A 55,887-nucleotide genomic window follows, 5' to 3' on the forward strand; every position below is an offset into this window, starting at 1 on the left:
GGGTCGTTAGCTCAGTTGGTAGAGCAGTTGACTTTTAATCAATTGGTCGCAGGTTCGAATCCTGCACGACCCACCAGCCTGAATAAATTTGCAGTACATCCCGCAAGGGGTCGTTAGCTCAGTTGGTAGAGCAGTTGACTTTTAATCAATTGGTCGCAGGTTCGAATCCTGCACGACCCACCAGTGTAGAAAGGCGCCCTAAAGGCGCCTTTTTGCTATCTGCGGTACAACAAATGCTCCGCCCATCTATTCCCGGTGACTTTTCACTCCAGATTCGCTATCTTGTTTAGTATACAAAACACAATTGCCACGCGTTTTGCTATGTCAGGCAAATGAAAGGCAATATTGTTAAGCCCGTAAAACGAGAAGCCATAATGAGTGTGATGTTTGATCCTGAAGCCGCAATCTATCCGTTTCCGCCAAAGCCTGTCCCGCTGAGCCAGGACGAAAAGCAGTTCTACCGCGAGAAGATCAAACGTCTTCTTAAAGAGCGCGATGCGGTAATGGTGGCCCATTACTACACCGACCCGGAAATACAGCAGCTGGCTGAAGAGACCGGGGGCTGCATTTCTGACTCACTGGAGATGGCGCGCTTCGGTGCACGACATCCCGCTTCCACGCTGCTGGTTGCCGGCGTGCGTTTTATGGGCGAAACGGCAAAGATCCTGAGCCCGGAAAAAACCATTCTGATGCCCACGCTTAACGCGGAGTGTTCACTGGATCTCGGCTGCCCGATTGACGAATTCACGGCCTTCTGTGATGCCCATCCTGACCGGACTGTGGTGGTCTACGCTAACACCTCTGCGGCCGTAAAAGCGCGTGCAGACTGGGTGGTCACATCGAGTATCGCCGTTGAACTGATTGAACATCTGGATAGCCTGGGCGAGAAAATTATCTGGGCGCCCGATCGCCATCTCGGCAATTATGTCCAGAAGCAGACGGGTGCTGACGTTCTCTGCTGGCAGGGCGCCTGTATCGTTCATGACGAGTTCAAGACCCAGGCGCTGGCGCGCATGAAGGCGCTTTATCCTGACGCAGCCATTCTTGTTCACCCTGAATCTCCGCAGTCGATTGTCGACATGGCGGATGCCGTGGGTTCCACCAGCCAGCTTATCAACGCTGCCAGAACGTTGCCTCACAAGCAGCTTATCGTGGCGACCGATCGCGGTATCTTCTACAAGATGCAGCAGGCCGTACCGGAGAAAGAGCTTCTTGAAGCGCCAACGGCAGGCGAGGGCGCAACGTGTCGCAGCTGTGCGCATTGTCCGTGGATGGCGATGAACGGCCTGAAAGCGATTGCCGAGGGGTTAGAAACCGGTGGTGCGGCGCATGAAATCCATGTGGATGCCGCCCTGCGTGAAGGCGCGTTAATTCCGCTTAACCGTATGCTGGATTTTGCGGCTACACTACGTACTTAATTCAAAACGCCCCGGGGAAAAGATGGATTTTTTTAGCACACATAACATTCTGGTTCATATACCGATTGGTACAGGTGGCTATGACCTGTCATGGATTGAGGCCGTTGGCACGCTGGCGGGATTACTCTGTATCTGGCTGGCAAGCCTGGAGAAGATAAGCAACTACGCGTTCGGGCTGATTAACGTCACGCTGTTTGCGATTATCTTCTTCCAGATCCAGCTGTACGCCAGCCTGCTTTTGCAGCTGTTCTTCTTTGCCGCCAATATTTACGGCTGGTACGCCTGGTCGCGTCAGAACAGCCAGCAGGAGGCCGAGCTGCAGATCCGCTGGCTGCCCCTGCCGAAAGCCATCGCCTGGTTCGTCGCCTGCGTGGTGGCCATTGGCTTAATGACCGTTTACATCAACCCGGTTTTTGCGTTCCTGACCCGCGTTGCCGTTTCGGCCATGTCCGGCATCGGCCTGAACGTGACGATGCCTGAACTCCAGCCGGATGCCTTCCCGTTTTGGGATTCCTGCATGATGGTGCTGTCGATTGCGGCGATGATTCTGATGACCCGTAAATACGTTGAGAACTGGCTGTTGTGGGTCATCATCAACGTGATCAGCGTGGCGATCTTCGCCCTGCAGGGTGTCTATGCGATGTCGCTGGAATATCTGCTGCTGACCTTCATCGCGCTGAACGGCAGCCGGATGTGGATTAACAGCGCGCGCGAGCGAGGCTCTCACGCGCTTTCCGGCTAGTGGTCATGATGATGTGAATGGCCGGACTGCGCCTCGTTAAGGTGGCAGTCCGGTCCGCTACAGGGCTGATACTCCATCTGAACGGTGGCATGGCTAATGTCGTAGTGATGTTCCAGGAAGTGCTGGATGCGATCGAGCAGCGCATCGTGGTCGTGAGGGGGGATCACCTGGACGTGCAGCGTCATGACCGGTTTCTCTCCCACCAGCCAGACGTGAACATGATGAACGTTGCGTACTTCCGGGACTGAACGGCGCAGGTTGCGCTTCAGCTCGTCGATATCCATGGAAGCTGGCGCCCCTTCAAGCAGTTCATTCACGCTCTCCTTCAGCAGCCGCCAGGCGCTGCGCAAGACCAGACACGACACAAGAACGGACAGAATCGGATCGACAGGCGTCCAGCCGGTGTAGAGGATCACCAGCGCGGCGACAATCGCCCCGACTGAGCCGAGCAAATCACCCATAACATGCAGAGCCGCAGCACGTACGTTCAGGTTCTTCTCCCCGCTGCCGCGGTGCAAAATCCAGAAGGCCAGAATATTCGCCAGCAGCCCTGCTACGGCAATCACCATCATGGTTGCCCCGGCGATCGGCTGCGGGTGTCTGAAGCGCTGTATTGCCTCCCAGACGATAAGAATGGTAATGACTACCAGTGCAATAGCGTTAACAAACGCGGCCAGTGTGGTCAGTCTCAGCCAGCCGAAGGTATGGCGCGCATTTGGAGGACGACGCGCAAACTGCACGGCCATCAGGGCGAAGAGCAGGGCGGCTGCATCGGTCAGCATGTGTCCGGCATCAGCCAGAAGTGCCAGAGAGCCGGAAATCAGGCCGCCAATGACCTCGATAACCATAAACGTTGCTGTGACGCCAAAGGCCAGCATCAGTCGTTTAGCGTTGTCGTTGCCGGATGAGTGCGAGTGTGAATGGGAGTGCGCCATGTCTGCTTTCCTGATGTGTTATTGTTTTTAGTGTAGCGTTTTTAATAGGTTACTCCAAAAAGAAAGGAGAGCCTGAGCTCTCCTTTTTCTGAGGGTTCATAAGAAATTACTGGGTGGTGCCATCGGTTTTGGTATTGGCGTCGTTACCCACTTTGTCGTTAGGGTCCGGGCATTTGCCGTCCTTGCACATTGAGTTCTTATGGACTTCATCTGAACTCATATTGTCATGGTTCATAGTGCCGGAACCGCTACCGTCTGGATGCAGCATGGTGCCGCCGGTGTTGGTGTTGCCGGTATTGATCTGGCTGTTGTCGACATTATTCGGGGCGATATTCTGTTTCGCATCAGGCGCAGGCTGACCTGCTGCCGCAGCCGCATTGGCGTCACCGTTGCTGTCTGAGGTGCCCGTTTCCGCAGCCAGGACGCTGCCGCTGGCCAGAGTGAGTGTAGCGGTCAGGAAGAGAGTTGCCAGTTTTGTCATTTTCATCATGGTGCTCCTGTTCTTGTCGTTACGCTGGATAACATTCTCCAACAGTGCATCTTTTTCAGAGGCGAAAGATCCCGCCTTACGGACTTACGTCAGTAGGGAATCGCGTTTAAGCGTGTAAAAATTGGTTGTTACAGTTAAAAAGCTTAGGTTAGATCTCGTTTTTCGCTATTTTGTGGCGATTTTTAGGCGAATTCCAGGAATTATCTGCGTGAAGTGTAAAACCGTGTTTACACTTCCTGGTCGACAAGATAGATTGAAAGGATTGCTTTCATTACTAAAGATATGGCAGAGCTGGAACGAAGATGAATTATCAGAACGACGATTTACGCATTAAAGAGATCAATGAGTTATTACCTCCTGTAGCGCTCCTTGAGAAATTCCCCGCCACTGAAAATGCCGCAAACACGGTTTCTCATGCTCGTAAAGCGATCCATAAGATCCTGAAAGGTAATGACGATCGTCTTCTGGTGGTGATTGGTCCGTGCTCCATTCACGATCCTGCAGCCGCGAAAGAATACGCCGCCCGTCTGCTCACCCTCCGTGAAGAGCTAAAGGATGAGCTGGAAATCGTCATGCGCGTCTATTTTGAAAAACCGCGCACCACCGTTGGCTGGAAAGGATTGATTAACGATCCGCACATGGATAACAGCTTCCAGATCAACGACGGCCTGCGCATTGCGCGCAAGCTGCTACTTGAGATCAACGACAGCGGCTTGCCTGCGGCCGGTGAATTCCTGGACATGATTACGCCACAATACCTTGCAGACCTGATGAGCTGGGGCGCAATTGGTGCGCGCACGACTGAATCTCAGGTCCACCGCGAGCTGGCGTCCGGTCTTTCTTGCCCGGTGGGTTTCAAAAATGGCACTGACGGCACCATTAAGGTGGCTATTGATGCCATCAACGCCGCTGGTGCGCCGCACTGCTTCCTGTCCGTGACAAAATGGGGTCACTCCGCCATCGTTAACACCAGCGGGAACGGTGACTGCCACATCATTCTGCGCGGCGGTAAAGAGCCGAACTACAGCGCGAAACACGTGGCAGAAGTGAAAGTCGGGCTGGAAAAAGCCGGACTGCCGCCGCAGGTGATGATCGATTTCAGCCATGCCAACTCCAGCAAGCAGTTTAAAAAGCAGATGGAAGTGGGTGCAGACGTCTGCCAGCAGATTGCCGGCGGTGAGAAGGCGGTGATTGGGGTGATGATCGAAAGCCATCTGGTTGAAGGTAACCAGAACCTGGAAGGCAGCGAGCCGCTGGTGTACGGCAAAAGCGTGACCGATGCCTGCATCGGCTGGGACGATACCGACGCCATCCTGCGCCAGCTGGCAAATGCGGTAAAAGCGCGCCGCGGCTGAATTCTCAGGCACAAATAAAAAAGCGCGGAAGGCTCCGCGCTTTTTTTATGTCTGGCGAAAATTACTTCGCTTTACCCTGGTTCGCAACAGCCGCTGCTTTCGCCGCGATCTCTTCTGCGTTACCCAGATAGTAGTGTTTGATTGGCTTGAAGTTTTCGTCGAACTCATACACCAGCGGTACGCCGGTTGGGATGTTCAGTTCGAGGATTTCGTCTTCTCCCATGTTGTCCAGGTATTTCACCAGCGCACGCAGAGAGTTACCGTGAGCCGCGATGATCACGCGCTCGCCGCTCTTCAGGCGTGGCAGAATGGTTTCGTTCCAGTAAGGCACAACGCGGTCGATGGTCAGCGCCAGGCTCTCGGTGGTTGGCAGCTCAGCGTCGGTCAGCTTCGCGTAACGCGGGTCGTGGCCAGGGTAGCGCTCGTCATCTTTGGTCAGCTCTGGCGGGGTGATTGCGAAGCCGCGACGCCACTGTTTAACCTGCTCGTCGCCATATTTCTCAGCGGTTTCCGCTTTGTTCAGGCCCTGCAGCGCACCGTAGTGACGTTCGTTCAGTTTCCAGGACTTCTCAACCGGCAGCCAGGCCTGATCCAGTTCGTCCAGCACGTTCCACAGGGTGTGGATGGCACGTTTCAGCACAGAGGTGTAAGCAAAATCAAAGCTGAAGCCTTCTTCCTTCAGCAGTTTACCTGCTGCTTTTGCTTCGCTTACGCCTTTCTCGGACAGATCAACGTCGTACCAACCGGTAAAGCGGTTTTCGTTGTTCCACTGGCTTTCGCCGTGACGCACCAGGACCAGCTTAGTAATAGCCATCTCTTACTCCTCAAGCATTTTTAGAATGATAACAATTCTCATTATATTGCCGTGGCCGTGCCAGCAGCAACGCTTAACCCTAACCATAGCGAAAATAGTCTCTGAGTGTAAGATGCTTGTGAATCCAGGGTTATGATTTTGTCTGCGATCGGCGCTATTTTCAGCAAGGCGTGCAGAAAAAAGCCCTCCGGAGGGAGGGCTGAATATTAATGTGGAATAAAATGGTATTCCGTCACGCTCACGTACTCTTCACCCGGGTGCAGCACGCAGCCTGGCTGCGGCCATTCCGGATGGTTCGGGCTGTCCGGCAGGAACTCGCTCTCCAGCGCCAGGCCTTGCCAGTCGCTGTACTCATCGTGTTCGCGCGCCGTCGTGCCGCCGAGGTAGTTGCCTGAGTAAAACTGCAGGGCAGGGGCAGTGGTATAAACCGTCATCTGCAGCTTGTCATCCGCAGACCAGACCTGCGCGGCAGGCTGCTTCACATCACCTTTGGCCTGCAGCAGGAAAGCGTGATCGTAGCCTTTCACCTTACGCTGATCGTCATCGCTCAGGAAATCCCGGGCGATGGTTTTCGCGCTGCGGAAGTCAAAGCTTGTGCCGCTCACGTCTTTGAGGCCCTGATATGGAATGCCCATCTCGTCAACCGGCAGATACGCATCCGCCAGGATCTGCAGCTTGTGCTCACGCACATCGCACTGGCTACCATCCAGATTAAAGTACGCGTGATTGGTCAGGTTGACCGGACACGGCCTGTCGACCTTCGCGCGGTATTCAATGGCGATACGGTTGTCATCGGTCAGCGTAAAGCGCGCGGACGCGGTAAGGTTCCCCGGGAAGCCCTGATCGCCATCAGGCGAATCCAGTGAGAACAGCACTTCACCGTCGTTTTGACGAACAATCTTCCAGCGGCGTTTATCAAACCCGTCCGGCCCGCCGTGCAGCTGGTTCTCACCCTGGCTTGAAAGCAGGGTGTACTGCTCGCCGTTGAGTTCAAAACGGCTTTTCGCGATGCGGTTAGCATATCGCCCAACGGACGCGCCCAGATAGGCAGACTGATTGACATACTGCTCGGGCGAGGCGCAGCCGAGCAGGGTCTCGCGCACGCTGCCGTCCGGCATCGGTACGCGGGCAGAAAGAAGGGTAGCACCCCAGTCCATCAGCGTAACGACCATCCCAGCGCTGTTGCGCAGGGTTAACAGGCGATACGGCAGACCATCCGGTGCGAGTGTAGGTGTTTCGTTTAGCACTGTCCGGCTCCTTGTGATGCTTTACAAACATAAAAGGTTTCTTTGATGCCTGTTTTGGCTTCGTACTGCTTCGCCACGGCATCCTGTATGGCAGGGACCAACTCTTCTGGCACCAGCGCAACGATACAGCCGCCAAAACCGCCGCCCGTCATGCGCACGCCGCCTTTGTCGCCAATGGTCGCTTTGACGATCTCCACCAGGGTGTCGATCTGCGGAACGGTGATTTCAAAATCATCGCGCATGGAGGCATGCGATTCCGCCATCAGCTCACCCATGCGTTTCAGGTCACCTTTCGCCAGCGCGGACGCGGCTTCAACCGTACGGGCATTTTCCGTCAGCACGTGACGAACGCGTTTGGCGACAACCGGATCCAGCTCGTGCGCCACTTTGTTAAATTCATTGAGCGTTACGTCGCGCAGGGCTGGCTGCTGGAAGAAACGGGCGCCGGTTTCACACTGTTGGCGGCGGGTGTTGTATTCGCTGCCCACCAGCGTGCGCTTAAAGTTGCTGTTAACGATCACCACGGCCGCGCCTTTTGGCAGGGGAACGGCTTTGGTTCCCAGCGAACGGCAATCAATTAACAGGGCATGCTCTTTTTTCCCGAGCGCGGAGATCAGCTGGTCCATAATGCCGCAGTTACAGCCCACGAACTGGTTTTCTGCTTCCTGACCATTCAGGGCGATTTGCGCGCCATCCAGCGGCAGATGATAAAGCTGCTGGAATACGGTGCCGACGGCAACTTCCAGAGACGCAGAGGAGCTTAAGCCCGCACCCTGCGGCACGTTGCCGCTGATGACTAAATCCGCACCGCCGAAGTTCTTGTTACGCTTCTGAAGGTGTTTCACGACGCCGCGCACGTAGTTAGACCACTGCTGGCTGTCGTGTGTCACAATTGGGGCATCGAGGGAAAATTCGTCCGTCTCATTACCGTAATCAGCCGCAATCACGCTGACTTTACGGTCGTCGCGTTTCGCACAGCTAATAACGGTCTGGTAATCGATGGCGCACGGCAGCACAAAACCGTCGTTATAGTCGGTGTGTTCACCGATCAGGTTAACGCGGCCTGGCGCCTGGATAACGTGGGTGGCAGGGTAGCCAAATTTCTCAGCAAACAGGGATTGTGTTTTATCTTTCAGACTCATTTTTTAGACTCCTGATTCGCGATAGTGGACGTCGCTAACGGCACGCAGACGTTCAGCCGCCTGTTCCGCCGTCAGATCACGCTGGGTTTCTGCCAGCATTTCGTAGCCCACCATAAATTTACGCACCGTCGCAGAGCGCAGCAGCGGCGGATAGAAATGGGCATGCAGCTGCCAGTGCTGATTCTCTTCCCCGTTAAACGGTGCGCCGTGCCAGCCCATGGAGTACGGGAAGGAGCACTGGAACAGATTGTCGTAACGGCTGGTCAGCTTTTTCAGCGCCAGGGCAAGGTCGTCGCGCTGCGCGTCGCTGAGATCGGTAATACGCAGAACATGTGCTTTCGGCAGCAGCAGCGTCTCAAACGGCCACGCGGCCCAGTAAGGCACGACGGCCAGCCAGTGTTCGGTTTCCACCACGGTACGGCTGCCGTTGGCCTGTTCACGCTGCGCGTAGTCCACCAGCATCGGCGAGCCGTTTTCCGCGTAATACGCTTTCTGCAGACGGCCTTCACGCTCGGCTTCGTTAGGCAGGAAGCTGTTCGCCCAGACCTGGCCGTGCGGATGGGGGTTCGAGCAGCCCATGGCCGCGCCTTTGTTTTCGAACACCTGCACCCAAGGATAGCTCTGCCCCAGCTCTGCGGTTTGCGCCTGCCAGGTGCTGACGACCTCTTTCAGCGCGTCCACGCTCAGCTCCGGCAGCGTCTTGCTGTGATCGGGCGAGAAGCAGATCACGCGGCTGGTTCCGCGCGCGCTTTCGCAGCGCATCAGCGGATCGTGGCTTTCAGGCGCGTCCGGCGTGTCGGTCATCAGGGCGGCAAAATCGTTTGTGAACACGAAGGTGCCTTTGTAGTCCGGGTTTTTATCCCCGGTAACGCGCGTGTTGCCTGGACAGAGGAAGCAGTCCGGGTCGTGCTGCGGCAGGGTCTGTTTTGCAGGCGTCTCCTGCGCCCCCTGCCAGGGGCGCTTAGCGCGATGCGGAGAAACTAAAATCCATTGCCCGCTTAACGGGTTAAAACGACGATGCGGATGATCGACGGGATTAAATTGCGTCATGACGGATCCTTAGTCCGGATAGCCTTGCGGGTGGCGTGACTGCCAGTGCCAGGTATCCTGTGCCATTTCATCAAGCGTGCGCGTCACACGCCAGTTAAGCTCTTTGTCGGCTTTGGTGGCATCGGCCCAGTAAGCAGGCAGATCGCCCTCGCGACGCGGTGCGAAGTGGTAGTTCACCGGCTTGCCGCAGGCTTTGCTGAAGGCGTTAACCACGTCCAGCACGCTGCTGCCGACTCCGGCGCCGAGGTTGTAAATATGCACGCCCGGTTTGTCAGCCAGCTGCTGCATGGCCGCAACGTGACCGTCGGCCAGATCCATTACGTGGATGTAGTCGCGCACGCCGGTGCCGTCTTCGGTCGGATAGTCATTGCCAAAAATCGCCAGCGAGTCGCGACGGCCAACGGCAACCTGGGCGATATACGGCATCAGGTTGTTTGGGATGCCCTGGGGATCTTCACCCATATCGCCAGACGGATGCGCGCCGACCGGGTTGAAGTAGCGCAGCAGCGCGATGCTCCACTCCGGCTGGGCTTTTTGCAGGTCGGTCAGGATCTGCTCCACCATCAGCTTGCTTTTGCCGTACGGGCTTTGCGGGGTACCGGTCGGGAAGCTTTCAACGTAAGGAATTTTCGGTTGATCGCCGTAGACGGTGGCGGAGGAGCTAAAGATGAAGTTTTTGACGTTCGCCGCGCGCATGGCGGAGATGAGACGCAGAGTGCCGTTGACGTTGTTGTCGTAATACTCGAGCGGCTTCGCAACGGATTCACCGACCGCTTTCAGACCCGCGAAGTGGATCACCGCTTCTATGGCGTGGTCGTGAAGGATCTCGGTCATCAGCGCTTCGTTGCGGATGTCGCCTTCCACAAAAGTCGGTTGTTTACCGCCAAGACGTTCAATCACAGGCAGCACGCTGCGCTTACTGTTGCACAGGTTGTCGAGAATGATGACGTCATGGCCGTTTTGCAGCAGTTGCACGCAGGTATGACTACCTATGTAACCGCTACCACCTGTTACCAGAACTCGCATATTTCGCTCCATTTGGCTTATGGTATGTAATAACCATAGCATAACAGAGACGCGAAAAGTGTGACATGGGATAAAATAGTGGAATCGTTTACACTCGTTTTCACACTCACTTTTTTCATGACTGAGAGCATTCTAGATCAAAGAGATAGCGATGTATTGATGCAAGTTATCTGAAAAAGAGGAGGGCAGAGCCCTCCACGGTTAATCAACGTTGCTGAGAAGGTAGCGATAACCCTCACCGTCCGGAACAAACTCCAGGCGATGCGTGATGCAGGCGGGGGCATCTTCGGCATGATGTGAAACGAAAAGCAGCTGCGTTTCACCTTCGCTAATCAGGACATCCACAAAGCGGCGGATAAGCTGGCGGTTCAACGGGTCGAGTCCCTGCAGCGGTTCGTCGAGGATCAGCAGCGTAGGGTGTTTCACCAGCGCGCGAACGATCAGGGCCAGACGCTGCTGCCCCCACGAAAGACTATGAAACGGCGCGTCAGCAACCCGGTTGTCCATGCCCAGAATGTCCAGCCACTGCTGGGCGAGCTTATGTTGTTTATCCGACACCGCCTGATAAATACCGATGGAATCAAAATACCCGGAGAGGATCACGTTGCGTACCGTGGTACTGACCCGGTAATCCAGATGCAGGCTGCTGCTGACGTAGCCGATGTGTTTTTTGATATCCCAGATGGTTTCGCCGCTGCCGCGACGCCGACCAAACAGCGTGAGGTCGTTGCTGTAGCCCTGCGGATGATCGCCGGTGATCAGGCTCAGCAGCGTCGATTTTCCCGCGCCGTTGGGGCCGACAATCTGCCAGTGCTCGCCTGGATTGACCGTCCAGTTGAGGTGATTAAGGATCGGGCGATCGTCATAAGAGACCACACCATCCCGCAGCACGATGCGCGGCTGGTGGGGATCAAGCGCGTGGCGCGCCGACGGGGCGTCGGGTTCCGGAAGGGTAATACCGTCGAGCTGTTCGCTGTGCGCGAGTTGGGCAATCAGCGCCTGCTTAAGCAGCGCGGTTTTTTCGCCGGTCTCGGTCAGGTTACAGTCGGCCAGGACGCCCGCGTGCTGGATAAATTCCGGAATTTCATCGAAGCGGTTAAGCACCAGCACGAGGGTATATCCCTGCTGATTAAGCGACGCCAGCAGAGACGTCAGCTGCGCCCGGGACTGCACGTCAAGACCGTCGAACGGTTCGTCCAGAATAAGCAGTTCAGGTTCGCTCATCAGCGCCTGACAAAGCAGCGTTTTTCGCGTCTCGCCGGTCGAAAGGTATTTAAAGCGCCGGTTCAGTAGAGGGGTGATACCGAACTGTTCTGCCAGGCGCTGGCAGCGGGCGGGATCCTTCACTTCATCCTGAATAATTTCCGCCGTCGTACGGCCGGTATCGTCTTCGCCAGGGCTGAGTAAATCGGTGTTGTTGCGCTGCCACTCGTCGCTGACCAGCTTTTGAAGTTGTTCAAACGACAGGCGCGTCAGGCGCGTAAAGTCGCTCTGGTATTCGCCTTTGAGGAGGTTGAGCTCTCCCGCCAGCGCGCGGGCCAGCGCGGATTTACCGCTGCCGTTAGTGCCGACAAACGCCCAGCTTTCACCCGCGCGAATCGTCAAATCAGCAATCGTTAGCGTTCGGGTATCGCTAAGACGAAACGTGCCTTGCGAAATATGCAATGATGACATGATTTATCCCTGTTTTTGCAGCACCAGATATCAGGGATACGCACTGTCGGTTCGATTGTCAATGTGCTCAGCACAAAGTGGCGATAATCACCCGGTCCGCGTTGAAATAAGCGGTGACGACAGCACCTTCTTCTAAGTCGTCCGACTCGCTGAGCGGTATGGTCGCACAGAGCGGTTGCCCATCTGCCAGGGTCATAAGCACTTCGCATTGCGCCTGGCCGCGTTCGATATGGCTGATTGTGCCCGGCAGCTGGTTATCTGCTGCCTTTGCCGCGTCGGGATCGCGCGTGATAGTGACCCACGGCGCTTTCAGCAGCACCAGCACCTCTTTACCTTCATCAAGCTCAAGACGCTCTGCGCTCTGCGCCGTTATGGCGGCTTTCAGACGGGTGGTGCCATCGGCAAGCAGGATCTCAATATGCTGCTGTACCTGGAGATCGTCGCGCGCCGTCACCGTACCAAACCACTGGTTGCGGGCGCTGGTTTGTAAAGAGAAGCGGGAAATGGCGGCCAGCAGACTGTCCAGCGGAACGTTATCGTCATCGCTCAACACATCAAACGCTTTTTGCTGGATCTGCGCCAGCAGATCGTAAAGCTGAATAAGGCGCTGGCCATAACGCGTCACGATCGCACCGCCGCCGCCTTTGCCGCCCGTGGCTCTGTCCACCAGCGGGTGTTCGCTCAGGGTGTTCATCTCGTTGATGGCGTCCCAGGCGCTTTTATAGCTGATTCCCGCGTTTTTCGCCCCCTGGCTAATCGAGCCCGTTTGTTCTATTTGTTTAAGCAGGGCGATACGTCGCGGATCGGCGAAAAGCTTTTGCTGAAGTCGTAGAGTGAGGAGAATTTCGGCCTGCATAACAGTGTCCTGGCAAAAAGAGTATTGTGACCCAAATGGTGCAGGGCGCAAAGGGTACCGCACAAAAGGGGATGTTTTTCTCACTATTCAGGGTAGAATGAGTCATTCACAATATCTGGAGAAAACCATGTTAGAGTTGTTGAAAAGTCTGGTATTCGCCGTGATCATGGTACCAGTAGTGATGGCCATCATCCTCGGTGCCATCTACGGCCTGGGTGAAGTGTTCAACGTCTTTTCGAACATTGGTCACAGAGACCAGGCTAAAAAGCAGCATTGATTCCCCTCAAAACGCCCGGCTTGTCCGGGCGTTTTGCTCTCAAGATTTTCCCGTTTTCGCCGATATAATTTAACGCATCACACCGGTTTACCCATTCAGCGGTACGATTAAACGCTGGGATCTCCCTGACGTTATCGTTATATTAATTTGTATATAACGCTACTCACAGGAGTTACAGATGGCACGTTCATGGGTACGCCTTTTTGCAGGGGCAACATTGACGCTTTCCCTTACCGGACACGCGCTGGCGGACGAGGGTAAAATCACGGTCTTTGCGGCGGCGTCGTTGACTAACGCGCTGCAGGATATTGCGGCGGCGTATAAAAAAGAGAAAAACGTCGAGGTGGTCTCCTCTTTTGCCTCTTCCTCGACGCTGGCTCGCCAGATAGAAGCGGGCGCACCGGCGGATCTGTTCATCTCGGCGGATCAGAAGTGGATGGATTACGCGGCGGAGAAGAAATCAATTGATGCGACAACCCGCGAAACGCTGCTGGGGAATAGCCTGGTTGTCGTGGCGCCAAAAGGCAGCGCGCAGGCGGACATCACTATCAACAAACAGACCAACTGGACGAGCCTGCTGAACGGTGGCCGTCTGGCGGTGGGCGACCCGGCGCACGTTCCGGCCGGGATTTATGCCAAAGAAGCGCTGCAAAAGCTGGGCGCATGGGAGACGTTGTCGCCGAAGCTGGCCCCGGCCGAAGACGTGCGCGGCGCGCTGGCGCTGGTGGAACGCAACGAAGCCCCGCTGGGCATTGTGTATGGCTCTGATGCCGTAGCCAGTAAGGGGGTGAAAGTGGTGGCAACGTTCCCGGAAGACTCCCACAAGAAAGTGGAATATCCTGTTGCGATTGTTGATGGACATAAAAATGCGACCGTGACGGCTTTCCGCGATTATCTGAAGGGGCCTGAAGCGTCCGCTATCTTTAAACGTTACGGATTTACGACTCACTGATGATATTGACCGATCCTGAATGGCAGGCTGTTCTGCTGAGCCTTAAAGTCTCTTCCCTGGCGGTTGCGCTGAGTTTGCCCTTTGGGATCTTCTTTGCCTGGCTACTGGTTCGCTGTCAGTTTCCCGGCAAAACGCTGCTCGACAGCGTGCTTCATCTTCCGCTCGTGTTGCCGCCCGTAGTGGTCGGTTACCTGCTGCTGATTTCGATGGGGCGACGCGGTTTTATCGGCGAGAAGCTCTACGACTGGTTTGGGCTGACGTTCGCTTTTAGCTGGCGCGGTGCGGTACTGGCTGCGGCGGTGATGTCATTCCCACTGATGGTGCGGGCGATACGTCTCGCGCTGGAAGGGGTGGACATGAAGCTTGAACAGGCGGCCCGCACGCTGGGCGCCGGGCGCTGGCGCGTCTTTTTCACCATCACGCTGCCCCTGACGTTACCCGGCATTATTGTCGGGACGGTGCTGGCCTTCGCCCGCTCGCTCGGCGAGTTTGGCGCGACGATCACGTTTGTGTCGAACATACCCGGTGAGACGCGGACGATTCCGTCGGCCATGTATACGCTGATTCAAACGCCGGGCGGTGAAGGCGCGGCGGCGCGGCTGTGTATCATTTCAATTGTGCTGGCGCTGGTGTCGCTAATGGTGTCTGAATGGCTGGCGCGGCTCAGCCGCGAGCGGATGGGGAAATAAGCATGCTGGAACTCCATTTCACCCAGACGCTGGGAAACCATACCCTGACGCTTAATGAAACGCTGCCGGCAAGCGGAATCACCGCCATCTTTGGCGTGTCGGGGGCGGGAAAAACGTCGCTGATTAATGCCATCAGCGGCCTGACGCGTCCGCAGTCTGGCCGTATTGTCCTGAATGACCGGGTCCTGAATGACGTGGAGAATAAGGTTTACCTCTCGCCGGATAAACGCCGCATCGGCTATGTTTTCCAGGATGCACGCCTGTTCCCGCACTACAGCGTGCGCGGCAACCTGCGTTACGGCATGGCGAAAAGCATGGCCGGGCAGTTTGATAAGCTGGTGACGCTTTTAGGTATTGAGCCATTGCTCGACAGGCTGCCATCCTCGCTCTCCGGTGGAGAAAAACAGCGCGTGGCCATTGGCCGCGCGTTGCTGACCGCACCCGAACTGCTGCTGCTCGACGAACCGCTGGCCTCGCTGGATATTCCGCGTAAACGCGAACTTCTGCCTTATCTACAGCGCCTGACGCGGGAAATTAATATTCCGATGCTCTACGTCAGCCATTCGCTGGATGAGATCCTCCATCTGGCCGACAAAGTGCTGGTGCTGGAAGAGGGCAGCGTCAAGGCCTTCGGCAACCTGGAAGAGGTGTGGGGCAGCAGCGTGATGCACCCCTGGTTGCCCCGGGAACAGCAGAGCAGCATTCTGAAAGTAAGCGTCCTGGAACATCATCCGCACTACGCGATGACGGCGCTGGCGCTGGGCGATCAGCACCTGTGGGTCAATAAGATCGACAAGCCGTTACAGTCCGCGCTGCGTATTCGCATCCAGGCGTCGGACGTCTCGCTGGTGCTGCAGCCCCCGCTGCAAACCAGTATTCGAAATATCCTGCGCGCCAAAGTGGCGGAATGTTTTGATGATAACGGGCAAGTGGAAGTGAAGCTCGAGGTCGGCAGCAGGACGCTCTGGGCGCGCATCAGCCCGTGGGCCAGGGATGAGTTAGGGATCAAACCCGGACTGTGGCTTTACGCGCAAATTAAGAGCGTCTCGATCACCGCCTGATTACAGCAGGTGAGTGTAAATGTACTGCGCGATGCTGTCGGTGGTGTTGTCGCCAATCACCACGTTGGCGTGCGCTTTTACCGCGTCGTCGGCATTGCCCATCGCCACGCCGGTACCGGCGGCTTCCAGCATGCTTATGTCGTTGTAGTTGTCGCCGAAGGCGATCGCGTCCTGCATCGACCAGCCTTTTGATTCCACATACTGCGTCAGGCGTTTGCCTTTGCTGTTGCCTTTGCGGGCAATATCCACCTGATCGTGCCAGGACCATTCGCACTCCAGACCCAGCGTCTGTTCCACGTGTTTCGCGAAGGCATTCAGCTTGGTGGTGTCTTCATCCGTCAGGGCGAATTTCCATATAGCCTCAACGTCCTGGGCCGCCTGACGCAGGGAGGAAACCTGGGTAAAGACGGGACGCTGCGCTTCAGGCAGGGACAACGCCCAGTTGCTGGTGCGCACCACGTGGCCGGTAGGGCGCTCGTAGACCATCGCGTTATCCACATACATCAGGCCGTGAACGGCATGCTCATCCAGCAGATCAATCAGTTGCAGCGCCTGGGGAACCGGCAGCGGGTCGGATTCTAAAACCTTTTTTGCCTGATAATCATACAAATAAGTGCCATTACAACAAATTGCAGGTGTATCTAACGCCAGTGCCTGATAAAAAGGGTGAATGGCAACGTGATGTCGACCCGTTACGATAAGGAGTTGATATCCCGCTTCCTGCGCGCGTTTAAGCGCTTCCAGAGAAGAGGGGAGAAGGGTTTTTTGCGGCGTCAGTAAGGTACCGTCTAAATCCAGAGCAATCACACGCGAGGTCATCTGTTTTCCCGGGTTAATATTGAATTTACGTTTTGATGGGATGGTACACCGAGAGGCGAACGCTTCAAAATTCCTGTCGACAATTCAGCATTCACCGTCAAAAGTTAACTACTTTCATGCGCAGTGAGGAGTGAATATTCATGAAACAAACCGTTTATACCGCCAGTCCTGAAAGCCAGCAGATCCACGTCTGGCGTTTAAATACCGAAGGGACACTCACGCTGGTTCAGGTTGTTGATGTGCCAGGCCAGGTACAGCCGATGGTCATCAGCCCGGATAAACGTTTCTTGTACGTGGGTGTGCGCCCGGAGTTTCGCGTGCTGGCCTATCGCATTTCTCCGGACGACGGCGCGCTGACGTACACTGCTGAAGCCCCGTTGCCGGGCAGCCCAACCCATATCTCAACCGATCGTAAAGGTAACTTTGTCTTCAGCGGCTCGTATAACGCGGGCTGCGTCAGCGTAACGCGTCTGGAGGATGGCATTCCGGTCGAAACCGTGGACGTGGTGGAAGGGCTGGAAGGCTGCCACTCGGCGAATATCTCTCCGGATAACCGCACGCTGTGGGTACCTGCGCTGAAGCAGGATCGTATCTGCCTGTTTACCCTGAGCGACGATGGTCACCTGGTGGCGCAGAATCCAGCTGAAGTTACGACTGTTGAAGGCGCTGGTCCGCGTCATATGGTCTTCCACCCGAACCAGCAGTATGCCTACGTGGTCAACGAACTGAACAGCTCAGTGGACGTATGGGAACTGAAAGATCCAAACGGTCAGATTGAGTGCGTGCAGACGCTGGACATGATGCCGTCTGATTTCTCCGACACCCGCTGGGCGGCGGATATCCACATTACGCCAGATGGCCGCCATCTGTACGCCTGTGACCGTACCTCCAGCCTGATTACCGTCTTTAGCGTCTCTGAAGACGGCAGCGTACTGGCGATTGAAGGGTTCCAGCCAACGGAAACCCAGCCGCGCGGCTTTAATATCGATCACAGCGGCAAATACCTGATTGCGGCGGGGCAGAAATCCCACCACATTGCGCTGTACGAAATTAAAGGCGAGCAGGGACTGCTGGAAGAAAAAGGGCGCTACGCCGTAGGCCAGGGGCCAATGTGGGTGGTAGTTAACGCTCACTAAGCTGCTTAAAACAAAAAACCTCGCAAATGCGAGGTTTTTTTATGCCCGGTGGCACTGCGATTACCGGGCCTGCATCATCTGTAGGCCGAGTAAGGCGAAGCCGTCACCCGGCAAAACAGCTTACTGCTTCGGCTCAGCAACCACTTTGCTACCCAGACCGCGGTTGTTGTATTCCCACATGCGGTTGAAGTTAGCGTCGTTCAGGTTGCGCTGCACGTTCCCTTTATCATCCACCGCACCGGTGTTGCCGGAGAACGGACGTTTGGAGATCGCGGCATCCGCCCACGGTTTCGCCATGTTGAAGCCTTCGTTGATCACGCTGTCGCGGATCACAACCTGACCGTTGGTGGCTGAGTCCACGTCCAGGGAGCGTCCCAGCTGCGCCACGCCGTCACCGGCAGCATTAAAGCGGCTGTTCACGGCCAGGAAGCCGAAGAAGAGGTTCGACTGGGTTGCCGGAGCAAACACGTAACCTTCCTGCTGAGTACGTGAGTTCACCACGCGGAAATCGGTATTATCAAACACCACCGCGCCGCGACCAGACACCAGGTCCACGTCACCTTCAACGTAGCTGTTGGTCACAAGGGTACGGGTCAGACGGTTATTCTGCAGGGTGTTCTGCACGCCGCTGTTGGTCACGAAGAAGGTGTTCTGACGGCCTAGAATGTTGACGTTGTTAATCTGCACCTTATCGCCATCGCTACGCAGCGCAACGGCCTGGTGGTTACCGGCGTCAACGCTGTCACCCAGGGTATTCTGAATGGTCAGGTTCTGCAGCTGCAGACCGTTATTCTGAGACCAGAATACCGCCGAGCACATTACGCCAATGGTGGCAGAACGCTTGCTCTGGCAGTTATCAAACATATACCACGCCGGTTTGCCCGGCATATATTTACCGGCCGGGTTCACCAGGTGACGCCAGGTGTTGCTGTCGATTTCGGAATCAATCGCCAGGCCAATTTTTACGTCAATCGCTTTTTCGCCCAGACCGTAAAGCGTAATGCTGCCCGGTGCCGCCGGAACATACACGGTGCCTTCATATTCACCAGGCAGAATCGCGATGTACTGGCGAGACGCGCTGTGTTTAGTGATGGCAGCATCAACCGCAGCCTGAATTGAGGTATGCGTTACGCCCTGCGCACCCGCCGGGCCAACCACGAAGTCAGGCTGTTTCGGCAGATTAATAGACGACGGGGTCCACGGCGCAGCGTTAGGATCCATCGCTGAGAAGTAGTGTGCACGGTCGAAGTTTTTCGCTTCATCAGCGGACAAAATCGGGCGGGAGGCGGTACCGGGCGCAACCTGCTCAGAAGGTCGCTGATCCGGTGGTGTTGAACTGCAAGCGGATAAGGTCACGCCAAAGGCGAGTGCTAACGCCAGACGGGAAATCCTGGAAATGTTCAAGGTAGAGCTCCTGGGTATGCAAGTCTTTACGGGACAGACGAAATAGCCTGCTTTTTTATACTAAGTTGAGCGAAACGGGAAGATAAAAAGGGTAAAAGTTCCATTTTTAGCCCGAGAGCGGCAAGTAAGTGATCACAAATAACTAACATTTTCCTTCAAGGCGGTTGACAGTAGACGGTGGATGCAAATAAATGTCTATACAACCTATGACAAGTGGAATGCCCATGCAGCAGATTCATCCCGACGATGTGATATGGCGAAATGCGCGACTGGCTACGATGGTGCCGGACGTATCTGCGCCCTATGGATTGAAAGAGCAACATGCCCTGGTCGTAAGGGGTCAAACTATCTTGGCCGTGATCCCTGAATCTGACATTCCGGCCGGACACCGTCACTGCGTCGATCTCCAGGGGCGTCTGGTCACGCCTGGCATGATTGACTGCCATACCCACCTGGTATTTGGCGGCGATCGCGCGGCGGAATGGGAGCAGCGTCTGAACGGCGTCTCTTATCAAACCATCAGCGCCCAGGGGGGCGGAATTAACGCTACCGTGACGGCGACGCGCAGCAGCACAACCGAAACCCTGCTTAAGCTGGCGCAGCAGCGGCTTCAGCGTTTGATGAATGAAGGCGTGACGACCGTTGAAATCAAATCCGGATACGGTCTCAACGCCGAAGCCGAAGAGAAGATGCTGCAGGTTGCCCGCCAGCTGAGCCTCAATAATCCGATCGATATCAGCCCAACGCTGCTGGCGGCCCATGCGGCTCCGCCGGAATACCGACAGGATCCGGACGCGTACCTCACGCTGGTCTGTGAGCAGATATTGCCCACGCTGTGGCAAAAAGAGTTATACGAAGCAGTAGACGTGTTCTGCGAAAACGTCGGCTTTACCTCGTCGCAAACCGAGCGCCTCTTTAAGGCGGCAACCGCGCTCGGTATCCCGGTGAAAGGGCATGTTGAGCAGCTTTCAAATCAGGGCGGTGCGGCGCTGGTCAGCCGGTATAAAGGACTCTCCGCCGATCATATCGAATATCTCGACGAGGCAGGCATTCAGGCGATGGCGCAAAGCGGTACGGTTGCGGTACTGCTCCCCGGCGCGTTCTATTTTCTGCAGGAGCGCCAGCGTCCGCCGGTGGAACAGCTCAGAAAACACGGTGTGCCGATGGCGGTCGCCACCGACTATAACCCCGGCACCAGCCCGTTTGCCAGCCTGCACCTGGCGATGAACATGGCCTGCGTCCAGTTTGGCCTGACGCCTGAAGAAGCCTGGGCTGGCGTCACGCGCCATGCCGCGCAGGCGCTGGGCCGTGGTGCAACCCACGGTCAGCTGCGGGCCGGGTTTGTCGCTGATTTCATCGTCTGGGATGCTCACCATCCGGTAGAGATGGTCTACGAGCCGGGACGCAACCCGCTGTATCAACGTATTTTCCGTGGGGAGGCAGTATGAAGCTATGGCGGCCCGTAGCCGAAACGGTCTGGCAGGGGCGCGACGACAGCGCCGAGGCCAGCAACGCAACGCGCATTTTCCAGACGATAAAGCAGCAGGGAGCGTTCACGCCGCTGGCATCCGGCATTGCGCTGATAGGCTTTGAATGTGATGCAGGCGTAAAACGCAATCAGGGCAGGCCCGGCGCCGTACAGGCACCGGATATACTGCGAGAAGCGCTGGCGAATATGGCCAGCCATCAGGGACACGATCGGCTGGCGGATATGGGCTCGGTTTACGTTGAAGGTGACGAGCTTGAGGCGGCACAGCAGGCGTTAAGCGATGCCGTGACAGCCTGCCAACGCTCCGGGATGCGCACGCTGGTCTTTGGCGGCGGACACGAAACCGCGTGGGCGCACGGTCGCGGCGTGCTGGACGCCTTCCCGAACGAGCGGGTTGTCATCATCAACCTTGATGCCCATCTCGATCTGCGCAAGGCCGACCGGGCGACGTCCGGCACGCCGTTTCGCCAGCTGGCGCACTACTGCGATGAGCGCGGGCGGGAATTTCAGTACGCCTGCTTTGGCGTGAGCCGGGCGGCGAACACGCTGGCGCTGTGGGATGAGGCCGAACGCCTGAACGTCACGCTGGTGGAAGATCTCCATTTCAGGCGCGATGCGCTATCCGCGCTGGAAAAGGTGCTGGCCCAGGCCGATCGCGTCTATCTGACGATCGATCTGGACGTCCTGCCCGCCAGCGAAATGCCTGCCGTGTCCGCGCCGGCCGCGTTAGGCATACCGGCGCTGGATCTTCTCCCGGTTATCGAACAAATCTGCCGCAGCGGTAAGCTACAGGCCGCCGATCTGGTAGAGTTTAACCCGCAGTACGATCGGGACGGGCAGGGCGCAAAGCTTGCCGCCCGTCTGGCCTGGCAAATTGCTCACTGGTGGGCATAACACTATTCAAGGAGTCACGATGTTTTCACGCTCACCCCTGCCGCAGTCGAGCCCTCCCGCGCCTTTCTACGAAAAGGTGAAGCAGGCGATCAGTGAAAAAATCGCCACCGGCGTCTGGCGGCCGCACGACCGCATTCCCTCGGAGGCCGATCTGGTGGCGCAGTTTGGCTTTAGCCGGATGACCATCAACCGGGCGCTGCGCGAGCTGACTGACGAAGGGCTTCTGGTGCGCCTGCAGGGCGTGGGGACGTTTGTGGCGGAACCGAAAGGGCAGTCCGCCCTGTTTGAAATCCGCAGTATTGCGGACGAAATTGCCGCGCGTAATCACCAGCACCGCTGTGAGGTACTGGTGCTCGAAGAGACCCAGGCCAGCGCCGAGCAGGCGGTAGAGCTGAATGTTAAAGAAGGCAGCCGGATCTTCCACTCGGTGATGGTGCATTTTGAGAACGACATTCCGGTGCAGATTGAGGATCGCTGCGTGAACGCTGAACGGATACCGGACTATCTGAACCAGGATTACACCCAGACCACGCCGCACGCCTATCTCTCGCTCGTCGCACCGCTGACGGAAGGGGAGCACATTGTGGAAGCCGTGCGCGCGACGCCGCAGGAGTGCGAACGGCTGCGAATTAAAGAGCACGACCCGTGCCTGCTGATCCGCCGTCGAACCTGGTCCTCGTCGCACATTGTGTCGCATGCCCGGCTGCTTTTCCCGGGGAACCGTTACCGGCTGCAGGGCCACTTTATGTCATAAGTTTTATAAGCGTGATCGCTAACGCAATATAACAAAATTGTATCTTTTTTGTTAAATCCGGCCTTGTGTGTGCTTGTCTATACAAGTATATCTAAATGCATCATCTGTCCCGTATGAGGAGCATACAATGTCGTCAGGTAAATACCGCCAGCAGGATGTCCGCGCCGCGCGTGGCACCACGCTTACCGCCAAAAGCTGGCTCACCGAAGCCCCGCTGCGCATGTTGATGAACAACCTTGATCCTGAGGTGGCGGAAAACCCCCACGAGCTGGTGGTGTACGGCGGCATAGGCCGCGCCGCGCGCAACTGGGAATGCTATGACGCAATTGTAAAATCCCTGACCGAACTCGAACACGACGAAACCCTGCTGGTGCAGTCCGGCAAGCCGGTTGGCGTGTTTAAAACCCACAAAAACGCCCCGCGCGTGCTGATCGCCAACTCTAACCTCGTGCCGCACTGGGCCACCTGGGAACACTTCAACGAACTGGACGCCAAAGGGCTGGCGATGTATGGCCAGATGACCGCCGGGAGCTGGATCTACATCGGCAGCCAGGGGATCGTGCAGGGCACCTACGAGACCTTCGTGGAAGCCGGTCGCCAGCACTACAACGGCTCGCTGAAAGGCCGCTGGGTGCTCACAGCAGGTCTCGGCGGCATGGGCGGCGCGCAGCCGCTGGCCGCCACGCTGGCCGGTGCGTGTTCGCTGAATATTGAGTGCCAGCAGAGCCGCATTGATTTCCGTCTGCGCACCCGTTACGTCGACGAACAGGCCGAGAATCTCGATGACGCGCTGGCGCGCATCAAAAAATACACGTCCGAAGGCAAAGCGGTGTCGATTGCCCTGTGCGGCAACGCGGCGGACATTCTTCCTGAACTCGTCGCCCGCGGCGTGCGTCCGGATCTGGTCACCGACCAGACCAGCGCCCATGACCCGCTGCACGGTTACCTGCCGAAAGGCTGGACGTGGGAAGCCTATCAGCAAAAAGCGGAAACCGATCCGGAAGGCACGGTGCTTGCCGCGAAGCGCTCCATGGCCGAGCACGTCTCCGCCATGCTGGCTTTCAGCCAGATGGGCATTCCGACCTTTGATTACGGCAACAACATTCGCCAGATGGCGAAAGAGATGGGCGTAAATAACGCCTTCGACTTCCCCGGCTTTGTTCCGGCCTATATCCGTCCGCTGTTCTGCCGCGGTATCGGTCCGTTCCGCTGGGTTGCCCTGTCCGGTGACCCGGAGGATATCTACAAAACTGACGCCAAAGTGAAGGAGATCGTCGCCGATGACGAACATCTGCATCGCTGGCTGGACATGGCCCGCGAGCGCATTAACTTCCAGGGCCTGCCGGCGCGTATCTGCTGGGTAGGGCTGGAGTGGCGGCAAAAGCTGGGTCTGGCCTTTAACGAAATGGTGCGCAGCGGTGAAGTTTCCGCGCCGATCGTCATTGGCCGCGACCACCTGGACTCCGGCTCCGTTGCCAGCCCGAACCGCGAAACGGAAGCCATGCGCGACGGCTCGGATGCGGTCTCCGACTGGCCGCTCCTGAACGCTCTGCTGAATACCGCCAGCGGCGCGACCTGGGTGTCACTGCACCACGGCGGTGGCGTGGGGATGGGCTTCTCTCAGCATTCCGGGATGGTTATTGTCTGTGACGGAACGGATGAAGCCGCCGCGCGTATCGCTCGCGTGCTGCACAACGACCCGGCAACCGGCGTGATGCGTCACGCGGATGCGGGTTACGAGATTGCCATTGACTGTGCCAAAGAGCAGGGCCTTAACCTGCCGATGATCCCTGCCACACAAGGAAAGCATGAATGAACGCGTTAACACTCACTCCCGGCTCGCTGACGCTTAAACAGCTGCGTAACGTCTGGCGTCAGCCGGTCACCCTTTCGCTTGATGAAAGTGCCCACGCCGCAATTAACGACAGCGTCGCCTGCGTTGAAGCCATCGTTGCCGAAGGGCGCACGGCTTACGGGATTAATACCGGCTTTGGGCTGCTGGCGCAGACCCGCATCGCGACGCACGATCTGGAAAACCTGCAGCGTTCGCTGGTGCTGTCGCATGCGGCGGGCGTTGGCCAGCCGCTTGACGATGAGATTGTCCGTCTGATGATGGTACTCAAAATCAACAGCCTGGCGCGCGGTTTCTCCGGCATTCGCCTGAGCGTGATCCAGGCGCTGATGGCGCTGGTGAATGCGGAGGTCTATCCGTGGATCCCGGCGAAGGGCTCCGTCGGGGCCTCCGGCGATCTCGCGCCGCTGGCGCACATGTCGCTGCTGCTGCTGGGTGAAGGCAAAGCGCGCTGGCAGGGCGAGTGGCTTCCGGCGAAAGAGGCGCTGAAAAAAGCCGGGTTAACGCCGATCACGCTGGCGGCGAAAGAGGGGCTGGCGCTGCTGAACGGCACGCAGGCATCGACAGCTTTCGCGCTGCGCGGCCTGTTTGAAGCGGAAGATCTGTTTGCCTCGGCGGTGGTGTGCGGTGCGCTGACCACCGAAGCGGTGCTGGGCTCGCGTCGCCCGTTCGATGCCCGCATCCACGAGGTGCGCGGTCAGCGCGGGCAGATCGATGCCGCCGCGATGTACCGTCACGTGCTTACCGACACCAGCGAAATTGCCGATTCACACCATAACTGCGAGAAGGTTCAGGATCCCTATTCCCTGCGCTGCCAGCCGCAGGTGATGGGCGCGTGCCTGACGCAGCTGCGCCAGGCGGCGGAGATCCTGCTGGTGGAGGCCAACGCGGTGTCCGATAACCCGCTGGTGTTCGCCCAGGAAAACGAGGTGGTCTCCGGCGGTAATTTCCACGCCGAGCCTGTGGCAATGGCGGCGGATAATATCGCGCTGGCGATTGCCGAAGTCGGCGCGTTGTCCGAGCGCCGTATCGCGCTGATGATGGATAAACACATGTCCCAGCTGCCACCGTTCCTGGTGCGTAACGGCGGGGTCAACTCGGGCTTTATGATCGCTCAGGTAACGGCCGCAGCGCTGGCAAGCGAGAACAAGGCGCTGTCGCATCCGCACAGCGTGGACAGCCTGCCTACCTCGGCGAATCAGGAAGATCACGTTTCGATGGCACCGGCTGCCGGGCGTCGTCTCTGGGAAATGGCCTCCAACACCCGCGGCGTGCTGGCGGTGGAATGGCTGGCGGCAAGTCAGGGTATCGATCTGCGTGAAGGGCTAAAATCCAGCCCGCTGCTGGAGCAGGCGCGTCAGGTGCTGCGCGAGCACGTCACGCATTACGATGACGACCGCTTCTTCGCCCCGGATATTGATAAGGCGATGCAGCTTCTGGAAGAAGGGCGGCTGGTGGGGCTGTTACCTTCGGTGCTGTGATTTTTTTGCCCGGTGGCGCTGCGCTTATCGGGCCTACGAATGCGAAATCCAGGCCGGGTAAGGCGTAGCCGCCACCCGGCTTTTTTCAGGAATACATCGCCGTAATCGATGCGCTCCCCAGGGAATGGAAATGCACGTTAAACCCGACCATTGCGCCGCTCGCGCCTTCATCGACCTCAATCTTCTCCACGTCCAGAGCGTGCACCGTGAAGATATAACGGTGGGTTTCCCCTTTTGGTGGCGCCGCGCCGCCGTAGCCCGCTTTACCGAAGTCAGTGCGCGTCTGAATGGCACCTTCAGGCAGGGCAACCAGGTCTGAACCCGAACCCTGCGGCAGGACGCGCGTGTCGGCAGGGAGGTTCGCCACAATCCAGTGCCACCATCCGGAACCGGTTGGCGCATCCGGGTCGTAGCAGGTCACGACAAAGCTTTTGGTGCCTGCCGGAACCTCGTCCCACGCCAGGTGCGGGGAGATGTTATCGCCCTGATACCCCATGCCGTTGAAAACGTGCCGTTCCGGCAGCTTTTCACCGTCGCGCAGATCTTTACTGATGATTTTCATACGGTTTACCCTCGTTGATCGCTCGTTCAGCAAGTGTAATGCATTGGGTTAAATCATGAAATGCGCGGGAATGTTAACGGCTGTTACAACCGCGTCGGTTAATTTTCGAAGCTGCTCTGGCGTGATGCTGTACGGCGGCATCAGATAGATAAGCTTGCCGAAAGGCCGCACCCACACGCCCTGGTCCACAAAGAAGCGCTGCAGCGCCGCCATATTCACCGGATCGGTGGTTTCAATCACCCCGATGGCGCCCAGCACGCGCACGTCCGCCACGAAATTCGCGCCCGAGGCGGCGCTCAGCTCCGTTTTCAGCTGCGCCTCAATCGCCGCAACCTGCGTCTGCCACTCGCCGCTCTCCAGAATCGCAAGGCTTTCACTCGCCACGGCGCAGGCCAGCGGGTTACCCATAAACGTCGGGCCGTGCATAAAGCAGCCGGCTTCGCCGTCGCTGATGGTGTCGGCCACCTGGCGGGTCGTGAGCGTGGCGGAGAGCGTCATGGTGCCGCCCGTCAGCGCTTTACCCAGACACAGAATATCCGGCGCAATGCCCGCATGTTCGCAGGCAAACAGCTTGCCGGTGCGGCCAAAGCCGGTGGCGATCTCATCGGCAATCAGCAGAATGCCCTCGCGGTCGCACATCCTGCGAATACGCCTCAGCCATTCCGGGTGGTACATCCTCATTCCGCCCGCGCCTTGCACAATAGGCTCAAGGATCACGGCGGCAATCTCATGACGATGCGCCGCCATCAGCCGCGCGAAGCCGACCATGTCCATCTCGTTCCACTCGCCGTCGAAGCGGCTCTGCGGCGCAGGGGCAAACAGGTTTTCCGGCAGATACCCCTTCCACAGGCTGTGCATGGAGTTGTCCGGATCGCAAACCGACATCGCTCCGAAGGTATCCCCGTGATAGCCGTTGCGGAAGGTGAGGAACCGCTGGCGCGTTTCGCCTCTGGCGTGCCAGTACTGCAGCGCCATTTTCATCGCCACTTCCACCGCCACGGAGCCGGAATCTGCCAGGAATACGCACTCCAGCGATTCAGGCGTCATCGCCACCAGACGACGGCATAAATCCACCGCGGGCTGATGAGTGATCCCGCCAAACATCACGTGCGACATCTGGTCAATCTGGGCCTTCATCGCCGCATTCAGGCGCGGGTGGTTGTACCCGTGAATCGCCGCCCACCACGAAGACATGCCGTCAACGAGCCGCTCGCCGCTGGCGAGGTGCAGCTCGCAGCCGTGGGCGGAGGCAACCGGATAGACGGGAAGGGGGCGGGTGGTGGAGGTGTAAGGGTGCCAGATATGCTGCTTGTCGAAGGCGAGATCGTCCTGGGTCATAATCGACTTGTAAACCATTTTGAAAAGTTTTAGGTTTACGAGTATAAACCGAACCGAAAATTAACAAAACCCTTTGGAGAAGCCCGATGGCTCACCACGCACGCTGGACGATGTCGCAAGTTACTGAATTATTCAACAAACCTTTCCTTGAGCTGATGTTCGAAGCCCAACAGGTGCATCGTCAGCACTTCGATCCCCGCCATGTTCAGGTCAGCACGCTGCTGTCGATCAAGACCGGCGCCTGCCCCGAAGACTGCAAATATTGCCCGCAGAGCGCACGCTACAAAACCGGTCTGGAGTCAGAGCGCCTGATGGAAGTCGAGCAGGTCCTCGACTCCGCGCGCAAGGCGAAAAACGCCGGCTCGACCCGCTTCTGCATGGGCGCGGCGTGGAAGAACCCGCACGATCGCGACATGCCGTATCTGGAGCAGATGGTAAAAGGCGTGAAGGAGATGGGTCTCGAAGCCTGTATGACGCTCGGTACGCTCAACGAGGAGCAGGCGCAGCGCCTCTCGGCAGCGGGGCTGGATTACTACAACCACAACCTCGACACCTCGCCGGAATTTTACGGCAACATCATCACCACGCGTACCTACCAGGAGCGTCTGGATACGCTGGATAAAGTGCGTGACGCGGGGATTAAGGTCTGCTCCGGCGGCATCGTGGGCTTAGGCGAAACCGTGAAAGACCGCGCGGGCCTGCTGCTGCAGCTGGCGAACCTGCCGACCCCGCCGGAAAGCGTGCCGATCAACATGCTGGTGAAGGTCAAGGGCACGCCGCTGGCGGACAACGACGACGTGGATGCGTTTGATTTTATCCGTACCATCGCGGTGGCGCGCATCATGATGCCAACGTCTTACGTTCGCCTCTCAGCGGGTCGCGAGCAGATGAACGAGCAGACCCAGGCGATGTGCTTTATGGCCGGAGCCAACTCCATCTTCTACGGCTGCAAGCTGCTGACCACGCCGAACCCGGAAGAGGATAAAGACGTTCAGCTGTTCCGCAAGCTGGGGCTGAACCCGCATCAGACCGAAGTGCTGACGGGCGATAACGAGCAACAGCAGCAGCTGGAGCAGCAGATTTTCAACGCCGACACCGAACAGTTCTACAACGCGGCAGCCGTATGACCTGGCAGGCACGTATCAACTCTGCGCTCGACGACCGTCGGGCGGCAGAGGCATTTCGCGTTCGCAGGGTGGTGGAAAACGGCGCGGGCCGTTTTCTTACCCGTGAAGGCCAGCGGTTCTGCAATTTCTCCAGCAACGACTATCTCGGGCTGAGCCAGCATCCGGCCATTATCCGCGCCTGGCAGCAGGGCGCGGAGCGATTTGGCGTGGGCAGCGGCGGATCGGGTCACGTCAGCGGGTACACCACGGCGCATCATGCGCTGGAAGAGGAGCTTGCCGACTGGCTGGGCTACCCGCGCGCGCTGCTGTTTATCTCCGGATTTGCCGCCAATCAGGCGGTCATTACGGCCCTGATGGGAAAGGACGATCGCATTGTTGCCGATCGCTTAAGCCATGCGTCCCTGCTGGAGGCTGCAAATTTAAGCCCGGCTCAGCTGCGGCGTTTTGCCCATAACGATGCGGGACAGCTCGCAGCGCTGCTGGATAAACCCTGCGAAGGACAACAGCTGGCTGTCACCGAAGGAGTGTTCAGCATGGACGGCGACAGCGCGCCGCTTGCCGCGCTGCACGAGGCCGCAAAGCGACAGAATGCCTGGCTGCTGGTGGACGATGCCCACGGCACCGGCGTGATGGGCGACGAAGGGCGCGGAAGCGCGTATCAGCAAAACGTGAAGCCTGAACTGCTGATTGTCACCTTTGGCAAGGGCTTTGGCGTTAGCGGCGCCGCCGTGCTGTGCAGCGAGTCCGTCGCCGACTATCTGCTGCAGTTTGCCCGACACCTGATTTACAGCACCAGCATGCCCCCGGCGCAGGCCGTTGCGCTGTCTGCGTCGCTGGCTGTGATACGCAGCGCGGAAGGGGATGAACGTCGCCAGCGGCTGGCAGAGCATGTTGCCCGCTTCCGTCAGGGATTAGCGGCGCTGCCTTTCCACAGTCCCGATTCGCAGAGCGCTATCCAGCCGGTGATTGTCGGAGAAAACGGCCGCGCGCTGGCGCTGGCACAGGCGCTGCGCCAGCGCGGCATGTGGGTCACCGCCATCCGACCGCCAACCGTCCCACCGGGCACGGCGCGTCTGCGCTTAACCCTGACGGCGGCGCATGAACGACAGGATATTGAGACGTTGCTGGAGGCGCTCCATGATGCCGGTGAATAAGCAGGCCATCGCGGCGGCATTTGGCCGCGCCGCGCAGAGCTATTCGCAGCACGATGAGCTGCAGCGTCTGAGCGCGCAGGGGCTTCTGGCCGCGCTTGGCGAGAACCGTTTTCCACAGGTGCTGGACGCCGGCTGTGGTCCCGGCAGTAACAGCCTCTACTGGCGCGGGGCGGGAAGCCAGGTCACGGCTATCGACCTCTCAGAGCAGATGCTCGACGAGGCGCGTCAGAGGCAGGCAGCTGATCGCTATCTGCTAGCCGATATCGAGGCGATCCCGCTGGCGGATGCGCAGTTCGATCTGGTCTGGAGCCATCTGGCGGTCCAGTGGTGCAGCAGCCTGCCGCAGGCCTTGCGCGAGCTTTATCGCGTCGCGCGACCGGGCGGGAAGGTGGCGTTTACCACCTTGCTGGAAAGTTCGCTGCCGGAGCTGAATCAGGCCTGGCAGGCAGTCGATGAACAGCCGCACGCTAACCGCTTTTTATCGCATGAGCAGGTGACGCAGGCGCTGGCAGGCTGTCGCTCACGCAGCGTGGTGCAGACCATCACGCTCAATTTTAGCGATGCGTTCAGCGCCATGCGTTCGCTGAAGGGCATAGGCGCCACGCACCTGCATACCGGACGCGAGAAAAAACCGCTCACCCGCGGTCAGCTGCAGCGCCTTGAGCTGGCCTGGCCGCAGCAGCGGGGTCAATTCCCGCTCTCCTATCAACTTTTTCATGGGATTATCGAACGTGACTGAACGTTATTTTGTCACCGGCACGAACACAGAAGTGGGTAAAACGGTGGCCAGCTCGGCGCTGCTGCAGGCGGCACGGCTGCTCGGGAAAAACACCGCCGGATATAAGCCAGTGGCGTCCGGCAGCGAGATGACGGCGGAAGGGTTACGCAACACCGACGCGCTGGCGCTCCAGCGTAACAGCACCCTTGAACTCGCCTATTCCGCGGTGAATCCGTACACTTTTGCCGAGCCGACCTCGCCGCACATTATCAGCGCCGATGAAGGTCGTCCTATTGATTTCGCCGTGCTGTCCGCCGGATTGCGGACGCTGGAAAATCAGGCCGACTGGGTGCTGGTTGAAGGGGCTGGCGGCTGGTTTACGCCGCTTTCGGACACGCAGACGTTTGCCGACTGGGTGAAGTCCGAGCAGCTTCCGGTCATTCTGGTCGTCGGCGTCAAGCTGGGCTGCATCAATCACGCCATGTTGACCGCGCAGGCCGTACAGCAGGCCGGACTGCGTCTGGCAGGCTGGATAGCCAACGACGTGGTTGCGCCGGGTAAACGCCATCAGGAGTATCTGGCGACGCTCAGGCGCGTCCTTCCCGCGCCGTGCCTCGGGGAAATCCCCTGGCTTGCTGACGGCGCGGAAAATGCCGAAACCGGGCGTTATCTCGATCTCAGCGTCTTGCTTCCCGCGACATCCAGTGAGCAATAAGCTCGTCATCCAGTTCGTTAACGTGGCCCTGCGCCACGTTACGCCCGCGATAGAGCATACAGAAACGGTCAGCCACCCGGCGGATAAACGACATCTGCTGCTCTGCTAACAGCACCGTCATGCCTAACTCCCGGTTTAAGCGCACCAACAGCTGTCCCAGCTTCTGGGCGAAGCTGTGCCCCGCGCCGTGCAGGGGCTCATCGAGGATCAGCAGGTGTGGACGGTTCACCAGCGCATTAGCCAGCGCCAGCTGATACTGGTCGTCCGGAGAGAGCGTGTTGGCACGGGTCTGTCGCACCCCATAGAGCGCCGGAAACAGGTCGTAAACGTCATTTTTTGCGTTCGGGTTAGGTTTCCCCGTCGCGCGCATGGCGATATGCAGGTTCTCCTCAATCGTTAGCTGGGAGAAGATCCGCCTGTCCTGCGAGACATAGCCAATCTCCGGGCCGGAACGCTGTTCTGGCGGCGGGTTTAGCAAATCACGCGGCGGCGCACCCGCCTCATACCAGATGATGCTGCCGCTTTCGACAGGCACCTTCCCGGCGATGCAATTCATTAGGGTGGTTTTCCCCATGCCCGGCAGGCCAACGACGCCTGTACACATCCCTTGCGGAAAATCTAAATCCACATTCCATAGCGTATGTTGACTTCCGTAAAACTGATTCACAGCACGCAGACTCAACATCTTTCTCTCCTTAAAAATGTGTGTAGGTGAGGCTCGCTGTTGATTCTGCAAAACCCCTGCCATAAAGCGGAAAGTGATTAAAAAAGCGACTTTTTTAGGAATAAGTCACCGGAAAGCGGTTTATAAAAAAACCGGATTGCACATTGACGGTGCCGACGGTGATGAGTTGTGGTGCAGAACCCGAAATGATGAAAATGTGAGCAAGATCCCATCGGTTGGTTATGAATGACGCAACTGTTAATCAGCAAAAAATAGCTATAAAAATTTTTTGTCGCCGTCTCGTGGGAAAATCCGGGAATTTGCAGAGCGCCAGTCTGTATGGGCTGGAAGCAGTTATCCACTATTCCTGTGGATAACCATGTGCATTAGAGTTAGAAAACACGCGATAAGCGAGAGAAGACGCGGCTTTCGCCCAAATTGACGCGAAACGCGGCTTTAGAAAATATCGTTTATTTTTTAACTGCTTAGATAAAAGCAATTCCCGTCATGAAAGTGTCACCGGTTGCCATAAAACTATCATTACCTGGCTTGACAAATGTTAAAAAAGAAAAAGTTCTGGGGATAACCTGACCTGACTGGTGTTTTATGTTGCCACTGTCCAAATTTTGGCCGCTATCGCGCTAATCATTCAGGCGCTATGCTAAATATCCTGACATGCTACTGGTTTTTCATCCAGTGTTTTTTACTGGCATTCCTGGCAACAAGGAGTAAAATTACACACCTGCCGCTTATAACGTCATCAGGTTGTCGCCCATGAGTAAACCGTTCAAATTGAATTCTGCTTTCCGTCCATCAGGCGATCAGCCTGAGGCGATCCGTCGTCTGGAAGAGGGGCTGGAAGATGGGCTGGCGCACCAGACGCTGCTGGGGGTAACCGGCTCAGGTAAAACGTTCACCATCGCCAACGTGATTGCGGATCTCCAGCGCCCAACGATGGTGCTGGCACCCAATAAAACCCTGGCGGCGCAGCTATACGGCGAAATGAAAGAGTTCTTCCCGGAAAACGCGGTGGAGTATTTCGTCTCCTACTACGATTACTACCAGCCTGAAGCCTATGTGCCGAGCTCTGACACCTTCATTGAGAAAGATGCCTCGGTGAACGAACACATCGAGCAGATGCGACTGTCGGCCACTAAGGCGCTTCTTGAGCGTCGTGATGTGGTGGTCGTCGCATCGGTTTCCGCGATCTACGGTCTGGGCGATCCGGATCTCTATCTCAAGATGATGCTGCACCTGACGCAGGGGATGATCATCGACCAGCGTGCGATTTTGCGTCGTCTGGCGGAGCTGCAGTACACCCGCAACGATCAGGCCTTCCAGCGCGGCACCTTCCGCGTGCGCGGCGAAGTGATCGACATCTTCCCGGCAGAATCGGACGATATGGCGCTGCGCGTCGAGCTGTTTGACGAGGAGGTCGAGCGCCTGTCGCTCTTCGACCCGCTGACCGGACACGTTGAGTCAGTGATCCAGCGCTTCACCATCTACCCGAAAACGCACTACGTGACGCCGCGCGAGCGTATCGTACAGGCGATGGAAGAGATCAAAGTGGAGCTGGCGGAACGCCGTAAGGTTCTGCTGGCGAACAATAAGCTGCTCGAAGAGCAGCGCCTGAGCCAGCGTACCCAGTTTGATCTTGAGATGATGAACGAGCTGGGCTACTGCTCCGGCATCGAAAACTACTCGCGCTTCCTCTCCGGACGCGGGCCCGGCGAGCCGCCGCCGACGCTGTTTGATTACCTTCCGGCCGACGGTTTGCTGGTGATCGACGAATCCCACGTCACGATCCCGCAGATCGGCGGGATGTACCGCGGTGACCGGGCGCGTAAAGAGACGCTGGTGGAGTACGGTTTCCGCCTGCCGTCAGCGCTGGATAACCGTCCGATGAAGTTTGAAGAATTTGAGGCGCTGGCGCCGCAAACCATCTACGTCTCGGCCACGCCGGGTAACTACGAGCTGGAAAAATCCGGCGATGAGGTGGTGGACCAGGTGGTGCGTCCGACTGGATTGCTGGACCCGATTATCGAGGTGCGTCCGGTGGCAACGCAGGTGGACGACCTGCTCTCTGAGATCCGCGCCCGTTCCGCCATTAACGAGCGCGTGCTGGTGACCACGCTCACCAAGCGTATGGCGGAAGACCTCACCGAGTATCTCGAAGAGCACGGCGAGAAGGTACGTTATCTGCACTCGGATATCGATACCGTGGAGCGCATGGAGATCATCCGCGATCTGCGTCTGGGCGAGTTTGACGTGCTGGTAGGAATCAACCTGCTGCGAGAAGGTCTGGATATGCCGGAGGTCTCGCTGGTGGCGATTCTGGACGCGGATAAAGAGGGCTTCCTGCGTTCTGAGCGTTCGCTGATTCAGACCATTGGCCGCGCCGCGCGTAACGTCAACGGTAAAGCGATTCTGTACGGTGACAAAATTACCCCGTCGATGGCGAAAGCGATTGGCGAGACGGAACGCCGCCGCGAGAAACAGCAGCGCTACAACGAAGAACACGGCATTACGCCGCAGGGGCTGAACAAGAAGGTGGTGGATATTCTGGCGCTGGGTCAGAACATTGCCAAAACCAAAGCGAAAGGCCGCGGCAAGGCGCGTTCAGTGGTGGGAGAAGATACCGTCGTGCTGACGCCGAAAGCGCTGCAGCAGAAAATCCACGAGCTGGAAGGGCAGATGATGCAGCACGCGCAGAACCTGGAGTTCGAAGAGGCGGCGCAGATCCGCGACCAGCTTCATCAGCTGCGGGATCTGTTTATCGCGGCATCGTGAGTTGGTTTTGCCCGGTGGCGCTGCGCTTTCCGGGCCTGCGGGATTCGCGCCTTTTGTCGCCCCGCTAAGTGAAGCGCCACCGGGTTTTATTGTCAGCCCAGCGCCTGAATCGCCTTCTCCAGCGCCTCGCGCAGCAGATTGCGGTCATGGCGATACTTGATGTCTGAGGCCTCCAGCGGCTCCTGAATCACCACACGATCGCCGATGCCGGACACATCTACCTTCGGCCCGACCACCACGCCGTCAATGATCTTCTTACCGACGTAATGCTCCATCAAATTGAGTTTATCCGCCAGCGACAGGCTTGCGGCTGCCGGGCTCAGCTCTCGCCCGAGGTTACCGATGTAAACCATTGGCGCTGGGGTGCGGCGCAGCGCCTGCGCCAGCTCTTTCACCAGCAGAATGGGCATCAGGCTGGTGTAAAAACTTCCCGGACCGATCAGGATAAGATCCGCTTCCCCGATGGCCTCCACCGCTTCTCGCGTGGCGGGCACGCTCGGATAGGTCATCAACTCCGCTGGCGGCAGGATGAGCTGGTCGATATTCACCTCGCCGTAAACTTCATGCCCTTCGGCGTCGATTGCCATCAAGTCAACCGGTTGTTCAGACATGGGGATCAGGAATGCGTCCACTTTCAGCAGATTACGGATCAAGTTGATGGCTTCCAGAGGCCGTACGCTCAGGTGATCCAATGCCTTTAACATCAGATTTCCGAGGTTATGCCCGGAAAGTTCGCCATTGCCTCCAAAACGGTACTCAAACATCGCCGATGCGACGCTCGGCTCGGTAATTAACTGGTTCAGGCAGTTGCGCATATCTCCCCAGGCAATGCCGCCTTCGGCACGACGAATGCGCCCGGTTGAGCCGCCGTTGTCGGTGGTAGTCACTATCCCTGTCAGCCTTGAGCCGAGCGACGACAAAGAGGACATAACCCGGCCTAAGCCGTGTCCTCCGCCAAGAGCGACCACTCGGTCAAGATCCGCAAAAGTGCGATTGCGCATACGTATTCCTTATCACGTTCGATCGCGTAACAGTAACCTAACTACCCCTAAAAGACGATGCCTCACCCGATGCAAAATGACGTATATCAATGTGAAAATGCGGTTTTTAGGTATTCTGTAGCGAAAATGCAGGATTGATTCGCTATATACATAATTATATAGCGAAAAGCGACAATGGCGCCGTGAGAATTTCCGCGCTACTATCGCCCTAACCACGTTTTCAAAAATGAAAACATACACTCTAGCCCTTGTGCCTGTGTCGAAAGATATGGCGCTCTGGCCGTGGCGAATTTGCCACCAGGGTACAGAAAGAAATGACTGTGCCTCCCGATCTGGAAAGGTGTACATGGCTTCACAACTTACTGATGCTTTCGCGCGTAAGTTTTATTACTTACGTCTGTCGATTACCGATGTGTGCAACTTCCGTTGCACCTACTGCCTGCCCGACGGCTATAAACCGGGTAGCGTTACCAATAACGGCTTTCTCTCCGTGGATGAAGTGCGCCGCGTCACGCGCGCCTTCTCTGAGCTCGGCACCGAAAAAGTTCGCCTTACCGGCGGTGAACCCTCGCTGCGCCGCGATTTCCCCGACATCATTGCCGCCGTGCGTGAAAACGAACGTATCCGCCAGATTGCGGTGACCACCAACGGTTACCGTATGGCGCGCGACGTGGCCACCTGGCGCGATGCGGGCTTAACCGCCATTAACGTCAGCGTGGACAGTCTGGATGCCCGCCAGTTCCACGCCATTACCGGCCAGGATAAATTCCAGCAGGTCATGGACGGTATCGATGCGGCATTTGCGGCCGGCTTCGAAAAAGTCAAAGTCAACACGGTGCTGATGCGTGATGTAAACCATCACCAGCTCGATACTTTCCTGGCGTGGATCCAATCCCGTCCCATTCAACTGCGTTTTATTGAGCTAATGGAAACCGGCGAGGGCAGCGAGCTGTTTCGCCGCCATCACATCTCCGGCATGGTGCTGCGCGACGAGCTGCTGAAACGCGGCTGGATCCACCAGATCCGCCAGCGCAGCGACGGTCCGGCGCAGGTCTTCTGCCATCCTGATTACGAAGGCGAAATTGGGCTTATCATGCCTTACGAGAAAGACTTCTGTGCCAGCTGCAACCGCCTGCGCGTCTCCTCCGTGGGCAAGCTCCATCTCTGCCTGTTCGGCGACGGCGGCGTGGACCTTCGCGATCTGCTGGAAGACGATGCTCAGCAGGACGCGCTTGAAGCACGCATTTCTGAAGCGCTGACGCATAAAAAACAGACCCACTTCCTGCATCAGGGCAATACCGGTATTACTCAGAACCTGTCCTACATCGGCGGGTAATCAGGCTTAAGAAGGAATCAGAAGATGAGTCAGGTAAGCGCAGAATTTATCCCGACACGCATTGCTATCCTTACCGTTTCCGACCGCCGTGGCGAAGAGGATGATACCTCCGGCCACTGGCTGCGCGATGCGGCCCATGACGCGGGACATAACATCGTTGATAAAGCGATCGTGAAGGAGAACCGCTACGCCATTCGCGCGCAGGTCTCTCAGTGGATCGCCAGCGATGAGGTGCAGGTGGTGCTGATCACCGGCGGCACCGGCTTTACCGCAGGCGATCAGGCCCCCGAAGCGCTAATCCCGCTGTTCGACCGCGAGGTGGAAGGCTTCGGCGAAGTGTTCCGCATGCTCTCCTTTGAAGAGATTGGTACCTCCACGCTTCAGTCGCGCGCCGTGGCGGGCGTGGCTAACAAAACCCTGATTTTCGCCATGCCGGGCTCGACCAAAGCCTGCCGCACCGCGTGGGAAAACATCATCGCCCCGCAGCTGGATGCCCGTACCCGTCCGTGTAATTTCCATCCCCATTTAAAGAAATAAGCTATGTCACAACTGACCCACATTAACGCCGCTGGCGAAGCGCATATGGTGGACGTCTCCGCCAAAGCGGAAACGGTGCGCGAGGCGCGCGCAGAAGCGTTCGTCACTATGTTGCCGGAAACCCTGACGATGATTATCGACGGCAGCCATCACAAAGGTGATGTCTTTGCCACCGCGCGCATCGCGGGAATTCAGGCCGCGAAACGCACCTGGGATCTTATTCCGCTGTGCCATCCGCTGATGCTGAGCAAGGTGGAAGTGAACCTGCAGGCGCAGCCGGAGCACAATCGCGTGCGCATTGAGTCACTCTGCCGCTTAACCGGCAAAACCGGCGTGGAGATGGAGGCGCTGACGGCGGCCTCCGTTGCCGCGCTGACCATCTACGACATGTGCAAAGCGGTGCAGAAAGATATGGTGATTGGCCCGGTGCGTCTGCTGGCGAAAAGCGGCGGCAAATCCGGTGATTTTAAGGTGGTCAGCCATGATTAAAGTGCTCTTTTTTGCGCAGGTGCGCGAGCTGGTAAATACCGACAGCCTGACGCTGGACGCGTCTTTTGACAACGTCGCTGCCCTGCGCGCGCATCTGGCGGCACAAAGCGACCGCTGGGCGCTGGCGCTCGACGAAGGCAAGCTGCTGGTCGCCGTTAACCAGACGCTGGTGGAATTCCCCCATCCGCTTAACGCAGGGGATGAAGTGGCCTTCTTCCCGCCGGTGACAGGGGGCTAAGATGGCTGAAACCCGAATTCTGGTGAGTCATGAGCGTTTTAACGTCGGGACCGAATACGGCTGGCTGGCGGAACGCGATGAAGACGGCGCGGTCGTGACCTTTACCGGCAAGGTGCGCAACCACAACCTCGGCGACAGCGTGAAGGCACTGACGCTGGAGCACTATCCGGGGATGACCGAGAAATCGCTGGCGGAGATTGTCGACGAGGCGCGAGGCCGCTGGCCGCTCGGGCGCGTCACGGTTATTCACCGCATCGGCGAGATGTGGCCCGGCGAGGAGATTGTCTTTGTCGGCGTTACCAGCGCCCACCGAGGCAGCGCGTTTGCGGCAGGGGAGTTCATTATGGATTTCCTCAAAACCAAAGCTCCGTTCTGGAAGCGCGAAGCCACGCCGGAAGGGGATCGCTGGGTAGAATCTCGCGACAGCGATAAGCAGGCCGCCAGCCGTTGGTAGTTGGTTTACGTGGATGTGTTACTCTTAACGAGTGTGTCTACTTAATCTTAATCAGGAGTGAATCATGGACCGATTTCCGCGTTCCGATTCAATAGTACAGCAGACCCGTAGCGGCCTGCAGACGTATATGGCTCAGGTGTATGGCTGGATGACGGTTGGCCTGCTGCTTACCGCGTTTATCGCGTGGTATGCAGCGAACACGCCGGAGCTGATGATGTTTATCTTCTCCAGCAAAATCACCTTCTTTGGGCTGATTATCGCGCAGCTGGCGCTGGTGTTTGTGCTTTCTGGTCTGGTGCACAAGCTGAGTGCCGGCATGGCAACGACCCTGTTTATGCTCTATTCGGCGCTAACGGGCCTGACGCTTTCCAGCATTTTCATCGTTTACACCTATTCATCCATCGCCAGCACCTTCGTGGTGACCGGCGGGATGTTTGGTGCGATGAGCCTGTACGGTTACACCACGAAGCGCGATCTGAGCGGCTTCGGCAGCATGCTGTTTATGGGGCTGATCGGGATTGTGCTGGCGTCGCTGGTGAACCTGTGGCTGAAGAGCGAAGCTCTGATGTGGGCTGTGACCTATATCGGGGTGGTGCTCTTCGTGGGGTTAACGGCCTATGACACCCAGAAGCTGAAAAACATCGGTGAGCAGATCGACGTGCGCGAAAGTTCCAACCTGCGCAAATACTCCATTCTGGGCGCGCTGACGCTGTATCTGGACTTCATCAACCTGTTCCTGATGCTGCTGCGAATTCTTGGCAACCGTCGTTAAGATTGCTTTGCCGGGTGGCGGTGCTGTCTGGTGCCCTCACCCTGACCCTCTCCCACGGGAGAGGGAACAAACACTAAAAACGGCAACAAGGTTGCCGTTTTGCTTTTATTTCGCCAGCGCCTTCTCGTTCTTCGCCCGTAACTTCTTCGCTCGGCTCTCCAGCACCAGATAGCAGACCGTTGCCAGCGCCAGCGGCAGGAAGTAATACAGCATGCGGTACGCCAGCAGGGCCGCAATAATCGTTCCCTGAGAGACATGCTCCCCGGCCAGCAGGGCAATAAACACCGCTTCCAGCACGCCGATCCCCGCCGGAATATGCACAATCACCCCGGCAATGCTGCTCACCAGCAGCACGCCCAGCACGAAGAAGTAGTTCACGTCCTCGCCGATTAGCAGCCAGATAATGGCCCCCATCGCCATCCAGTTGGCGCTGGAGACCGCCATCTGCAGCACCGCAAACTTCCACGAGGGCAGCACCAGCTTTTGCCCCTTGATGGTCATATGGCGGCGTTTAGCAAACGCGCAGGCCCACAGATAAACGGCGATAATCAGCAGGAGTACGATGCCCAGAATGCGCAGCGTGGCCTCATCGATATACCAGTGCGCGGGTAGCTGCACCACGCCGATGGTGAAGATCACCCCGCCGAGCAGAATATAGCCCAGCCAGTTGGTGGTGATGCTTAACGAGAAAATGCGCGTGATGGTCCCGCCCGGCAGGCCGAGCCGCGAGTAGAGGCGATAGCGCATGCCAATCCCGCCGACCCAGGTGCTCAGCGTCAGGTTAAAGGCGTAGCAGATAAACGACACCAGCATCACCTGACGTTTGGCCAGCTTATGGCCGCAGTAGGCGCGACCCAGCAGGTCATAGCAGCCGTACATCAGGTAGCTTACGATAACCAGCCCCGTCGCGCCCAGCAGCACCATCCGGTTATAGTTGCGGATAACCTTCCACACCTCTTCCCAGTCAACTTTCTGCGCGTAGACCACCAGCAGAACCGCGACCGCAATAAAAAACAGCCATGTCAGGATCTTTTTTGCCAGCCGCCAGCGTGGATGCGATTTCGACATCAGGGTTTGCCTCCGTCTTCCGCTTCTATGCGGTCCTGGGTTTCCATTTCGGGTTGTACCGGCGGGTCCACCTGCGCCAGCTTCGGCGTATGCGCCGGCAGCCAGCCGACCATCGCCGGGAAATGCCGCAGGAAGTGGAACACCACCACGCTGATGCCCAGGTTCCACCAGGTGCGTTTGGGAACCATGGACTCATCCACACGCACGCAGTCATTGACGATTAGCGCCTGCAGGTTATCCCGCAGGGTCTGATTAAACTGACGATCGTGAATGATCAGGTTAGCTTCAAGGTTAAGCGATAAGCTCAGCGGATCGAGATTGCTGGAGCCCACGGTGGCCCAGTGATCGTCCATCAGCGCGACTTTGCCGTGCAGCGGCCGACGGCGGTATTCGTAGATCTGTACGCCGCCCTTCACCAGATAGTTATAAAGCAGCCGCGCCCCGACTTTGACGATCGGCATATCCGGTTCGCCCTGCACAATCAGCTTCACGCGTACCCCGCGCCTGGCCGCATTGCGCATGGCGTGCAGCAGACGATAGCCGGGGAAAAAGTAGGCGTTAGCAATAATCACTTCGCGCTTCGCGTTGGCGAGCATCTTGAGATAATGACGTTCGATATCGTCCCGGTGCTCGCCGTTATCACGCCAGACGAAAAGGGCCTGCGCTTCGCCGGGCTTCCGGTTCTCTTCCGGGCGATGGCGGCGTCGCCACCAGCGGCGAACGGCCTCTTTCCCCGGCAGGTTCTCCAGCTCAAACAGCAAAATGTCCTGCACTACCGGGCCTTCAATGCGAATGGCGTAATCCTGCTTCGCTTCCGGGCCGTAGTCGGACATATGCTCCGCGGAGTAGTTAATGCCGCCGACAAACGCCACCGTCTCATCCACCACCACAATTTTGCGGTGCATCCTGCGGAAAAGGTTGGTCCGCATGCCGAAAAGGCGAGGGCCGGGATCGTAGTAGCGGAACACCACCCCCGCGGTGGTCAGTTCGTTGACGAACGCATCGCTGAGGTCCGGCGAGCCATAGCCATCCAGCAGCACTTCAATTTTGACGCCGCGCTGGGCGGCGCGCAGCAGCACGCTGTGCAGCTGCTTGCCGACGTTGTCTTCGAACCAGATAAAGGTTTCGAGGATCACCTTCTGCTGAGCGTTATCAATCGCCTTAAACACGGCCGGGTAATACTCGTCCCCGTTGACCAGCAGCGTGATCCGGTTGCCTTCCTGCCAGGAACATTTCATAGGTGGATCTCCGCGCTGAGCGGCGCATGGTCGGAAAGATGCCGCCAGTTGAGTAGCGCCAGGGCGGTTGGGCTGCTGGCGTGGGCATTTTTCACATAGATGCGGTCAAGCCGCAGCAGCGGGAAACGGACCGGAAACGTGCGCGCAGGCCTGCCGTTGGCGCGCGTAAAAATCTCCTCCAGTCCGGCCTCCACCTTCAGCGGATGGTTTGCCCGCTGTCGCCAGTCGTTGAAGTCGCCCGCGACCACCACCGGTTCACCTTCGGGAAGCGCATTGGTCCATTCGGCCAGCATTTTCAGCTGCGCCTGACGATGGGCTTCGCGCAGGCCAAGATGAACACAGCCCACGTGGATGGGCAGCTCAAGGTCGGGCGGGGTAATGCGGCAGTAGAGCAGGCCGCGTTTTTCGCTCTCCCCGACGGAAACGTCGCGGTTTTCATAATGTTCAATGGGATAACGCGACAGCACCGCGTTGCCGTGATGCCCTTCCGGATAGACCGCGTTGCGGCCGTAGGCGTAATCACTCCACATGGTGTCGGCCAGAAATTCATAGTGCGGCGTGTCGGGCCAGTTCTCAAAGTGAAGCGGATGCACTTCATGTGCGCCCATCACCTCCTGCAGGCAGACAATATCCGCGCTGACGGTGCGCACCGCGTCGCGCAGCTCCGGTAAAATGAAGCGGCGGTTAAATGCTGTGAAGCCCTTATGAATGTTTATCGTCAGCACCTTAAGCGAGAAATGCTGCATTTTTTTCGTCATAAGCTCCTTCCTGAGTGACTATCCCAATGAAAATAAAGTGTAGTCGGCGTCACAAAAAGATGCGGCGTTACGGAATTTTCCGTAAAGTGCGGTAGTCTGATTAAGCAGAGAAAAATCCTTCAGGAGACAAGCCATGAAGTGGCAACAACGTGTTCGTGTCGCAACTGGCCTGAGTTGCTGGCAGATAATGTTGCATTTACTGGTCGTGGCCGTACTGGTGATGGGCTGGATGAGCGGCACGCTGGTGCGCGTTGGCCTGGGGCTATGCGTCCTTTACGGCGTCACCGTGCTGTCGATGCTGTTCTTACAGCGACACCATGAAGCGCGCTGGCGCGAGGTGGGTGACGTGCTCGAAGAGCTCACCACCACCTGGTACTTTGGTGCGGCGATGATTGTTCTGTGGCTGCTGTCACGCGTGCTGCAAAACAACCTGCTGCTGGCCCTGGCGGGTCTGGCAATCCTCGCAGGGCCCGCGGTGGTCTCGTTGCTGACCAAAGAGAAAAAGCTACGCAATGTTGCGTCTAAACATCGCGTACGCCACTGAGCCCGTCGTGGCCGCTATGACCAGTAGCGGCCACAAACTTCCCCAGACGATATCCAGACTCGCATCCTTCAGATAGATTTGCTTGGTGATGTCCGTAAAGTGTCGAATCGGATTTACCCACGTCAGATCCTGTAGCCATACCGGCATGTTCTCGACGGGAGAAACATAGCCCGAGAGCAAAATCGCGGGCATCATAAAGACGAATACCCCGATAAACGCCTGCTGCTGCGTCGAGCAGAGCGCCGAGATCAGCAGCCCAAACCCCACCAGCGACAGCCCGTAAATCACCATCGTGAAGTAAAACAGCGCCAGCGAACCGGCGAACGGGATCTCATAGGCCCAAATACCGACTCCCAGCACGATGGTGGCCTGGAACGTCGCGACGATCAGCGCCGGCACCGCTTTGCCGACGAAAATTTGCCAGGTGGCGAGCGGGGAGACCAGCAGCTGATCCAGCGTGCCCTGTTCACGCTCGCGGGCGACGGAGAGAGAGGTCACAATCATCACCCCGATGGTGGTGATCATGGCGATCAGCGACGGCACCACGAACCACTTGTAGTCCAGATTCGGGTTATACCAGTTACGCACCACCAGCTCGCTGTTGTTGGGCTTCGGTTTGCCGTCCATCAGCTCCTGCTGGTAATCCTTCACCACCTGCTGCAGATAGTTGGCGGCTATCTGGGCGCTGTTGGAGTTACGCCCGTCGAGGATCAGCTGCATCGGCGCGGTCTGGAAGGTATCCAGATTGCGGGAAAAATCCGCCGGGAACCGCACCAGCAGCAGCGCTTTTTGCGTGTCGATGGTGGGCTGGATCTCCTGCGGGCTTTTCAGCAGCAGGATGTGGGTAAAGGCTTTCGCACGCGCAAAGCGCTGCGTTAGCTCGACGGAATGTTTGCCGTTGTCTTCGTTGTAAATGGCAATGGTGGCGTTGGTCACCTCCAGCGTGGCGGCAAACGGGAACAGTAAAACCTGGATCAGCACCGGCAACACCAGAATGGCGCGGGTTTGCGGCTCGCGCAGCAGGGATTGCAGCTCTTTGCGTATTAACGTCCATAAACGGTGAAACATGCGCGCTCCTTAATCTAACCGCCGTTTGGTTTTCATCCACGTCAAACCGATAAACATCACCGCCGAAGCCATTAAAAACAGCGTGTTGATAATCAGCACTACCGGAATATTCCCCGCCAGGAACAGGCTTTGCAGGGTACTCACGAAATAGCGCGCCGGGATAATGTAGGTCACGGCGCGGATGACGGCAGGCATACTGTCTATCTGGAAGATAAACCCTGAGAGCATGATTGACGGCAGGAAAGCGGCATTCAGCGCTACCTGCGCGGCGTTAAACTGGTTGCGGGTGATGGTGGAGATGAGTAGCCCCATGCCAAGCGTGCTGAGTAAAAACAGGCTGGTGATAAAGAACAGCACGACCAGCGAGCCGCGATACGGCACGCCGAGGATAAAGACTGACACCAGCATACAGAGCAGCATCGCCAGCATGCCGAGGAAGTAGTAGGGAATAAGTTTGCACAGCAGCAGCTCGACGCGCGTCACTTCGGTTGAAAGCAGCGCCTCCATGGTGCCGCGCTCCCACTCGCGGGCGATCACCAGCGAGGTTAGGATCGCGCCAATCACCGTCATGATAATCGTCACCGCGCCCGGAATAATAAAGTGCTGGCTGATGGCGGCGGGGTTAAACCAGTAGCGGGTCTGTACGTCGATCAGCGGTTTAAATTCTTCACCCCGATCTTCCGCCCGCTGCATTTGCCACAGCTGCCAGATCCCCTCCGCGTAGCCCTGCACGAAGTTCGCGGTGTTTGGCTCGCTGCCGTCGGTAATCACCTGGATCGGCGCATCGGTATTTGCCCGCGCCATGTTGGCGGCAAAATCCACCGGAATGACGATCAGACCGCGAATCTTCCCGGCCTGCATCTTCTGGATCAGTTCCTGACGATTGTCGCTGATGGTGGCGTCAATGTAGGGCGAACCGGTCATGGCGTGGGTAAAGTCCAGCGCCTCTTTGCTCTGCTGCTCCAGCAAAATCCCGACCCGCAGCTTGCTGGAATCCAGGTTAATGCCGTAGCCAAAGATAAACAGCAGCAGCAGGGGGATCACTACCGCAATCAGCCAACTGCTGGGGTCACGCACGATCTGCCGCGTCTCTTTAACGCACAGCGCGCGCACCCTGCGCCAGGAAATGGCCTTACTGCGCATGGGCATTCTCCTTATCCCAGTCGTGGATGAGGGTGATAAACGCCTGCTCCATGGTCGGGTCCGGTACCTCATCGTCGGCGGCCTGGTTTTTCAGGTCGTCCGGCGTGCCGTGGGCAATCAGCTTGCCGCGATACACCAGCCCGATGCGGTCGCAGTACTCCGCCTCGTCCATGAAGTGGGTGGTCACCATCACGGTCACGCCTTTTTCCACCATGCTGTTGATATGCAGCCAGAACTCGCGGCGGGTAATGGGATCAACGCCAGACGTGGGTTCATCCAGAAACAGAATATCCGGCTCGTGCATCAGCGAGCAGGCCAGCGCCAGCCGCTGCTTAAAGCCGAGCGGCAGCTCGTCGGTGGCGTGTGAAGCAATGTTCGTTAACCCGAAGGCATCGCTCATGCGGCGGATTTTGTCGTTCTGCGCCCGCCCGCGCAGGCCATACACGCCGGAGAAAAAGCGCAGATTCTGCTCGACCGTCAGGTTGCCATACAGGGAGAATTTCTGCGCCATGTAGCCCAGGTGCTGGCGCGCCTTGCCGGAGCTGACCTTCAGGTCCATGTCCAGCACCAGCGCCTTGCCGGACGTCGGCACCAGCAGGCCGCACATCATCTTAAATGTGGTCGATTTTCCCGCACCGTTCGGCCCGAGCAGACCAAAAATCTCGCCGCGCTTCACGGCAAAATTCACGTTATCGGTGGCGGCGAAATCCCCGAACTTTTTGGTGAGGGATTTGGCTTCGATCACCGTTTCGCCCGGCGTGCCTTCCACCGTGTGCAGAATCGCCCCAAGCGGCGATTCTGACGTGCCCGCGCCGCCCAGCAGGTCGATAAACGCGTCCTCAAAGCGCGGCGCGGTCTCTTCCATCTCTATCGTCGGCATGCCGGGCGCATGGCGAATATCGTCGATTGTGGCCTCTTTTTTGAGGATCACCCGTACCGAGCGGCCCTGAATCATCCCGTCGCTGACCTGCGGCAGTTTGAGCACCCGCTGCAGCAGCCTGCGGTTGGACTCCTGCGGGCTGTGCAGCAGGAAGCTGCGCCCGGCCATGCTCTGCGTCAGCGTCGTAGGCTCGCCCTGATAAAGCAGTTCACCTTCGTTCATCAGCAGCACGTCACGGCACTGCTCCGCTTCGTCGAGGTAGGAGGTGCTCCAGAGGATCAGCATCCCGTCACCCGCCAGCTCGTGCACCATCTGCCACAGTTCTCGTCGCGAAATCGGGTCCACGCCGACGCCGGGTTCATCCAGCAGCAGCACCTTTGGCTCGCCGACCAGCGTGCAGGCAAGCCCCAGCTTCTGCTTCATCCCACCGGAGAGCTTGCCCGCCAGCCGGTCGGTGAACGGGCCGAGGGAGGTAAACTCCAGCAGGCGGGCGAAGGTTTTCTCCCGGGTTTCGCCGGTGACGCTGCGCAGGTCGGCGTACAGGTTCAGGTTTTCCATCACCGTCAGATCTTCATACAGGCCAAACTTCTGCGGCATATAGCCGAGCATGGCGTGGAGCGCGCCGTCATCTTTTATCGGGTCAAGGCCCAGCACGCTGGCCGAGCCTTCATCCGGCTTCAGCAGTCCTGCCAGCATTCGCATCAGCGTGGTTTTCCCCGCGCCGTCCGGGCCGACCAGCCCGGTCACATAGCCCTTCTGGATAGTGCAGTTCAGCGGCGCGACGGCCGGTTTGTCCATTCCCGCGAAGCGTTTAACCAGATTGTTGAGCTGAATAACCGCGTCATTCATGTCGTTCCCCGTTGTCTACTTTTACGGTGACGGGCATGCCCTGGCGCAGCGCGTCGTCCGCATCGGTCACGATGATGCGCAGGCGATACACCAGGTCGGTACGCAGGTCCGGTGTTTCAACGGTTTTCGGCGTGAATTCAGCGGTAGGGGAGACAAAGCCCACTTTGCCGTGATACGGCTTGTCCGGGCGACCGTCGGTATAGAGCAGCAGCTCGCGGCCCGGCTGCATCTGGCCGAGATTGGGTTCATCAATGTAGGCGCGCACCCAGACCGGGCGAGTCAGAGAGAGCGTTAAGACGGTGCTGCCCGCGCTGAGCATGCTGCCCGGCTCCACGGCGCGGGTCATCAGCGTACCGTCAGACGGTGCGATTAAGGTGGTGTCGTGCAGATCGAGCTCTGCCTGCGCTAGCTGCGCCTGCGCCTGTTCAAGGCTGGCTTTCGCCTGGGCGATATCCTGCGGGCGGTTACCGGTGTGGTACTGGCTTAACTTATCCTGCGCGGATTTTAGCGTTGCCTGCGCCTGGTCGCGGGACGAGCGCGCATTTTCCAGATCGTTGGCGGAAATGGTGCGGCTTTTCCACAGCCCCTGCTGGCGCGCGTAGAAGTTCTGCGCGTAGTCATAGGCGGCTTGCGCCTGCTTAACGGCGGCGGCGGCCTGGGCAATCTCTTCGTCGCGATAGCCTGCCAGCATCAGGTCATACTGTGCCTGGGCGACGGACACGCCTGCTTTGGCCTGCAGCAGCGCATTCTCATAGGGCGCTTTGTCCAGCATCCCCAGCATCTGCCCGCTTTTAATGGCATCGCCTTCGTCCACGTTCAGCGAGGCGAGACGACCGCCTACGCGGAAGCTCATGTTCACCGTGCGAATATCCACGTTACCGTACAGCGTCAGGCCTTTATCCTGATGGCCTTGATACCACAGCCATCCACCGACGCCTGCGGCAAGCAAAACAACGACCACCAGAATGATGGCGACAGGTTTTTTCATGACTTCAGGCTCCTTTGCGTTAAGCCTTGCAGGATCAGATCGAGATGACAGGCGATGACCTGGCTAATCTGCGCGGCTTTATCCTCATCAAATTGTGTCCAGCCGGTGCGTAACAGGATGGTTTCCCTGCCCAGACGGAAGGCCAGAATTTCACCCAGCAGGGCGTGGGTATGCAAAATTGTCTCGGTATCACTGGCGTCCCGCCCGGTATAGGCGGCGATCAGCCGGGTCAGGTGGGTATGCATCGGAGCAATGACCCGATCGTGTACCCGCTGGTAGGCGGCAGTGGGGGAGAGCTGCTCGCGGGAGATAAACTTGCTCAGGTTGAGCGTATCGTCGTGCGTCAGCAGGCGGATCATGTTGTGGCAGGCTTTGAGGATCAGCTGGCGGATGGCCTCACGATCGGGCGAGGGCTGGCCGAGCAGCGCGGTGGCTTCCTCTACGTGCGGGTGAAACTGCGTGCCGATAAAATCGGCAATCCACTCGGCGCAGGCGAGATATAAATCTTCTTTTGAGCCAAAATAGTAGGTAATAGCCGCAATGTTCTGCCCGGCCAGCGCCGCGATATCGCGCGTGGTTGCATGCAGGCCGTACTCACCAAACTGCGCCAGCGCGGCGGCGATAAGCTGGTTTTTGGCCTGTTCACCTTTGGTTGTTGTGGGTGTCGTATTCATGGCGGCATTAAGAATTAATCAATCGATTGATTAAGATTATGCCTGATTCCCGCTAACGTCGAGGGAATGCGGAGGGATATTTTATGCGCCACGTCACAAAAGCTGCTACACTCCGCTCCTTCGCGACATTGTGGTTTTTGTCCTCTCAATTGTTATATCTCCCTGAAAACTACACCTGTGATGGTCGGGGCGGTTCGGAGTTTTTATGTCTTTTGATTCCCTTGGCCTGAACCCGGAAATTCTGCGCGCGATCGCAGAGCAGGGCTACGTTGAGCCAACCCCAATCCAGCAGCAGGCGATCCCCGCCGTTCTTCAGGGACGTGACCTGATGGCCAGCGCCCAGACCGGCACCGGTAAAACCGCGGGCTTTACCCTGCCGCTGTTAGAGCTGCTGGTAAAAAACCAGCCGCACGCCAAAGGCCGTCGTCCGGTTCGTGCCCTGATCCTCACCCCAACCCGCGAGCTGGCCGCGCAGATTGGCGAGAACGTGCGTGACTATAGCCGCTATCTCAACATTCGCTCGCTGGTGGTTTTCGGTGGCGTCAGCATCAACCCGCAGATGATGAAGCTGCGCGGCGGCGTGGACGTGCTCATAGCAACGCCGGGCCGTCTGCTTGATCTCGAACACCAGAACGCGGTGAAGCTCGATAGCATTGAAATTCTGGTGCTGGACGAAGCCGACCGCATGCTCGACATGGGCTTCATCCATGATATTCGTCGCGTGCTGGCCAAGCTGCCTGCGCGTCGTCAGAACCTGCTCTTCTCCGCCACCTTCTCCGACGAGATCAAGGCGCTGGCGGAAAAGCTGCTGCATAACCCGCTGGAAGTGGAAGTGGCGCGCCGCAACACCGCCTCCGAGCAGGTGACGCAGCACGTTCACTTTGTGGATAAAAAGCGCAAGCGGGAACTGCTCTCCCAGATGATAGGCCAGGGTAACTGGCAGCAGGTGCTGGTCTTTACCCGCACCAAGCACGGTGCCAACCACCTGGCTGAACAGCTGAACAAAGACGGCATCCGCAGTGCGGCGATCCACGGTAACAAGAGCCAGGGCGCGCGTACCCGTGCGCTGGCGGACTTCAAGTCCGGCGACATCCGCGTGCTGGTGGCCACCGACATCGCTGCCCGTGGCCTCGACATTGAAGAGCTGCCGCACGTGGTGAACTACGAGCTGCCAAACGTGCCGGAAGATTACGTGCACCGTATCGGCCGTACCGGCCGTGCGGCGGCCACCGGTGAAGCGCTCTCTCTGGTTTGCGTGGACGAGCACAAGCTGCTGCGTGACATCGAACGCCTGCTGAAGAAAGAGATCCCGCGCATCGAAACCCCGGGCTATGAAGTGGACCCGTCAATCAAAGCCGAGCCGATTCAGAACGGTCGTCAGGGCGGTCGCGGTCAGGGCGGCGGCGGTCGCGGCCAGCAGCCGCGTCGTGCCGAAGGTGGCGCGCCGAAGTTATCCGGCAAACCGCCGCGTCGTAGCAACGACGGCAAACCGGCCGGCGAAAACCCTTGGCGCAGCGGCGAAGGCAAGCCGGCAGGGGAAGGGCAGCGTCGACGCCGCCCGCGCAAGCCTGCTAACCCGCAGTAATATGGAAGCCCGGTCGTAAAGCCGGGCTTTTCTTTTTGCGGCAGAGAAGAGAAAGTGCCACAATAGTGGCTGTTTATACAGTGTTTCAGGTTTTCCGATGGCTTTAACCGCTGCGCTGAAAGCGCAAATTGGCGCATGGTATAAGGCGCTACAACAGCAGATCCCCGACTTTATCCCCCGAGCGCCACAGCGGCAGATGATTGCTGACGTGGCAAAAACGCTCGCCGGGGACGACGGGCGACATCTGGCGATTGAAGCCCCGACCGGCGTCGGGAAAACCCTGTCGTATCTCATTCCCGGCATCGCCATCGCGCGGGAGGAGGACAAAACGCTGGTGGTCAGCACCGCCAACGTGGCCTTGCAGGACCAGATCTTTAGTAAAGATTTACCGCTGCTGCGCAAAATCATCCCCGACCTGCGGTTTACGGCCGCCTTCGGCCGTGGGCGCTACGTCTGCCCGCGTAATCTGGCAGGGCTTGCCAGCAGCGAGGCGTCGCAACAGGATTTGTTGGCGTTCCTCGACGACGATCTCACGCCAAACAACAAAGCCGAGCAGGAGCTCTGCGCAACGCTTAAAGGCGATCTTGATGGCTATAAGTGGGACGGCCTGCGCGATCACACCGATAAAGCCATCAGCGACGATCTGTGGCGCAGGCTGAGCACCGACAAAGCCAGCTGTCTGAACCGCAACTGTCACTACTACCGCGAATGCCCGTTCTTCGTCGCGCGGCGCGAAATTCAGGAAGCCGAAGTGGTGGTGGCTAACCACGCCCTGGTGATGGCGGCGCTGGAGAGCGAAGCGGTGCTGCCGGAGCCGAAAAACCTGCTGCTGGTGCTCGACGAAGGACACCATCTGCCCGACGTGGCGCGCGACGCGCTGGAGATGAGCGCGGAAATTACCGCGCCCTGGTTCCGCCTGCAGCTGGATCTCTTCTGCAAGCTTGTCGCCACCTGCATGGAGCAGTTCCGCCCGAAAACCACGCCGCCGCTGGCGGTACCGGAGCGTCTGAGCGACCACTGTGAAGAGGTTTACAGCCTTATCTCGTCTCTGAACAACATCCTGAATCTTTATCTTCCGGCAACCCAGGAGGCCGAACACCGTTTTGCCATGGGCGAACTGCCGGACGAGGTGATGGAGATCTGCCAGCAGCTGGCGAAGCATCTGGAAAAGCTGCGCGGGCTGGCGGAGATGTTCTTAAACGATCTCAGCGAGAAAACCGGCACCCATGACGTTGTTCGCCTGCACCGTATCCTTCTGCAAATGAACCGTGCGCTGGGGATGTTCGAAGCGCAGAGCAAGCTCTGGCGGCTGGCCTCGATGGCGCAGGCATCGGGCGCGCCGGTCACCAAATGGGCCACCCGTGAAGTGCGGGACGGCCAGGTGCATCTCTTTTTCCACTGCGTGGGCATCCGCGTGGCCGATCAGCTGGAAAAACTCATCTGGCGCAGCGTGCCGCATGTGGTGGTGACCTCCGCCACGCTGCGCTCCCTGAACAGCTTCTCGCGGCTGCAGGAGATGAGCGGCCTGAAAGAGAAAGCGGGCGATCGTTTTGTCGCGCTGGATTCGCCGTTTAACCACTGCGAGCAGGGTAAGCTGGTGATCCCGCGCATGAAATTCGAGCCGCTCATCGACAATGAAGAGCAGCACATTGCGGAAATGGCGGCCTACTTCCGCGAACAGGTTGAGAGCAGGAAATACCCTGGCATGCTGGTGCTGTTTGCCAGCGGACGCGCGATGCAGTGCTTCCTGGAGCACGTCACCGATCTGCGTTTATTGCTGCTGGTCCAGGGCGATCAGCCGCGCTACCGGCTGGTGGAAACGCACCGCAAACGCATTGATAACGGCGAGCGCAGCGTGCTGGTGGGATTACAGTCCTTCGCGGAAGGTCTGGATTTGAAGGGCGATTACCTGACGCAGGTGCATATCCATAAAATCGCCTTCCCGCCTATCGACAGCCCGGTGGTGATCACCGAAGGGGAGTGGCTGAAAAGCCTCAACCGCTATCCGTTTGAGGTGCAGAGTTTACCTGCGGCATCGTTTAACCTGATTCAGCAGGTCGGTCGCTTGATTCGTAGCCACGGCTGCTGGGGGGAGGTGGTGATTTATGACAAACGTCTGCTCACCAAAAATTACGGCCAACGGCTACTGAACGCTCTGCCGATCTTCCCGATCGAGCAGCCGGAGGTGCCCGAGATAAAAAAACGCCCGGCAAAACCAGCCGCCGGGCGCAAGAAAAGCATCCGTGCTAAGGGGCGCAGTCCTACTGGTAAATGAAGGTTACCTGTACCACGCTGCTGAACGTTCCTGCCGTGACCGGCAATGAGGTGGCGTAATAGCGAGCGGCCAGCGGGAAATCCGCCGTGTGATTGTTCTGGTTGATCAGCACGCTGAAGCTGGCGTCCGGGGCAAGCGAGATCTGATCCTGCGGGTCGGCAAGCTCCAGCGCCAGTCCTTTCGCGGTTCCGGTGCTGGCGAATTTAGTCGGATGAAGGCTGTCTGGCTGACCGTGAAAGGTGGCCGTGGCCAGCACGGAAGTGGTTGGGCATTTTGACAGGGTTAAGTCGAATGATTTCCATTGTCCGGTATCGCCCACATCCTTAAAATCGCCGGTATTCGCGTTGCCCAGATTGACCGTCAGGTTCTGGCTGGCGCTGTCCACCTGGCAGGCGTTGGCGTAAATGTTTCCGCGAACATCGAGTTGAATTTCTTCCGCCAGGCTCTGGCTGGCCACTCCAAGCAGTAAAAGGGTTATTATCGTTTTCATTTGTAGGCTACCGTAATGGTTGCGACGGCATTCGCCGTTCCGGGCGTCACCTCCGAACTGGTTTGTTCGTAAGAGACGCTGAAGGGATATTGCGACTGGACATTGGCATAGGCGGTAAAGGTATTCATATATTGCCCGAAAACAGGTATCTGACCGTTAAAGAGCATTTTCACCCCCACGCCGGTGGCGACGCCGCTTTCCGGCGTTAATTTGATCACGCCGGGAAAATTCGTTTCATAGCCATTGGCACTGGTGATCATCATTTCCGGCTGTACATCCCGATCGCAGAGCATGCCGATATTGAATACCGACTGTGAGACCAGGGTTCCCGGACCGGTAAAACGGCTCACCGGAAAATCACCCAGCGTTACGGTCAGGGATTTAGGTGACACCGAACAGGTCACTGCTTTTACCTGAACATTACCTGAGTAAGAGAGGGTATTAGGGTCACCCAGGGCCTCATTGCGTCCAACTTCAAGGTTGAATTGCGTATTGCTCATCGTCAGTGCGCCTGAAGCCACGGTTTCGCTGGTTTTTACCAGTTCCAGCATCACGTCAAAGCTAAAGGGGATGGTAGAGTCGCTGTTTATCGTACCGGAGACCTGGCCTACGGGCACGTTCGCCGAACAAATCTGGTCCGCCGCGCCAGTCACGCGCTGTCCTTTATCATTTCTTAGCGAGATGCCGATACCAGCAACGCCTGTTTCATAGACGCCAGGGAGCCCGGGGATCTCTTTGCCGAAGCCGTTGTAGCACGCGATGATTGGCTGACCCGCATCTGGCGCGTAGTAACAGTTTCCCGATATTTGCACGGTGCGTTCAGTTCCCGGAATGGTCGAACCTACGGGCAGGCTGGTGGAGACTGAAACCGACGTTAATGATAGTAGCGCGGGCAGGCTCGGCGATTGGCAAGAAGCTTTCGCGTGCGGCATAAAGAGTGCCGCCGTCGCCAGAACTAAAAGTAAGAAAAATGATTTTGCTATCTGCATCATGATCGGTCCGGTGTTAATCAGTGACACTGCGCCGCAGCGTTAATAATGTTGGTGTTATCCTTCTCTTGCATCAGGGCGTAATCGGCGACGCAATGCTCGCTCCGCTCCTTACCCCAGGAAACGAAAAGGCGTCCGTGCTGCGGCAGTCCGGTGAGATACACCAGTCCATCGTTACCGACGATAAATTCACTGCTCTTATCTTCCGTGGTGACCGTTGCGCCGAAGGGCAGCGGTTTGTCTTTCCAGGCCAGCGTCATTAAGACGCGGTTGCCCACGCGAGTATCGAAGCTGGCGCGAACTATCGCGCCGCGTGTTGGCGTAACCGTCTGCGAGGCGTGCGTCACGTCGGCATCTTCTGGCAGTGTCTCCGTGTCCAGCGAAATTGGGGTGTGATGCCACGGAGTGACAAACGGCACCAGCGTATAGCCGCGATAGTCCGTTTCCACGCCCGTCTGGTTGGCAACGTGTGTGCCATGCGTGCCCGGCGCTTTAATCAGCACCACGGTTTCTCCCAGGGTCTGACCGAAGGTGATGCCGTCAGAGTGGGCGACAATGCCGCCCTGGATCCCGGCGTTCACGGTGTGCTGATGGCTGTCCTGGCTTACGCCGCCGTGCACTTCACCGTAGGTGCCTTTGTAATCCGCATTCATACTGGTGGCGGTGTTGTTATTGGCGCTGTCCAGCCCCTGCTGAACGTTCCAGCTCAGCTTGTCTCCCTCCAGCGCGGTACCATTCAGGCCCAGGTTGTGGGTGGTGCCGTCTTTACTGTTGTTCAGGCTGTAGTTTGCCCAGGTGTTAGGCAGCCAGCGGTCGAGTGGAACCGACACGTTGAGGCCGATTTGTCGGTCATAGCTGATGGATTTACCGTCCTCGTCCGTGTCGTTGCTGTTTTTATTGACGCTGTAGCTCAGGCTATAGCTCACGCCGTGCCAGCTGTTGTTGTAGTTAACACTCAGGGAGGTCATATCCTGACTCTGGCTCCAGTAACGCTCTTTCACCAGGCTTAGCGTCACCGAACCCCACTTGTCGCCCAGGGTCTGGTCGATGGTGGCCTCCGCCCGCGAGCGGCGCTGCTGTGGAGCGGACCAGTCGTTTGCACTGGTCCAGGACTCCATGGTGTCCTGCAGGGTATAAAAACCTTTGCTGTTGTAGCGATAACCCGCCAGCGAAAAGTTAGTGCCGGTCTCGGTAAAATTTTTGCTGTAGCGCAGGCGAAGGGATTGCCCTTTGCTGGTTTTGCGCTTTTTCAGTAACGCTTTGGCGCGGGTAACGTCGACGGAGAACGCTCCGAGATCGCCAAAGTTTTTCCCTGCGCCGAGCGCGGCGGAGTGGTAATGCGAACTCTGTTGCGTACCGCCGTAAACGGTGACGCCGTGTGACAGGCCATAGATGGCGCTTCCCTGGGCGAAAGGGGTCTTTTCAACCTCTTTATCGTATGAACGGTAGCGCCCCGCAGCGACGCTGTACTTCAGGTGTTTTTCCCGCTGCAGCACCGGCACGGAGGCAAACGGCACCACGAAATGACTCTCGCTACCGTCGGTCTCTTTTACCGTGACGTTCAGATCGCCGCTGCTGCCGGTAGGGTAGAGATCGTTAATCTCAAACGCGCCTGGGGCGACGGTGTTTTGGTAGATAACGTAGCCATTCTGGCGAACCACCACCTGGGCGTTACTGTGCGCCGTACCGCGTACCACCGGGGCATACCCGCGCTCGCTGTCCGGCAGCATGTCGCTTTCGGTAGCCAGCTGTGCGCCAGTGTAAGAGACACTGTCGAAAACGTCGGCCTGGGTGCTGCTCTGTCCCACGGTCAGCTCGCTCTTCAGCCCCACGATATCGCGCTGGGCATAGGTATAGACCGTGTTCAGCTTGCCGTCGTCCTGACC

At 57.9% G+C, this 55,887-nt stretch carries 53 protein-coding genes, 2 tRNA genes and 1 riboswitch (1 of these 56 only partly in view); of the genes, 29 read left to right on the forward strand and 26 right to left on the reverse strand.

From position 1 onward, the window contains the following. The 4 genes from F0319_RS02260 (at position 1) to pnuC (ending at position 2,160) form a co-directional block, all read left to right on the forward strand. Positions 1–76: transfer RNA gene (locus F0319_RS02260), tRNA-Lys, on the forward strand. 31 nt (positions 77–107) lie between these two features. Beyond that, a tRNA-Lys gene (locus F0319_RS02265) sits at positions 108–183 on the forward strand. Positions 184–374: 191 nt separating this feature from the next. Next, positions 375–1,418 (forward strand): quinolinate synthase NadA, encoded by a 1,044-nt coding sequence (gene nadA, locus F0319_RS02270; RefSeq protein ID WP_008501105.1) that lies wholly within the window; start codon positions 375–377, stop codon positions 1,416–1,418. 22 nt (positions 1,419–1,440) lie between these two features. Then, positions 1,441–2,160 carry a nicotinamide riboside transporter PnuC gene (gene pnuC / locus F0319_RS02275; RefSeq protein ID WP_149366179.1) on the forward strand — a complete coding sequence of 240 codons (720 nt, stop codon included), beginning with the start codon at positions 1,441–1,443 and terminating at the stop codon, positions 2,158–2,160. On the opposite strand, the gene zitB is transcribed toward pnuC, so the two are convergent. Both zitB and F0319_RS02285 read right to left on the reverse strand, forming a co-directional pair. Further along, the gene (gene zitB, locus F0319_RS02280; RefSeq protein WP_149366180.1) at positions 2,157–3,095 is read right to left on the reverse strand and encodes a CDF family zinc transporter ZitB; all 939 of its coding nucleotides are present in this window, start codon (positions 3,093–3,095) and stop codon (positions 2,157–2,159) included. The two genes, pnuC and zitB, sit on opposite strands and share 4 nt — an antisense overlap. A gap of 106 nt (positions 3,096–3,201) precedes the next feature. Continuing rightward, entirely contained in the window at positions 3,202–3,582 is a 381-nt protein-coding gene (locus tag F0319_RS02285) for a protein YbgS (protein ID WP_149366353.1), read from the reverse strand. A 305-nt stretch (positions 3,583–3,887) separates the two neighbouring features. On the opposite strand from F0319_RS02285, the gene aroG reads away from it, so the two are divergent. Beyond that, a complete protein-coding gene (gene aroG / locus F0319_RS02290; RefSeq protein WP_008501110.1) occupies positions 3,888–4,940 on the forward strand; it encodes a 3-deoxy-7-phosphoheptulonate synthase AroG in 1,053 nt (350 codons plus the stop codon). A 61-nt stretch (positions 4,941–5,001) separates the two neighbouring features. Here the strand turns inward: aroG and gpmA are convergent, their stop codons facing one another. The 7 genes from gpmA to modE all read right to left on the reverse strand — a co-directional run bounded on the left by gpmA (position 5,002) and on the right by modE (position 12,749). Continuing rightward, entirely contained in the window at positions 5,002–5,754 is a 753-nt protein-coding gene (gene gpmA / locus F0319_RS02295; RefSeq protein WP_023310804.1) for a 2,3-diphosphoglycerate-dependent phosphoglycerate mutase, read from the reverse strand. 206 nt (positions 5,755–5,960) lie between these two features. Further along, the gene (galM, locus tag F0319_RS02300) at positions 5,961–7,001 is read right to left on the reverse strand and encodes a galactose-1-epimerase (protein WP_149366181.1); all 1,041 of its coding nucleotides are present in this window, start codon (positions 6,999–7,001) and stop codon (positions 5,961–5,963) included. Next, the gene (gene galK / locus F0319_RS02305; protein WP_149366182.1) at positions 6,995–8,143 is read right to left on the reverse strand and encodes a galactokinase; all 1,149 of its coding nucleotides are present in this window, start codon (positions 8,141–8,143) and stop codon (positions 6,995–6,997) included. Before galK ends, galM begins: the two co-directional genes overlap by 7 nt. 3 nt (positions 8,144–8,146) lie before the next feature. Beyond that, a complete protein-coding gene (galT, locus tag F0319_RS02310; protein ID WP_149366183.1) occupies positions 8,147–9,193 on the reverse strand; it encodes a galactose-1-phosphate uridylyltransferase in 1,047 nt (348 codons plus the stop codon). Between the two features lie 9 nt (positions 9,194–9,202). Beyond that, positions 9,203–10,219: a UDP-glucose 4-epimerase GalE gene (galE, locus tag F0319_RS02315; RefSeq protein ID WP_048026980.1), complete on the reverse strand. Its 1,017-nt coding sequence runs from the start codon at positions 10,217–10,219 to the stop codon at positions 9,203–9,205. Positions 10,220–10,420: 201 nt separating this feature from the next. After that, complete coding sequence (gene modF / locus F0319_RS02320; RefSeq protein ID WP_149366184.1) at positions 10,421–11,893, reverse strand: molybdate ABC transporter ATP-binding protein ModF; 1,473 nt, start codon at positions 11,891–11,893, stop codon at positions 10,421–10,423. Between the two features lie 67 nt (positions 11,894–11,960). Continuing rightward, complete coding sequence (gene modE / locus F0319_RS02325) at positions 11,961–12,749, reverse strand: molybdenum-dependent transcriptional regulator (protein ID WP_149366185.1); 789 nt, start codon at positions 12,747–12,749, stop codon at positions 11,961–11,963. Between the two features lie 127 nt (positions 12,750–12,876). Here modE and F0319_RS02330 point away from each other — a divergent pair, with 127 nt between their 5' ends. The 4 genes from F0319_RS02330 to modC all read left to right on the forward strand — a co-directional run bounded on the left by F0319_RS02330 (position 12,877) and on the right by modC (position 15,728). Further along, the gene (locus F0319_RS02330) at positions 12,877–13,026 is read left to right on the forward strand and encodes an AcrZ family multidrug efflux pump-associated protein (RefSeq protein ID WP_008501118.1); all 150 of its coding nucleotides are present in this window, start codon (positions 12,877–12,879) and stop codon (positions 13,024–13,026) included. A 178-nt stretch (positions 13,027–13,204) separates the two neighbouring features. Continuing rightward, positions 13,205–13,978 (forward strand): molybdate ABC transporter substrate-binding protein, encoded by a 774-nt coding sequence (gene modA, locus F0319_RS02335; protein WP_111963802.1) that lies wholly within the window; start codon positions 13,205–13,207, stop codon positions 13,976–13,978. Then, on the forward strand, positions 13,978–14,667 hold the full coding sequence (gene modB / locus F0319_RS02340) for a molybdate ABC transporter permease subunit (protein WP_033144966.1): 690 nt from the start codon (positions 13,978–13,980) through the stop codon (positions 14,665–14,667). Before modA ends, modB begins: the two co-directional genes overlap by 1 nt. Positions 14,668–14,669: 2 nt before the next feature. After that, a complete protein-coding gene (modC, locus tag F0319_RS02345) occupies positions 14,670–15,728 on the forward strand; it encodes a molybdenum ABC transporter ATP-binding protein ModC (RefSeq protein WP_032661184.1) in 1,059 nt (352 codons plus the stop codon). Here modC and F0319_RS02350 read toward each other — a convergent pair whose 3' ends face one another. Beyond that, entirely contained in the window at positions 15,729–16,547 is an 819-nt protein-coding gene (locus F0319_RS02350; protein ID WP_149366186.1) for a pyridoxal phosphatase, read from the reverse strand. A gap of 140 nt (positions 16,548–16,687) precedes the next feature. On the opposite strand from F0319_RS02350, the gene pgl reads away from it, so the two are divergent. Beyond that, positions 16,688–17,683 (forward strand): 6-phosphogluconolactonase, encoded by a 996-nt coding sequence (gene pgl, locus F0319_RS02355; RefSeq protein WP_008501123.1) that lies wholly within the window; start codon positions 16,688–16,690, stop codon positions 17,681–17,683. Positions 17,684–17,803: 120 nt separating this feature from the next. Here pgl and F0319_RS02360 read toward each other — a convergent pair whose 3' ends face one another. Then, a complete protein-coding gene (locus tag F0319_RS02360) occupies positions 17,804–19,087 on the reverse strand; it encodes a putative acyl-CoA thioester hydrolase (protein ID WP_111963805.1) in 1,284 nt (427 codons plus the stop codon). A gap of 224 nt (positions 19,088–19,311) precedes the next feature. Between F0319_RS02360 and hutI the strand changes: the two genes are divergently transcribed. The 5 genes from hutI (at position 19,312) to hutH (ending at position 25,557) form a co-directional block, all read left to right on the forward strand. Continuing rightward, entirely contained in the window at positions 19,312–20,535 is a 1,224-nt protein-coding gene (gene hutI / locus F0319_RS02365) for an imidazolonepropionase (RefSeq protein ID WP_149366187.1), read from the forward strand. After that, positions 20,532–21,470, forward strand: coding sequence for a formimidoylglutamase (hutG, locus tag F0319_RS02370; protein ID WP_149366188.1), 939 nt, complete (start codon positions 20,532–20,534; stop codon positions 21,468–21,470). The genes hutI and hutG overlap by 4 nt, the downstream gene beginning before the upstream one ends. A 19-nt stretch (positions 21,471–21,489) precedes the next feature. Further along, positions 21,490–22,224 (forward strand): histidine utilization repressor, encoded by a 735-nt coding sequence (locus tag F0319_RS02375; protein ID WP_111963808.1) that lies wholly within the window; start codon positions 21,490–21,492, stop codon positions 22,222–22,224. 127 nt (positions 22,225–22,351) lie between these two features. Beyond that, positions 22,352–24,040 (forward strand): urocanate hydratase, encoded by a 1,689-nt coding sequence (gene hutU / locus F0319_RS02380; protein WP_111963809.1) that lies wholly within the window; start codon positions 22,352–22,354, stop codon positions 24,038–24,040. Further along, on the forward strand, positions 24,037–25,557 hold the full coding sequence (gene hutH, locus F0319_RS02385; RefSeq protein ID WP_149366189.1) for a histidine ammonia-lyase: 1,521 nt from the start codon (positions 24,037–24,039) through the stop codon (positions 25,555–25,557). The genes hutU and hutH overlap by 4 nt, the downstream gene beginning before the upstream one ends. A gap of 85 nt (positions 25,558–25,642) precedes the next feature. On the opposite strand, the gene F0319_RS02390 is transcribed toward hutH, so the two are convergent. Both F0319_RS02390 and bioA read right to left on the reverse strand, forming a co-directional pair. Further along, entirely contained in the window at positions 25,643–26,119 is a 477-nt protein-coding gene (locus F0319_RS02390; RefSeq protein ID WP_008501131.1) for a kinase inhibitor, read from the reverse strand. A 48-nt stretch (positions 26,120–26,167) separates the two neighbouring features. Beyond that, positions 26,168–27,457, reverse strand: a complete 1,290-nt coding sequence (gene bioA, locus F0319_RS02395; protein ID WP_420889901.1) for an adenosylmethionine--8-amino-7-oxononanoate transaminase — start codon at positions 27,455–27,457, stop codon at positions 26,168–26,170. Between the two features lie 86 nt (positions 27,458–27,543). Here bioA and bioB point away from each other — a divergent pair, with 86 nt between their 5' ends. Genes bioB through bioD form a run of 4 tightly spaced genes read left to right on the forward strand, consistent with a single transcriptional unit; the run spans position 27,544 to position 31,171 of the window. Beyond that, positions 27,544–28,584: a biotin synthase BioB gene (gene bioB, locus F0319_RS02400; RefSeq protein ID WP_111963811.1), complete on the forward strand. Its 1,041-nt coding sequence runs from the start codon at positions 27,544–27,546 to the stop codon at positions 28,582–28,584. Beyond that, a complete protein-coding gene (bioF, locus tag F0319_RS02405; protein ID WP_149366191.1) occupies positions 28,581–29,738 on the forward strand; it encodes an 8-amino-7-oxononanoate synthase in 1,158 nt (385 codons plus the stop codon). The genes bioB and bioF overlap by 4 nt, the downstream gene beginning before the upstream one ends. After that, positions 29,722–30,477, forward strand: coding sequence for a malonyl-ACP O-methyltransferase BioC (bioC, locus tag F0319_RS02410; protein ID WP_149366192.1), 756 nt, complete (start codon positions 29,722–29,724; stop codon positions 30,475–30,477). Before bioF ends, bioC begins: the two co-directional genes overlap by 17 nt. Further along, entirely contained in the window at positions 30,470–31,171 is a 702-nt protein-coding gene (gene bioD, locus F0319_RS02415) for a dethiobiotin synthase (RefSeq protein ID WP_188035079.1), read from the forward strand. Before bioC ends, bioD begins: the two co-directional genes overlap by 8 nt. Here the strand turns inward: bioD and F0319_RS02420 are convergent. Next, positions 31,134–31,856 (reverse strand): ABC transporter ATP-binding protein, encoded by a 723-nt coding sequence (locus F0319_RS02420; protein WP_127730105.1) that lies wholly within the window; start codon positions 31,854–31,856, stop codon positions 31,134–31,136. The two genes, bioD and F0319_RS02420, sit on opposite strands and share 38 nt — an antisense overlap. A 753-nt stretch (positions 31,857–32,609) precedes the next feature. Here F0319_RS02420 and uvrB point away from each other — a divergent pair. Then, positions 32,610–34,625, forward strand: a complete 2,016-nt coding sequence (gene uvrB / locus F0319_RS02425; protein WP_149366194.1) for an excinuclease ABC subunit UvrB — start codon at positions 32,610–32,612, stop codon at positions 34,623–34,625. A gap of 92 nt (positions 34,626–34,717) precedes the next feature. Here uvrB and yvcK read toward each other — a convergent pair whose 3' ends face one another. After that, entirely contained in the window at positions 34,718–35,626 is a 909-nt protein-coding gene (gene yvcK, locus F0319_RS02430; RefSeq protein WP_149366195.1) for a uridine diphosphate-N-acetylglucosamine-binding protein YvcK, read from the reverse strand. Between the two features lie 225 nt (positions 35,627–35,851). After that, positions 35,852–35,985: riboswitch (molybdenum cofactor riboswitch) on the forward strand. Between yvcK and moaA the strand changes: the two genes are divergently transcribed. From moaA to F0319_RS02460, 6 genes are all read left to right on the forward strand, one after another. Then, positions 35,973–36,962 carry a GTP 3',8-cyclase MoaA gene (gene moaA, locus F0319_RS02435; protein WP_111963817.1) on the forward strand — a complete coding sequence of 330 codons (990 nt, stop codon included), beginning with the start codon at positions 35,973–35,975 and terminating at the stop codon, positions 36,960–36,962. It overlaps the preceding riboswitch by 13 nt. A gap of 24 nt (positions 36,963–36,986) precedes the next feature. Further along, complete coding sequence (gene moaB, locus F0319_RS02440) at positions 36,987–37,499, forward strand: molybdenum cofactor biosynthesis protein B (RefSeq protein ID WP_115874539.1); 513 nt, start codon at positions 36,987–36,989, stop codon at positions 37,497–37,499. Positions 37,500–37,502: 3 nt separating this feature from the next. Then, positions 37,503–37,988, forward strand: a complete 486-nt coding sequence (gene moaC / locus F0319_RS02445; RefSeq protein WP_149366196.1) for a cyclic pyranopterin monophosphate synthase MoaC — start codon at positions 37,503–37,505, stop codon at positions 37,986–37,988. Then, positions 37,981–38,226: a molybdopterin synthase sulfur carrier subunit gene (gene moaD / locus F0319_RS02450; protein ID WP_149366197.1), complete on the forward strand. Its 246-nt coding sequence runs from the start codon at positions 37,981–37,983 to the stop codon at positions 38,224–38,226. The genes moaC and moaD overlap by 8 nt, the downstream gene beginning before the upstream one ends. Position 38,227: 1 nt before the next feature. Next, a complete protein-coding gene (gene moaE / locus F0319_RS02455; protein ID WP_111963821.1) occupies positions 38,228–38,680 on the forward strand; it encodes a molybdopterin synthase catalytic subunit MoaE in 453 nt (150 codons plus the stop codon). 64 nt (positions 38,681–38,744) lie between these two features. Further along, on the forward strand, positions 38,745–39,452 hold the full coding sequence (locus tag F0319_RS02460; RefSeq protein WP_149366198.1) for a Bax inhibitor-1/YccA family protein: 708 nt from the start codon (positions 38,745–38,747) through the stop codon (positions 39,450–39,452). A 105-nt stretch (positions 39,453–39,557) separates the two neighbouring features. Here the strand turns inward: F0319_RS02460 and F0319_RS02465 are convergent, their stop codons facing one another. The 3 genes from F0319_RS02465 to F0319_RS02475 are packed head-to-tail and all read right to left on the reverse strand — an operon-like array spanning position 39,558 to position 42,516. Further along, positions 39,558–40,520, reverse strand: coding sequence for a lysylphosphatidylglycerol synthase domain-containing protein (locus F0319_RS02465; protein ID WP_111963822.1), 963 nt, complete (start codon positions 40,518–40,520; stop codon positions 39,558–39,560). Beyond that, on the reverse strand, positions 40,520–41,758 hold the full coding sequence (clsB, locus tag F0319_RS02470; protein WP_111963823.1) for a cardiolipin synthase ClsB: 1,239 nt from the start codon (positions 41,756–41,758) through the stop codon (positions 40,520–40,522). The genes F0319_RS02465 and clsB overlap by 1 nt, the downstream gene beginning before the upstream one ends. Beyond that, on the reverse strand, positions 41,755–42,516 hold the full coding sequence (locus F0319_RS02475; protein WP_111963824.1) for an endonuclease/exonuclease/phosphatase family protein: 762 nt from the start codon (positions 42,514–42,516) through the stop codon (positions 41,755–41,757). Before F0319_RS02475 ends, clsB begins: the two co-directional genes overlap by 4 nt. Positions 42,517–42,649: 133 nt before the next feature. On the opposite strand from F0319_RS02475, the gene F0319_RS02480 reads away from it, so the two are divergent. Beyond that, entirely contained in the window at positions 42,650–43,060 is a 411-nt protein-coding gene (locus tag F0319_RS02480) for a YbhQ family protein (protein WP_014883088.1), read from the forward strand. Here the strand turns inward: F0319_RS02480 and F0319_RS02485 are convergent. From F0319_RS02485 to cecR, 5 genes are read right to left on the reverse strand one after another with little or no spacing between them, the layout of a single operon-like run. Then, complete coding sequence (locus F0319_RS02485; protein ID WP_149366199.1) at positions 43,022–44,128, reverse strand: ABC transporter permease; 1,107 nt, start codon at positions 44,126–44,128, stop codon at positions 43,022–43,024. The two genes, F0319_RS02480 and F0319_RS02485, sit on opposite strands and share 39 nt — an antisense overlap. 9 nt (positions 44,129–44,137) lie before the next feature. Then, on the reverse strand, positions 44,138–45,271 hold the full coding sequence (locus F0319_RS02490; RefSeq protein WP_149366200.1) for an ABC transporter permease: 1,134 nt from the start codon (positions 45,269–45,271) through the stop codon (positions 44,138–44,140). Next, complete coding sequence (locus F0319_RS02495; protein ID WP_149366201.1) at positions 45,261–47,000, reverse strand: ATP-binding cassette domain-containing protein; 1,740 nt, start codon at positions 46,998–47,000, stop codon at positions 45,261–45,263. The genes F0319_RS02490 and F0319_RS02495 overlap by 11 nt, the downstream gene beginning before the upstream one ends. Continuing rightward, positions 46,993–47,988, reverse strand: a complete 996-nt coding sequence (gene hlyD, locus F0319_RS02500) for a secretion protein HlyD (protein WP_149366202.1) — start codon at positions 47,986–47,988, stop codon at positions 46,993–46,995. Before hlyD ends, F0319_RS02495 begins: the two co-directional genes overlap by 8 nt. Continuing rightward, positions 47,985–48,662, reverse strand: a complete 678-nt coding sequence (gene cecR / locus F0319_RS02505) for a transcriptional regulator CecR (protein WP_149366203.1) — start codon at positions 48,660–48,662, stop codon at positions 47,985–47,987. Before cecR ends, hlyD begins: the two co-directional genes overlap by 4 nt. Positions 48,663–48,867: 205 nt before the next feature. On the opposite strand from cecR, the gene rhlE reads away from it, so the two are divergent. Then, the gene (gene rhlE / locus F0319_RS02510; RefSeq protein WP_149366204.1) at positions 48,868–50,247 is read left to right on the forward strand and encodes an ATP-dependent RNA helicase RhlE; all 1,380 of its coding nucleotides are present in this window, start codon (positions 48,868–48,870) and stop codon (positions 50,245–50,247) included. A gap of 97 nt (positions 50,248–50,344) precedes the next feature. Beyond that, complete coding sequence (gene dinG / locus F0319_RS02515; RefSeq protein WP_149366205.1) at positions 50,345–52,522, forward strand: ATP-dependent DNA helicase DinG; 2,178 nt, start codon at positions 50,345–50,347, stop codon at positions 52,520–52,522. Here dinG and F0319_RS02520 read toward each other — a convergent pair. The 3 genes in view from F0319_RS02520 to F0319_RS02530 are tightly spaced (at most 20 nt apart) and all read right to left on the reverse strand, a layout consistent with a single transcriptional unit that may run on beyond the window. Next, positions 52,509–53,012 (reverse strand): fimbrial protein, encoded by a 504-nt coding sequence (locus tag F0319_RS02520; RefSeq protein WP_149366206.1) that lies wholly within the window; start codon positions 53,010–53,012, stop codon positions 52,509–52,511. The two genes, dinG and F0319_RS02520, sit on opposite strands and share 14 nt — an antisense overlap. Further along, positions 53,009–54,001 (reverse strand): fimbrial protein, encoded by a 993-nt coding sequence (locus F0319_RS02525; RefSeq protein ID WP_149366354.1) that lies wholly within the window; start codon positions 53,999–54,001, stop codon positions 53,009–53,011. Before F0319_RS02525 ends, F0319_RS02520 begins: the two co-directional genes overlap by 4 nt. A gap of 20 nt (positions 54,002–54,021) precedes the next feature. After that, a protein-coding gene (locus F0319_RS02530; RefSeq protein ID WP_149366207.1) for a fimbria/pilus outer membrane usher protein crosses the window boundary here: on the reverse strand, positions 54,022–55,887 show its 3' portion. The gene runs 678 nt beyond the window's last position; the window shows 1,866 of its 2,544 coding nt (coding positions 679–2,544); its start codon lies beyond the right edge, outside the window — the gene reads right to left on this strand; the stop codon is at positions 54,022–54,024.

Origin of the sequence: Enterobacter vonholyi, from assembly GCF_008364555.1 — a bacterium.
In the GTDB taxonomy this organism is placed as follows: Bacteria; Pseudomonadota; Gammaproteobacteria; order Enterobacterales; family Enterobacteriaceae; genus Enterobacter; species Enterobacter vonholyi.

What these genes read in the sequence shown, in the direction of transcription:
- nadA (WP_008501105.1), top strand. Translation starts at nt 375, where the DNA reads ATGAGTGTGATGTTTGATCCTGAAGCCGCAATCTATCCGTTTCCGCCA.
- pnuC (WP_149366179.1), top strand. Translation starts at nt 1,441, where the DNA reads ATGGATTTTTTTAGCACACATAACATTCTGGTTCATATACCGATTGGT.
- zitB (WP_149366180.1), bottom strand. Translation starts at nt 3,095, where the DNA reads ATGGCGCACTCCCATTCACACTCGCACTCATCCGGCAACGACAACGCT.
- F0319_RS02285 (WP_149366353.1), bottom strand. Translation starts at nt 3,582, where the DNA reads ATGAAAATGACAAAACTGGCAACTCTCTTCCTGACCGCTACACTCACT.
- aroG (WP_008501110.1), top strand. Translation starts at nt 3,888, where the DNA reads ATGAATTATCAGAACGACGATTTACGCATTAAAGAGATCAATGAGTTA.
- gpmA (WP_023310804.1), bottom strand. Translation starts at nt 5,754, where the DNA reads ATGGCTATTACTAAGCTGGTCCTGGTGCGTCACGGCGAAAGCCAGTGG.
- galK (WP_149366182.1), bottom strand. Translation starts at nt 8,143, where the DNA reads ATGAGTCTGAAAGATAAAACACAATCCCTGTTTGCTGAGAAATTTGGC.
- galT (WP_149366183.1), bottom strand. Translation starts at nt 9,193, where the DNA reads ATGACGCAATTTAATCCCGTCGATCATCCGCATCGTCGTTTTAACCCG.
- galE (WP_048026980.1), bottom strand. Translation starts at nt 10,219, where the DNA reads ATGCGAGTTCTGGTAACAGGTGGTAGCGGTTACATAGGTAGTCATACC.
- modF (WP_149366184.1), bottom strand. Translation starts at nt 11,893, where the DNA reads ATGTCATCATTGCATATTTCGCAAGGCACGTTTCGTCTTAGCGATACC.
- modE (WP_149366185.1), bottom strand. Translation starts at nt 12,749, where the DNA reads ATGCAGGCCGAAATTCTCCTCACTCTACGACTTCAGCAAAAGCTTTTC.
- F0319_RS02330 (WP_008501118.1), top strand. Translation starts at nt 12,877, where the DNA reads ATGTTAGAGTTGTTGAAAAGTCTGGTATTCGCCGTGATCATGGTACCA.
- modA (WP_111963802.1), top strand. Translation starts at nt 13,205, where the DNA reads ATGGCACGTTCATGGGTACGCCTTTTTGCAGGGGCAACATTGACGCTT.
- modB (WP_033144966.1), top strand. Translation starts at nt 13,978, where the DNA reads ATGATATTGACCGATCCTGAATGGCAGGCTGTTCTGCTGAGCCTTAAA.
- modC (WP_032661184.1), top strand. Translation starts at nt 14,670, where the DNA reads ATGCTGGAACTCCATTTCACCCAGACGCTGGGAAACCATACCCTGACG.
- F0319_RS02350 (WP_149366186.1), bottom strand. Translation starts at nt 16,547, where the DNA reads ATGACCTCGCGTGTGATTGCTCTGGATTTAGACGGTACCTTACTGACG.
- pgl (WP_008501123.1), top strand. Translation starts at nt 16,688, where the DNA reads ATGAAACAAACCGTTTATACCGCCAGTCCTGAAAGCCAGCAGATCCAC.
- hutI (WP_149366187.1), top strand. Translation starts at nt 19,312, where the DNA reads ATGCAGCAGATTCATCCCGACGATGTGATATGGCGAAATGCGCGACTG.
- hutG (WP_149366188.1), top strand. Translation starts at nt 20,532, where the DNA reads ATGAAGCTATGGCGGCCCGTAGCCGAAACGGTCTGGCAGGGGCGCGAC.
- F0319_RS02375 (WP_111963808.1), top strand. Translation starts at nt 21,490, where the DNA reads ATGTTTTCACGCTCACCCCTGCCGCAGTCGAGCCCTCCCGCGCCTTTC.
- hutU (WP_111963809.1), top strand. Translation starts at nt 22,352, where the DNA reads ATGTCGTCAGGTAAATACCGCCAGCAGGATGTCCGCGCCGCGCGTGGC.
- hutH (WP_149366189.1), top strand. Translation starts at nt 24,037, where the DNA reads ATGAACGCGTTAACACTCACTCCCGGCTCGCTGACGCTTAAACAGCTG.
- F0319_RS02390 (WP_008501131.1), bottom strand. Translation starts at nt 26,119, where the DNA reads ATGAAAATCATCAGTAAAGATCTGCGCGACGGTGAAAAGCTGCCGGAA.
- bioA (WP_420889901.1), bottom strand. Translation starts at nt 27,457, where the DNA reads ATGACCCAGGACGATCTCGCCTTCGACAAGCAGCATATCTGGCACCCT.
- bioB (WP_111963811.1), top strand. Translation starts at nt 27,544, where the DNA reads ATGGCTCACCACGCACGCTGGACGATGTCGCAAGTTACTGAATTATTC.
- bioF (WP_149366191.1), top strand. Translation starts at nt 28,581, where the DNA reads ATGACCTGGCAGGCACGTATCAACTCTGCGCTCGACGACCGTCGGGCG.
- bioC (WP_149366192.1), top strand. Translation starts at nt 29,722, where the DNA reads ATGATGCCGGTGAATAAGCAGGCCATCGCGGCGGCATTTGGCCGCGCC.
- F0319_RS02420 (WP_127730105.1), bottom strand. Translation starts at nt 31,856, where the DNA reads ATGTTGAGTCTGCGTGCTGTGAATCAGTTTTACGGAAGTCAACATACG.
- uvrB (WP_149366194.1), top strand. Translation starts at nt 32,610, where the DNA reads ATGAGTAAACCGTTCAAATTGAATTCTGCTTTCCGTCCATCAGGCGAT.
- yvcK (WP_149366195.1), bottom strand. Translation starts at nt 35,626, where the DNA reads ATGCGCAATCGCACTTTTGCGGATCTTGACCGAGTGGTCGCTCTTGGC.
- moaA (WP_111963817.1), top strand. Translation starts at nt 35,973, where the DNA reads ATGGCTTCACAACTTACTGATGCTTTCGCGCGTAAGTTTTATTACTTA.
- moaB (WP_115874539.1), top strand. Translation starts at nt 36,987, where the DNA reads ATGAGTCAGGTAAGCGCAGAATTTATCCCGACACGCATTGCTATCCTT.
- moaC (WP_149366196.1), top strand. Translation starts at nt 37,503, where the DNA reads ATGTCACAACTGACCCACATTAACGCCGCTGGCGAAGCGCATATGGTG.
- moaD (WP_149366197.1), top strand. Translation starts at nt 37,981, where the DNA reads ATGATTAAAGTGCTCTTTTTTGCGCAGGTGCGCGAGCTGGTAAATACC.
- moaE (WP_111963821.1), top strand. Translation starts at nt 38,228, where the DNA reads ATGGCTGAAACCCGAATTCTGGTGAGTCATGAGCGTTTTAACGTCGGG.
- F0319_RS02460 (WP_149366198.1), top strand. Translation starts at nt 38,745, where the DNA reads ATGGACCGATTTCCGCGTTCCGATTCAATAGTACAGCAGACCCGTAGC.
- F0319_RS02465 (WP_111963822.1), bottom strand. Translation starts at nt 40,520, where the DNA reads ATGTCGAAATCGCATCCACGCTGGCGGCTGGCAAAAAAGATCCTGACA.
- clsB (WP_111963823.1), bottom strand. Translation starts at nt 41,758, where the DNA reads ATGAAATGTTCCTGGCAGGAAGGCAACCGGATCACGCTGCTGGTCAAC.
- F0319_RS02475 (WP_111963824.1), bottom strand. Translation starts at nt 42,516, where the DNA reads ATGACGAAAAAAATGCAGCATTTCTCGCTTAAGGTGCTGACGATAAAC.
- F0319_RS02480 (WP_014883088.1), top strand. Translation starts at nt 42,650, where the DNA reads ATGAAGTGGCAACAACGTGTTCGTGTCGCAACTGGCCTGAGTTGCTGG.
- F0319_RS02485 (WP_149366199.1), bottom strand. Translation starts at nt 44,128, where the DNA reads ATGTTTCACCGTTTATGGACGTTAATACGCAAAGAGCTGCAATCCCTG.
- F0319_RS02490 (WP_149366200.1), bottom strand. Translation starts at nt 45,271, where the DNA reads ATGCGCAGTAAGGCCATTTCCTGGCGCAGGGTGCGCGCGCTGTGCGTT.
- F0319_RS02495 (WP_149366201.1), bottom strand. Translation starts at nt 47,000, where the DNA reads ATGAATGACGCGGTTATTCAGCTCAACAATCTGGTTAAACGCTTCGCG.
- hlyD (WP_149366202.1), bottom strand. Translation starts at nt 47,988, where the DNA reads ATGAAAAAACCTGTCGCCATCATTCTGGTGGTCGTTGTTTTGCTTGCC.
- cecR (WP_149366203.1), bottom strand. Translation starts at nt 48,662, where the DNA reads ATGAATACGACACCCACAACAACCAAAGGTGAACAGGCCAAAAACCAG.
- rhlE (WP_149366204.1), top strand. Translation starts at nt 48,868, where the DNA reads ATGTCTTTTGATTCCCTTGGCCTGAACCCGGAAATTCTGCGCGCGATC.
- dinG (WP_149366205.1), top strand. Translation starts at nt 50,345, where the DNA reads ATGGCTTTAACCGCTGCGCTGAAAGCGCAAATTGGCGCATGGTATAAG.
- F0319_RS02520 (WP_149366206.1), bottom strand. Translation starts at nt 53,012, where the DNA reads ATGAAAACGATAATAACCCTTTTACTGCTTGGAGTGGCCAGCCAGAGC.
- F0319_RS02525 (WP_149366354.1), bottom strand. Translation starts at nt 54,001, where the DNA reads ATGCAGATAGCAAAATCATTTTTCTTACTTTTAGTTCTGGCGACGGCG.